General features: G+C 71.6%; 55 protein-coding genes and 1 pseudogene (1 of these 56 only partly in view). 34 read left to right on the top strand and 22 right to left on the bottom strand.

Translation table 11 applies throughout. The annotated features are described in order from the left end of the window. Positions 1-810: the 5' portion of a helix-turn-helix transcriptional regulator gene (locus tag Dsi01nite_RS37045; RefSeq protein ID WP_203851032.1), read on the bottom strand. The gene continues 249 nt to the left of window position 1, outside the view; the window shows 810 of its 1059 coding nt (coding positions 1-810); the start codon lies at positions 808-810; the stop codon falls past the left edge of the window. A 63-nt stretch (positions 811-873) separates the two neighbouring features. Between Dsi01nite_RS37045 and Dsi01nite_RS37040 the strand changes: the two genes are divergently transcribed. From Dsi01nite_RS37040 to Dsi01nite_RS37015, 6 genes are all read left to right on the top strand, one after another. Continuing rightward, on the top strand, positions 874-1320 hold the full coding sequence (locus Dsi01nite_RS37040) for a VOC family protein (protein ID WP_203851031.1): 447 nt from the start codon (positions 874-876) through the stop codon (positions 1318-1320). Continuing rightward, positions 1320-1865 carry a YdeI/OmpD-associated family protein gene (locus tag Dsi01nite_RS37035; protein WP_203851055.1) on the top strand — a complete coding sequence of 182 codons (546 nt, stop codon included), beginning with the start codon at positions 1320-1322 and terminating at the stop codon, positions 1863-1865. Before Dsi01nite_RS37040 ends, Dsi01nite_RS37035 begins: the two co-directional genes overlap by 1 nt. Before the next feature lie 12 nt (positions 1866-1877). After that, entirely contained in the window at positions 1878-3671 is a 1794-nt protein-coding gene (locus tag Dsi01nite_RS37030; RefSeq protein WP_203851030.1) for an alpha-amylase family glycosyl hydrolase, read from the top strand. Between the two features lie 133 nt (positions 3672-3804). Then, entirely contained in the window at positions 3805-4788 is a 984-nt protein-coding gene (locus Dsi01nite_RS37025; RefSeq protein WP_203851029.1) for an LLM class flavin-dependent oxidoreductase, read from the top strand. A 117-nt stretch (positions 4789-4905) separates the two neighbouring features. After that, positions 4906-5472, top strand: coding sequence for an aminoacyl-tRNA deacylase (locus Dsi01nite_RS37020; protein ID WP_203851028.1), 567 nt, complete (start codon positions 4906-4908; stop codon positions 5470-5472). A gap of 560 nt (positions 5473-6032) precedes the next feature. Then, positions 6033-6791: a C40 family peptidase gene (locus Dsi01nite_RS37015; RefSeq protein ID WP_203851027.1), complete on the top strand. Its 759-nt coding sequence runs from the start codon at positions 6033-6035 to the stop codon at positions 6789-6791. Positions 6792-6885: 94 nt separating this feature from the next. Here the strand turns inward: Dsi01nite_RS37015 and Dsi01nite_RS37010 are convergent, their stop codons facing one another. Continuing rightward, complete coding sequence (locus Dsi01nite_RS37010) at positions 6886-7320, bottom strand: cupin domain-containing protein (protein ID WP_203851026.1); 435 nt, start codon at positions 7318-7320, stop codon at positions 6886-6888. A gap of 146 nt (positions 7321-7466) precedes the next feature. Between Dsi01nite_RS37010 and Dsi01nite_RS37005 the strand changes: the two genes are divergently transcribed. Genes Dsi01nite_RS37005 through Dsi01nite_RS36995 form a run of 3 tightly spaced genes read left to right on the top strand, consistent with a single transcriptional unit; the run spans position 7467 to position 9508 of the window. Beyond that, positions 7467-7946, top strand: a complete 480-nt coding sequence (locus Dsi01nite_RS37005) for a WapI family immunity protein (protein ID WP_203851025.1) — start codon at positions 7467-7469, stop codon at positions 7944-7946. A 54-nt stretch (positions 7947-8000) separates the two neighbouring features. Next, a complete protein-coding gene (locus tag Dsi01nite_RS37000; protein ID WP_203851024.1) occupies positions 8001-8288 on the top strand; it encodes a hypothetical protein in 288 nt (95 codons plus the stop codon). 23 nt (positions 8289-8311) lie between these two features. After that, on the top strand, positions 8312-9508 hold the full coding sequence (locus Dsi01nite_RS36995; protein ID WP_203851023.1) for a hypothetical protein: 1197 nt from the start codon (positions 8312-8314) through the stop codon (positions 9506-9508). A gap of 74 nt (positions 9509-9582) precedes the next feature. On the opposite strand, the gene Dsi01nite_RS36990 is transcribed toward Dsi01nite_RS36995, so the two are convergent. The 3 genes from Dsi01nite_RS36990 to Dsi01nite_RS36980 all read right to left on the bottom strand — a co-directional run bounded on the left by Dsi01nite_RS36990 (position 9583) and on the right by Dsi01nite_RS36980 (position 11297). Further along, positions 9583-9960: a VOC family protein gene (locus Dsi01nite_RS36990; RefSeq protein ID WP_203851022.1), complete on the bottom strand. Its 378-nt coding sequence runs from the start codon at positions 9958-9960 to the stop codon at positions 9583-9585. 41 nt (positions 9961-10001) lie between these two features. After that, positions 10002-10643: a trimeric intracellular cation channel family protein gene (locus Dsi01nite_RS36985; RefSeq protein ID WP_203851021.1), complete on the bottom strand. Its 642-nt coding sequence runs from the start codon at positions 10641-10643 to the stop codon at positions 10002-10004. A gap of 147 nt (positions 10644-10790) precedes the next feature. Then, complete coding sequence (locus tag Dsi01nite_RS36980) at positions 10791-11297, bottom strand: hypothetical protein (RefSeq protein WP_203851020.1); 507 nt, start codon at positions 11295-11297, stop codon at positions 10791-10793. A 231-nt stretch (positions 11298-11528) separates the two neighbouring features. Here Dsi01nite_RS36980 and Dsi01nite_RS36975 point away from each other — a divergent pair, with 231 nt between their 5' ends. Both Dsi01nite_RS36975 and Dsi01nite_RS36970 read left to right on the top strand, forming a co-directional pair. Next, complete coding sequence (locus Dsi01nite_RS36975; protein WP_203851019.1) at positions 11529-11738, top strand: hypothetical protein; 210 nt, start codon at positions 11529-11531, stop codon at positions 11736-11738. Between the two features lie 158 nt (positions 11739-11896). Beyond that, the gene (locus Dsi01nite_RS36970; RefSeq protein ID WP_203851018.1) at positions 11897-12277 is read left to right on the top strand and encodes a hypothetical protein; all 381 of its coding nucleotides are present in this window, start codon (positions 11897-11899) and stop codon (positions 12275-12277) included. A 103-nt stretch (positions 12278-12380) separates the two neighbouring features. Here Dsi01nite_RS36970 and Dsi01nite_RS36965 read toward each other — a convergent pair whose 3' ends face one another. After that, positions 12381-12869 carry a hypothetical protein gene (locus Dsi01nite_RS36965; RefSeq protein WP_203851017.1) on the bottom strand — a complete coding sequence of 163 codons (489 nt, stop codon included), beginning with the start codon at positions 12867-12869 and terminating at the stop codon, positions 12381-12383. 217 nt (positions 12870-13086) lie between these two features. Between Dsi01nite_RS36965 and Dsi01nite_RS36960 the strand changes: the two genes are divergently transcribed. From Dsi01nite_RS36960 to Dsi01nite_RS36940, 5 genes are all read left to right on the top strand, one after another. Beyond that, on the top strand, positions 13087-13518 hold the full coding sequence (locus Dsi01nite_RS36960) for a carboxymuconolactone decarboxylase family protein (RefSeq protein ID WP_203851016.1): 432 nt from the start codon (positions 13087-13089) through the stop codon (positions 13516-13518). Beyond that, positions 13515-14459, top strand: coding sequence for a sigma-70 family RNA polymerase sigma factor (locus Dsi01nite_RS36955; protein ID WP_239136437.1), 945 nt, complete (start codon positions 13515-13517; stop codon positions 14457-14459). The genes Dsi01nite_RS36960 and Dsi01nite_RS36955 overlap by 4 nt, the downstream gene beginning before the upstream one ends. Before the next feature lie 8 nt (positions 14460-14467). Next, positions 14468-15016, top strand: coding sequence for a SigE family RNA polymerase sigma factor (locus tag Dsi01nite_RS36950; RefSeq protein ID WP_203851015.1), 549 nt, complete (start codon positions 14468-14470; stop codon positions 15014-15016). Next, on the top strand, positions 15013-15891 hold the full coding sequence (locus Dsi01nite_RS36945) for a hypothetical protein (protein ID WP_203851014.1): 879 nt from the start codon (positions 15013-15015) through the stop codon (positions 15889-15891). The genes Dsi01nite_RS36950 and Dsi01nite_RS36945 overlap by 4 nt, the downstream gene beginning before the upstream one ends. A gap of 142 nt (positions 15892-16033) precedes the next feature. Continuing rightward, positions 16034-17737: a GMC family oxidoreductase gene (locus Dsi01nite_RS36940; RefSeq protein WP_203851013.1), complete on the top strand. Its 1704-nt coding sequence runs from the start codon at positions 16034-16036 to the stop codon at positions 17735-17737. A 138-nt stretch (positions 17738-17875) separates the two neighbouring features. Here the strand turns inward: Dsi01nite_RS36940 and Dsi01nite_RS36935 are convergent, their stop codons facing one another. Together Dsi01nite_RS36935 and Dsi01nite_RS58750 are read right to left on the bottom strand one after the other, a co-directional pair. Continuing rightward, positions 17876-18493, bottom strand: coding sequence for a DUF998 domain-containing protein (locus Dsi01nite_RS36935; protein WP_203851012.1), 618 nt, complete (start codon positions 18491-18493; stop codon positions 17876-17878). Positions 18494-18577: 84 nt separating this feature from the next. Continuing rightward, positions 18578-20689, bottom strand: coding sequence for a ThuA domain-containing protein (locus tag Dsi01nite_RS58750; RefSeq protein WP_308442122.1), 2112 nt, complete (start codon positions 20687-20689; stop codon positions 18578-18580). Positions 20690-20881: 192 nt separating this feature from the next. Between Dsi01nite_RS58750 and Dsi01nite_RS36925 the strand changes: the two are divergent. The 5 genes and pseudogenes from Dsi01nite_RS36925 to Dsi01nite_RS36905 all read left to right on the top strand — a co-directional run. Beyond that, a pseudogene (locus Dsi01nite_RS36925) lies at positions 20882-21301 on the top strand (MarR family winged helix-turn-helix transcriptional regulator); the annotation flags it as partial. A gap of 130 nt (positions 21302-21431) precedes the next feature. After that, positions 21432-21848 (top strand): organic hydroperoxide resistance protein, encoded by a 417-nt coding sequence (locus tag Dsi01nite_RS36920; RefSeq protein ID WP_203851009.1) that lies wholly within the window; start codon positions 21432-21434, stop codon positions 21846-21848. Further along, the gene (locus Dsi01nite_RS36915; RefSeq protein ID WP_203851008.1) at positions 21845-22858 is read left to right on the top strand and encodes an NADP-dependent oxidoreductase; all 1014 of its coding nucleotides are present in this window, start codon (positions 21845-21847) and stop codon (positions 22856-22858) included. The genes Dsi01nite_RS36920 and Dsi01nite_RS36915 overlap by 4 nt, the downstream gene beginning before the upstream one ends. Then, on the top strand, positions 22855-23241 hold the full coding sequence (locus Dsi01nite_RS36910; protein ID WP_239136436.1) for a DoxX family protein: 387 nt from the start codon (positions 22855-22857) through the stop codon (positions 23239-23241). Before Dsi01nite_RS36915 ends, Dsi01nite_RS36910 begins: the two co-directional genes overlap by 4 nt. A 7-nt stretch (positions 23242-23248) precedes the next feature. Continuing rightward, positions 23249-23950 (top strand): GNAT family N-acetyltransferase, encoded by a 702-nt coding sequence (locus Dsi01nite_RS36905; protein WP_203851007.1) that lies wholly within the window; start codon positions 23249-23251, stop codon positions 23948-23950. 60 nt (positions 23951-24010) lie between these two features. Here Dsi01nite_RS36905 and Dsi01nite_RS36900 read toward each other — a convergent pair whose 3' ends face one another. Beyond that, positions 24011-26140 carry a hypothetical protein gene (locus Dsi01nite_RS36900; RefSeq protein ID WP_203851006.1) on the bottom strand — a complete coding sequence of 710 codons (2130 nt, stop codon included), beginning with the start codon at positions 26138-26140 and terminating at the stop codon, positions 24011-24013. A gap of 240 nt (positions 26141-26380) precedes the next feature. Here Dsi01nite_RS36900 and Dsi01nite_RS36895 point away from each other — a divergent pair, with 240 nt between their 5' ends. The 3 genes from Dsi01nite_RS36895 (at position 26381) to Dsi01nite_RS36885 (ending at position 30386) form a co-directional block, all read left to right on the top strand. Further along, positions 26381-26923: a hypothetical protein gene (locus Dsi01nite_RS36895; protein ID WP_203851005.1), complete on the top strand. Its 543-nt coding sequence runs from the start codon at positions 26381-26383 to the stop codon at positions 26921-26923. A gap of 390 nt (positions 26924-27313) precedes the next feature. Then, positions 27314-28459 (top strand): hypothetical protein, encoded by a 1146-nt coding sequence (locus Dsi01nite_RS36890; RefSeq protein ID WP_203851004.1) that lies wholly within the window; start codon positions 27314-27316, stop codon positions 28457-28459. Positions 28460-28847: 388 nt separating this feature from the next. Next, positions 28848-30386: an MFS transporter gene (locus tag Dsi01nite_RS36885; protein ID WP_203851003.1), complete on the top strand. Its 1539-nt coding sequence runs from the start codon at positions 28848-28850 to the stop codon at positions 30384-30386. On the opposite strand, the gene hrpA is transcribed toward Dsi01nite_RS36885, so the two are convergent. Beyond that, the gene (gene hrpA / locus Dsi01nite_RS36880) at positions 30356-34237 is read right to left on the bottom strand and encodes an ATP-dependent RNA helicase HrpA (RefSeq protein WP_373318916.1); all 3882 of its coding nucleotides are present in this window, start codon (positions 34235-34237) and stop codon (positions 30356-30358) included. The genes Dsi01nite_RS36885 and hrpA overlap by 31 nt on opposite strands. Before the next feature lie 668 nt (positions 34238-34905). Here hrpA and Dsi01nite_RS36875 point away from each other — a divergent pair. Beyond that, a complete protein-coding gene (locus Dsi01nite_RS36875; RefSeq protein WP_203851001.1) occupies positions 34906-35607 on the top strand; it encodes a pentapeptide repeat-containing protein in 702 nt (233 codons plus the stop codon). Positions 35608-35889: 282 nt separating this feature from the next. Here Dsi01nite_RS36875 and Dsi01nite_RS36870 read toward each other — a convergent pair whose 3' ends face one another. Together Dsi01nite_RS36870 and Dsi01nite_RS36865 are read right to left on the bottom strand one after the other, a co-directional pair. Further along, positions 35890-36309: a RidA family protein gene (locus Dsi01nite_RS36870; RefSeq protein ID WP_203851000.1), complete on the bottom strand. Its 420-nt coding sequence runs from the start codon at positions 36307-36309 to the stop codon at positions 35890-35892. Positions 36310-36353: 44 nt separating this feature from the next. After that, complete coding sequence (locus Dsi01nite_RS36865) at positions 36354-36779, bottom strand: ester cyclase (protein ID WP_203850999.1); 426 nt, start codon at positions 36777-36779, stop codon at positions 36354-36356. Between the two features lie 48 nt (positions 36780-36827). Between Dsi01nite_RS36865 and mug the strand changes: the two genes are divergently transcribed. Both mug and Dsi01nite_RS36855 read left to right on the top strand, forming a co-directional pair. Further along, positions 36828-37472 (top strand): G/U mismatch-specific DNA glycosylase, encoded by a 645-nt coding sequence (gene mug / locus Dsi01nite_RS36860; RefSeq protein ID WP_203850998.1) that lies wholly within the window; start codon positions 36828-36830, stop codon positions 37470-37472. A gap of 114 nt (positions 37473-37586) precedes the next feature. Next, positions 37587-38048, top strand: a complete 462-nt coding sequence (locus Dsi01nite_RS36855) for a VOC family protein (protein ID WP_203850997.1) — start codon at positions 37587-37589, stop codon at positions 38046-38048. A 361-nt stretch (positions 38049-38409) separates the two neighbouring features. Here Dsi01nite_RS36855 and Dsi01nite_RS57660 read toward each other — a convergent pair whose 3' ends face one another. The 4 genes from Dsi01nite_RS57660 to Dsi01nite_RS36835 all read right to left on the bottom strand — a co-directional run bounded on the left by Dsi01nite_RS57660 (position 38410) and on the right by Dsi01nite_RS36835 (position 42131). Next, positions 38410-38862, bottom strand: a complete 453-nt coding sequence (locus tag Dsi01nite_RS57660) for a hypothetical protein (protein WP_239136435.1) — start codon at positions 38860-38862, stop codon at positions 38410-38412. A 26-nt stretch (positions 38863-38888) separates the two neighbouring features. Beyond that, entirely contained in the window at positions 38889-40286 is a 1398-nt protein-coding gene (locus Dsi01nite_RS36845; protein ID WP_203850996.1) for an HNH endonuclease signature motif containing protein, read from the bottom strand. 46 nt (positions 40287-40332) lie between these two features. After that, positions 40333-41316 (bottom strand): S-adenosylmethionine:tRNA ribosyltransferase-isomerase, encoded by a 984-nt coding sequence (locus tag Dsi01nite_RS36840; RefSeq protein WP_239136434.1) that lies wholly within the window; start codon positions 41314-41316, stop codon positions 40333-40335. A gap of 164 nt (positions 41317-41480) precedes the next feature. Continuing rightward, a complete protein-coding gene (locus tag Dsi01nite_RS36835) occupies positions 41481-42131 on the bottom strand; it encodes an SDR family oxidoreductase (protein ID WP_203850995.1) in 651 nt (216 codons plus the stop codon). Between the two features lie 124 nt (positions 42132-42255). Between Dsi01nite_RS36835 and Dsi01nite_RS36830 the strand changes: the two genes are divergently transcribed. Together Dsi01nite_RS36830 and Dsi01nite_RS36825 are read left to right on the top strand one after the other, a co-directional pair. Beyond that, complete coding sequence (locus tag Dsi01nite_RS36830; RefSeq protein ID WP_203850994.1) at positions 42256-43494, top strand: GAF domain-containing sensor histidine kinase; 1239 nt, start codon at positions 42256-42258, stop codon at positions 43492-43494. Further along, entirely contained in the window at positions 43484-44146 is a 663-nt protein-coding gene (locus tag Dsi01nite_RS36825; RefSeq protein ID WP_239136433.1) for a response regulator, read from the top strand. The genes Dsi01nite_RS36830 and Dsi01nite_RS36825 overlap by 11 nt, the downstream gene beginning before the upstream one ends. Before the next feature lie 115 nt (positions 44147-44261). Here Dsi01nite_RS36825 and Dsi01nite_RS36820 read toward each other — a convergent pair whose 3' ends face one another. After that, a complete protein-coding gene (locus tag Dsi01nite_RS36820; RefSeq protein ID WP_239136432.1) occupies positions 44262-45713 on the bottom strand; it encodes an aspartate aminotransferase family protein in 1452 nt (483 codons plus the stop codon). Between the two features lie 176 nt (positions 45714-45889). Between Dsi01nite_RS36820 and Dsi01nite_RS36815 the strand changes: the two genes are divergently transcribed. Continuing rightward, on the top strand, positions 45890-46930 hold the full coding sequence (locus Dsi01nite_RS36815; RefSeq protein ID WP_203850993.1) for a LysR family transcriptional regulator: 1041 nt from the start codon (positions 45890-45892) through the stop codon (positions 46928-46930). 142 nt (positions 46931-47072) lie between these two features. On the opposite strand, the gene Dsi01nite_RS36810 is transcribed toward Dsi01nite_RS36815, so the two are convergent. Genes Dsi01nite_RS36810 through Dsi01nite_RS36800 form a run of 3 tightly spaced genes read right to left on the bottom strand, consistent with a single transcriptional unit; the run spans position 47073 to position 49481 of the window. Next, complete coding sequence (locus tag Dsi01nite_RS36810) at positions 47073-47912, bottom strand: DUF1028 domain-containing protein (protein WP_203850992.1); 840 nt, start codon at positions 47910-47912, stop codon at positions 47073-47075. 31 nt (positions 47913-47943) lie between these two features. Further along, positions 47944-48498, bottom strand: a complete 555-nt coding sequence (locus Dsi01nite_RS36805; RefSeq protein WP_203850991.1) for a hypothetical protein — start codon at positions 48496-48498, stop codon at positions 47944-47946. Continuing rightward, complete coding sequence (locus tag Dsi01nite_RS36800; protein ID WP_203850990.1) at positions 48495-49481, bottom strand: TetR/AcrR family transcriptional regulator; 987 nt, start codon at positions 49479-49481, stop codon at positions 48495-48497. The genes Dsi01nite_RS36805 and Dsi01nite_RS36800 overlap by 4 nt, the downstream gene beginning before the upstream one ends. 49 nt (positions 49482-49530) lie before the next feature. Here Dsi01nite_RS36800 and Dsi01nite_RS36795 point away from each other — a divergent pair, with 49 nt between their 5' ends. From Dsi01nite_RS36795 to Dsi01nite_RS36780, 4 genes are read left to right on the top strand one after another with little or no spacing between them, the layout of a single operon-like run. Continuing rightward, positions 49531-51297 (top strand): MFS transporter, encoded by a 1767-nt coding sequence (locus Dsi01nite_RS36795; protein ID WP_239136431.1) that lies wholly within the window; start codon positions 49531-49533, stop codon positions 51295-51297. Between the two features lie 58 nt (positions 51298-51355). Continuing rightward, the gene (locus tag Dsi01nite_RS36790) at positions 51356-51895 is read left to right on the top strand and encodes a phage holin family protein (RefSeq protein WP_203850989.1); all 540 of its coding nucleotides are present in this window, start codon (positions 51356-51358) and stop codon (positions 51893-51895) included. Continuing rightward, positions 51892-52281: a DUF3618 domain-containing protein gene (locus Dsi01nite_RS58745; protein ID WP_203850988.1), complete on the top strand. Its 390-nt coding sequence runs from the start codon at positions 51892-51894 to the stop codon at positions 52279-52281. The genes Dsi01nite_RS36790 and Dsi01nite_RS58745 overlap by 4 nt, the downstream gene beginning before the upstream one ends. Next, positions 52278-52538 (top strand): DUF4235 domain-containing protein, encoded by a 261-nt coding sequence (locus Dsi01nite_RS36780; protein WP_203850987.1) that lies wholly within the window; start codon positions 52278-52280, stop codon positions 52536-52538. Before Dsi01nite_RS58745 ends, Dsi01nite_RS36780 begins: the two co-directional genes overlap by 4 nt. A 676-nt stretch (positions 52539-53214) precedes the next feature. Here Dsi01nite_RS36780 and xylB read toward each other — a convergent pair. Beyond that, positions 53215-54705 carry a xylulokinase gene (gene xylB, locus Dsi01nite_RS36775; protein ID WP_203850986.1) on the bottom strand — a complete coding sequence of 497 codons (1491 nt, stop codon included), beginning with the start codon at positions 54703-54705 and terminating at the stop codon, positions 53215-53217. Next, complete coding sequence (gene xylA, locus Dsi01nite_RS36770; RefSeq protein ID WP_203850985.1) at positions 54702-55862, bottom strand: xylose isomerase; 1161 nt, start codon at positions 55860-55862, stop codon at positions 54702-54704. Before xylA ends, xylB begins: the two co-directional genes overlap by 4 nt. Between the last annotated feature and the right edge of the window lie 466 nt (positions 55863-56328).

Genomic DNA, 56328 nt, shown 5'->3' with positions numbered 1-56328 from the left:
CTCCAACTCGCAGGTGGCGTCGCCGGTCGGGGTGAGCAACCCGGCCGTCGACGCCAGCCGGGCCGTCACGTCCGCGATCGGCGCGTGCAACCGGATGCGGGCCGGCACCCGCCACGCCGTCGACGCGACCCCCCGCAGCACGTGCGCGACGGCGTCGCCGCCGGGTGGCTCGCGGGGCGCGAACCGCCGTGGCCCGCCCGGTGATTCGCGCAGCACCACGAGGTCGGCGCGGAACGTGCGCCAGTCGCCGCGGTCCACGTCCCAGGCGAGCAGGTACCAGCGCCGGCCCGTGTAGACGAGGCGGTGCGGCTCGGCCAGGCGGCGCCGGTCCTTGTAGTCGAAGGTGATCCGCTCGTGGTCCCGGGTCGCCGCGGCGAGGGCGGTCAGCAGCGCCGCGTCGACCGTCGGGCCTCCCCCGGCCGCCGAGACCGTCGCCGAGCGCAGCGCGTCGACGCGGTGGCGCAGCCGGGGCGGGAGGGTCTGCTCCAGTTTGATCAGCGCCCGCAGCGCGGGATCCTCCAGGCCCGTGACGGACCCGGCGGCCGCCGCGCGCAGGCCCACGGCGACCGCGACCGCCTCCTCGTCGTCCAGCAGCAGCGGCGGTGTCGCGGCCCCCGCGCCGAGGCGGTAGCCGCCGGTCGGGCCGGTGCTGGAGTCGATGTGGTACCCGAGGCTGCGCAGCCGCTCGATGTCGTTGCGGACGGTCCGGGTGGTGACGGCGAGCCGGTCGGCGAGGGCGGTGCCGGACCAGTCGCGGCGGCTCTGCAGCAACGACAGCAGCCGCAGCAGCCGCGCCGAGGTCTCCAACATTGCTCGAAGTCTGCCAGGTATTGCGGAACGTAGCTTTCCGCAATGGCCGATAGCGTCGTACCCATGAGCAACGACACTGGCAACAACACCGGCAGAGCCACCAGCGGCTTCCGCGGTTTCGCCACCCTCAGCTTCTTCGCCGCCGACCACGCCGCCGCCACGCGGTGGTACGCGGAACTGTTCGGGATCGAGCCCTACTTCGAACGGCCCGGCTACACCGAGTTCCGCATCGGCGACCACCAGGACGAGATCGGCATCGTCGACAGCCGGTACGCGCCGCACGACGTCTCGGTCGCTCCCGCCGGCGCCTTCATGTACTGGCACGTCGACGACCTCGAAGGCACCCTGGAGCGGCTCACCTCGATGGGTGCGACACCGTTGCAGCCGATCACCGAGCGCGGGCACGGCTTCGTGACGGCCGCGGTCACCGACCCGTTCGGCAACATCGTCGGCATCATGCACAACGCTCACTACCTGAAAGCCCACTACCTGGAGATCGTGAACGCTTGATGGAACCGGTCCTGTTCGCCGACACGGCCGCGTTCGAGGCGTGGCTCACCTCGTACCATGGCGAATCCCCCGAAATATGGATCCTCGTCGGCAAGAAGGGCAGCGGCGTCGCCAGCCTCTCAGTGGAGGAGGCGCTGGACGTGGCCCTGTGCTTCGGGTGGATCGACGGGCAGCGCAAGGGGTTCGACGATCGTCATTTCCTGCAGCGGTACGTGCCGCGCCGCCCCCGCAGCACCTGGTCGCAGGTCAACGTGGCGAAGGTCGAGGCGCTGACCGCGGCCGGCCGGATGCGGCCCGCGGGCCTGGCCGAGGTCGCGAAGGCCCAGGCGGACGGGCGGTGGGCGGCGGCGTACCCGTCGCAGCGCAACGCCACCGTCCCGCCCGACCTGGCCGAGGCCCTGGCCGCCGACGGCCGGGCCCGGGCGGCGTTCGACGCGCTGCCGGGCACCGAGCGGTACCTGCTGATCCTGAACCTGTTGAAGCTGCGCACGGCGGCCGGCCGGGCCACCCGGGTGAAGGCGATCCTCAAACAGCTGGCGGCGTGAGACGGTGGTCCGATGGAGCCGAGAAGCGTCCTGGACATCGACTTCCGTGCGCTGACCGACCGGGTCTTCCACCCGTCGCCGGCGGCGCGGGAGGACGAGGTGCTGTACTTCCTGCTCGTCGACCGGTTCTCCGACGGGCAGGAGGACGGCTACCTCGACAACGCGGGCTCGCGGGCGACCGGCGGCACCCCGTTGCTGGGCGCCGCCGACCACGGCAACGCGGTGCCGCCGGTCGCCGGCGAGGAGTCGGCGGCGGCGTGGCGGGCGGCCGGGGGCGGATGGGTCGGCGGGACCCTCGCCGGGCTGCGGACCAAGCTCGGCTACCTGCGCCGGCTCGGCGTCACCGCCGTCTGGGTCAGCCCGATCCTGCGCCAGGTGCCGGGCGCCGGCACGTACCACGGCTACGGCACCTACGACTTCCTCGCCGTCGACCCGCACTTCGGCACCGGCGAGGACCTGCGCGACCTGGTCGCCGAGGCGCACCGGCTCGGGATCCGGGTCGTCCTCGACATCGTGCTCAACCACGCCGGCGACGTGTTCGCGTACGAACCCGACGTGGTGCCGCTGTGGACCGGGCAGCCGTACCCGGTGCGCGGTCTGCGTCCCGACGGGGTGTGGCCGCTGGAGCTGCAGCGGCCCGGCACCTTCACCGGCAAGGGGCGCATCGTGGACTGGGACCGGTTCCCGGAATACGTGGAGGGCGACTTCGACGAGCTGAAGGACATCCACCTGGGATCCGGCGACCCCGACGGGTACCGGCCGTCGCCGGCGCTGATCGCGTTGACCCGGGCGTATCAGTACTGGATCGCGTACGCCGACCTCGACGGGTTCCGGGTCGACACCGTCAAGCACATGGACCAGGGCGCGGCCCGGTACTTCGCCTCGGCGATCCACGAGTTCGCGCAGTCGATCGGCAAGGAACGCTTCGCCCTCATCGCCGAGATCACCGGCGACCGCGCGTTCGCGGTGCGGACCCTGCAGTCGACCGGGATGGACGCCGCGCTCGGCCTCGCCGACGTGCAGGACCGCCTCGAGTGGACGGTCAAGGGCGCTCGGGACCCGGCGGAGTACTTCGCGCTGTTCCGCAACTCGCTGCAGGTCGGCGTCGACTCGCACGCGTGGTTCCGGGACCGGGTCGTCACCGGGTACGACGACCACGACCAGGTGCGCAAGGGACCGTCGAAGGCGCGCTTCGCCGCCGACGACCTGGGCCGGCGGCTGGCGCTCGCGGCGCTCGCGCTCAACGCGACGACCCTCGGCATCCCGTGCGTCTACTACGGCAGCGAGCAGCTGTTCGACGGCCGGGGCGGCAACGACCGGTACATCCGGGAGGCGATGTTCGGCGGGTCCTTCGGGCCGTTCCGCAGCCGCGGCCGGCACGCCTTCGACGAGACCCACCCGGTGTACGTGGAACTGGCCAAGATCCTCGCCCTGCGCCGCCGGGTCCCGGCGTTGCGGCGGGGACGGCAGTACCTGCGGGAGATCTCCGGTGACGGGGTCGGGTTCGGGCTGCCGCGGCTGCTCGGAGCCGGCTTCCCCGGGGCGCTGCGGTCGGTGGTGCCGTGGTCGCGGATCTTCGCCGACCATGAGGTGGTGCTCGCGGTCAACACCGACCCGTTCGAGGCGCGGACCGCGTGGGTGACGGTCGACGACGGCCTGCACGCGGAGGGCTCGACGCTGACCTGCCGGTACTCCACAGATGCCGGTGTCGTCGGTGGCACGGTGCCCGTGGAGGCGCGCAACGGCAAGGCGGTGCTGCTCACGGTGCCCGCGGCGGGGTTCGTGATGTACGAGGCTGCGGGCTGACTGCGAGGCCGGCTGCGGGGCCGGCTGCGGGGCCGGCTGCGGGGCCGGCTGCGGGGCCGGCTGCGGGGCCGGCTGCGGGGCGTTTCGGGATGACGGGTGGTCGTTTCGATCATGCGGCTGGCAGCATGGCGGGATGACGACTCTGGGTGCCGTGTTCGTGCCGCAGCTGCCACCCGAGCGGCTGCGCGCCGTGGTCCGCGCCGCTGACGAGAGCGGGCTGGAAGAGCTGTGGCTGTGGGAGGACTGTTTCCTCGAGAGCGGGGTGGCGACCGCGGCGGCCGCGCTCGCGTGGTCGGAGCGGCTGCGGGTGGGGGTTGGGCTGCTGCCCGTCCCGCTGCGCAACGCGGCGTTGACGGGGATGGAGCTGGCGACGCTGTTCCGGCTGTTCCCGGGGCGGGCGCTCATCGGGGTGGGGCACGGGGTGCAGGACTGGATGGGGCAGGTCGGAGCGCGGGCCGAGTCGCCGGTCACGCTGCTGCGCGAATACGTGACGGCGTTGCGGGCGCTGCTGGCCGGGGAGCGGCTCAGCGTCCAGGGCAGGTACGTGCGGCTCGACGGGGTGGCGCTCGACTGGCCGCCGACGGAGGCGTCTGTCAGCGCTGCCCGGGCTGCCGGGTCTGCTGGGTCTGCCGGAGCTGCCGGGTCTGCTGGAGCTGCCGGGGGTGGTGGCGAGGCTGGGGTGGACGGTGCGGTGCTGAACCCGGGGGTGCTGGTCGGGGCCGGTGGGCCGAAGACGTTGCGGCTCGCCGGGGAGGTCGCCGACGGGACGATCCTGAGCGGTGGCACCGACGTCGACACGGTCAGGGCGGCGCGGCGGCTCATCGACGAAGGACGGCAGGCAGCCGGGCGGAGCGCACCGCATCCGGTCATCGTGTACCTGCACGCCGCGACCGGTGACGGCGCCGCCGAGCGGATGGCGGCGGAACGGGTCCGCTGGGGGTATCGCGACGGGCAGGACGTGTCGGTGGTCGGGGACGCGCACGCCGTCGCCGACGCGGTCAGCCGGTGGGCGGACGCGGGCGCGGACACCGTGGTCCTCCAGCCGACCCCGGACGACCCGGACCCCGAGGGGTTCATGCGGTTCGTGGCGGAGCGGGTGCGGCCGCTCGTCGCATAAGGCTGGTCTGGCTCGTCGGGCTGGTCTGGCTCGTCGGGCTGGTCTGGCTCGTCGGGCTGGTCTGGGCGGGTGCGGCGGTGGGCGTACCGTGGCGGACACCGACGAAACGGAGTGCCTGTGTCCTCGAATTCCGGTCCGGAGTCGACGCCGGACCCTGCTGGGACTGCTGGGACTGCTGGGCCTGCTGGGCCTGCTGGGACTGCTGGGGCCGGGAATCCGGCGGTCGCGGCGGTCGAGGACAGTGGGATCGCGTTCCGGGTCGTCGAGCACGGACCGGTCCGCAGCCTCGCCGAGGCCGCGGTGGCGCGAGGGGTGGCGGTCCCCGACGTCGTCAAGACGATCGTGGTGCGGGTCGGCGACGGGGACTACCGGTTCGTGCTCGTGCCCGGCGACCGGGTCATCTCCTGGCCGAAGCTGCGCGGGCTCCTCGGGGTCAACCGGCTGTCGATGCCGGACGCGGCGACCGCCCGCGACGCGACCGGGTACGAGCGCGGGACGATCACCCCGTTCGGCTCGACGACGGCGTGGCCGGTGATCGCCGACGAACGGATCCTCGGACGGGAGATCACGCTCGGCGGCGGGCGGCACGGCGTCGCGCTCGCCGTCGACGCCGCTGCGGCCGTCGGGGTGCTGCGGGCAACGGTCGCGGACGTGTCCGACGCGGAGCTGCCAGTCTCTGGTTGATCGATCCACGCGTTTCCCGGCCGGTCTGGACGGAAAAGTCCGCGCCTATGGCAATTTGCGCAAAAAGCCGGACTCCTCGGGAAACTGTGGGAATGTGGCACTGGCCACCATCATTGCCCGGGTTTCCGGCATGCGCGGCCCGGCGGTTCACCGTCCGGAAGGCGCGGCCCAGACCGTGGCAGCGCACGTGCGACGTGCCTGACGCGGCGGGGTCACCGGAGAGCGCAGGAGAGCCCCGGGCCTAGCGGGGAGTCGCACTGTCCACACATCCATTACGCCGTCCCGGCGCGGCGGTCCGCCGCAGCGTCATCACGGCGAACACATCGAGCGTCAACGGCAGTAGCCACGTCCGGACCAGCTTCCGGACCAGCTTCCGGACCGGCCTTCGGACCAGTCTCCGGACCAGCTTCCGGACCAGCCTCCGGACCAATCTGCGCAGTGGTGTCGGCACCATGCTGTGCGTGGTGCTGTGCAGCGTCGCCGGAAGCGCGCCGGCGCACAGTTCCGTAGAGCACGAGACAACGGGTCACCGCACCTGGGTCAGCACGACCGAACCACCGGTGGGTGTTCATTCGCTCGCGTACCACCGGACTACCACGGTCGACGAGCGCGCCGAACTCCGCGAGATACGGGCCGCGAGCCGGGACGCGCTGCGGGCCCGGATGGCGGTCGCCGGAGCGGCGAACCAGCCCGGTGGCGCCGCGCAACCGGCCGGCAGCGCCGGCAGCAACCAGGCCGAGGGCGTGGGGATCACATCGGCGACCGCCGCGGGGGCGGCCGCCGCACGGACCGGGAAGCGGGCCCGACCGGCGGCGAAGGCCGACCGGGCGCGGCCGGCCACGACCCGGACCGGGCCCGGGCGGCAGCGCACGTCGACCACACGCGCCGCGACACCACGCAAGACACGCGCCACACCGCGTATCACAACACCAGGTGTCCCAGGTATCACGGCGCCCGCCGGGGGCAACGGCGGTGGGTTCGCCGACGGCGGGGGTGGGGTGGTCGGGTTCGCGCTCGCTCAGGTCGGCAAGGGGTACGGGTACGGCTCCGTCGGGCCCGACCGGTTCGACTGCTCGGGGCTGGTCGCCGCGGCGTACCGGCGGGTCGGGATCTCCCTGCCGCACCAGACCGGCGCCCTCGCCGGGGTCGGCCGGCCGGTCGGCCGCGGTGAGCTGCGCCCCGGTGACCTGGTGTTCCCGGCGGCGGGCCACGTCGGCATCTACATCGGCGGCGGGCGGATCGTGCACGCCTCGACCGAGCGCGGCGGCGTGAAGATCTCGCCGATCTACGCGTTCAGCTTCGCGAGGCGGGTCGGCTGACCCAGGCGGTCCACATCAGACGGTCCACATCGGGTAGCAGCATCGTCCGATGTGGACCGTTCTGCGTGGACCGTTCAGCGTCGCGCGCCGACGGTCAGGGTGCCAGGCGGAAGTCGGCGAAGTCGAAGCCGGGGGCGACGACGCAGCTGACGAGGACCGGTTCGATGCCCGTCGGGGTCGCGGCCTGCCACACACCGGCGGGGATCAGCACCTGAGGGCGCTCCCCCGCGGCGACGTCGCCACCCAGCAGCGTGGTCGGGCCGTCGCCGGGGCGGTCACCCGAGCCGCCGAGGCGCAGCGCGAGCGGACCGCCCGAGTGCCAGAACCAGAGCTCGTCGGAGCGGACCACGTGCCAGGCCGACTCCTCGCCCGGGTGCAGCAGGAAGTAGATCGCGGTCGCCGCGTTGCGGGGGCCGTCGTAGCCGTCCGGGGCGAACGTCACCGGGGAGCGCCACGTCTCCCGGAACCAGCCACCTTCGGGGTGCGGCGCCATGTCGAGCAGTTCCGCCAGCCGCGGTCTCGTCGTCATCCCGCCACGGTAGCGGCCGTCGGCGGCTGGGGGTGCAGTCAGGGAGGGCAGTCAGGGAGAGCAGTGCAGCGGTCCGGCCGAACGTCCGGTGCGCTCGGGCTGCTCGCTTGCGATGCTGGCTGCATGCAGGTCGTGAGGTTGAGGTCGTGAAGCTGGAAGCACCGGGCGGCGGCACCGTCGAACTCCGCGTCGTCGACCGCACGACACTGGAACCGGCCCTTGACCCGGCAGTCGACCCGGCACGTGACCCGGTGCCGGCCCCGCAACCGGTGCTGCTGGTGGTCGAGGGGGTCGTCGACGCCGGGGACGGGCGGGCGTGGACGTTCCGTGACGCGTGCCTGACGGCCGCGGAGGCGGCGGAGCTCGGCGGCTGGCTGCTGCGGGCCGCGAAGGGCAGGCTGGAGTTGCCGGACCGGCTGGCGTTCGCGTCGCCGAGCCTCACGTTCACCCTGGAGGAGCACGACCACCTCCAGCCCCGCGTCACGGTCGGGTTCTCCCTGGCGGCGGCGCCGCCGTGGCTCGGCGAGGAGCGCGACCGCACCTACGACTACCCGGTGACGCTCGACCTCGACCCCGGAACCCTCGAAGCGGCGGCCGTGGACTGGGAACGGCAGGTCAGCGGCTGACCGGCACAGGACCGAACGGCAGGGCGCCGTGACAGGCTCGGTTATCTTCGCCGCATGGCGATCGAGTTCGTGCACGACGACCACATTCTCGTCCTCGACGGCCGGGTTCTGGAGATCTTCCGGCGGCACGGTCAGGACGCGCAGCGCTACCACGTCGCGTTCCTCGGCGTCTACGTGAAGCCGAAGGGTGACCGGTTCAAGGTGCAGGTCGGGCTCAGCTACGGCGAGCAGGTCCTCGGCGGCACGACCCTGACCCTGGACCAGGTGCAGTTCGCCAGGTTCCAGGAGTTCATCGGATACGCGACGGCGGCCCGCGACAGCGCACCGAACCCGCCGAGGTAGGGGGCGAGTCGTAGGATCGCCGGATGCGACGACGCACCGCGGCTGCTGCACTGACGACCGTCGTTCTCGCGCTCGCCGGCTGTGGTGGCTCGCCGGGCAAGACCGCGACCACGAGCAGCAGTGCCGCGCAGGCCGCCAGCGGGGCTGGGTCGACGCAGAGCGGTGCGCCGTCCGTACCGGCGACGCAGAACGCGACCACGAGCAGCAGCGCCGCGGCGGCGCCCCCAGCGAACTACGGCAACCCCAGCGGCCGGGCCACGGTCCCGGCGGAGGCACGGGCCGTCGACACGTCGAAACCGACGAGGGTCGTCGGCAACGGCACCCCGGGCAGCTGCACCTCCGAGGCCGTCGTGTCGGCGGTCGCGGCGGGCGGGATCATCACGTTCAGCTGCGGGCCGGAGCCGGTGACGATCACCATGAAGGCCACCGCGAAGGTCAAGAACGTGCAGGGCGCGAAGATCGTGCTCGACGGTGGCGGCAAGGTGACGCTCAGCGGTGAAGGCCGGCGGCGCATCCTGTACATGAACACGTGCGACCAGAAGCAGGGCTGGACCACGTCGCACTGCCAGGACCAGGACCACCCGTCGCTGACGGTGCAGAACCTGACGTTCGCCGACGGCAACTCGACCGGCGAGACCGCGGAGGGCGGCGGGGGCGGCGCGATCTTCGTGCGCGGCGGACGTTTCAAGGTCGTCAACTCGCGCTTCGTGCGCAACCGCTGCGACCAGAACGGGCCGGATCTCGGCGGCGCCGCGATCCGGGTGCTCAGCCAGTTCCACAACCAGCCGGTGTACGTCGTGGGCAGCACCTTCGGCGGCGCCTCCGGCCAGGGCGGCGTGTGCGCCAACGGCGGCGCGCTGAGCAGCATCGGGGTGTCGTGGGTGGTGCTGAACAGCGTGCTGTCGTACAACTCGGCGGTCGGCAAGGGCGCCAACCCGGCCCGGGCCGGCACGCCGGGCGGCGGCAGCGGCGGCGCGATCTACTGCGACGGCAACCTGTTCACCGTCCGGCTCGCCGGGACGCTCGTCGAGCAGAACAAGGCGAACGAGGGCGGCGGGGCGGTGTTCTTCGTCAGCAACGACCGCACCGGCACGATGTCGATCGAGAGTTCGACGCTGCGGAAGAACCCGAGCGCCGGGTTCGAGACGCAGGGTTTCCCCGGCATCTTCTTCCTCGGCGCCCGGCCCCCGTCGGTGTCGTCGTCGTCACTGACCCGCTGAGCTTGCCCGCTGCCTGCTGCTTGCCTGCCGCTTGCCTGCCGCCTGCCAGCCGCCTGCCAGCCGCCTGCCAGCCGCTATGAGCGCAGGCAGGCGCAGAACGGGTGACCGGCCGGGTCGAGCAGGACCAGGTACCGGTCGGGCGCGGGCTGGAAGTCGGGGCGGGTCGCGCCGAGCTTGAGCGCGCGTTCCTCGGCGTCGGCGAGGTCGTCGACGTAGAAGTCGAGGTGGAACTGCTTCGGCACCGGGGCCGCGTCGACCGGGTCGGGCCAGGTCGGCGCGGTGTAGCCCTCGATCTGACCGAACCCGATCGACGTGGTGCCGTCGCTGATCATCGCGTATTCGGCCTGAGTGTGGGTCACGTCCCAGCCGAGGACCTCGCTGTAGAAGGTGGCGAGCACCGGCGGCTCGGCGCAGTCGATGTTGACCATGATGAGCGTGGCGAATCCAGACATGCCCTCATCCTGCCGCGTGATCCTGCCATCCTGTGTCAGGATCACTCGCCCGGGTTCTGAGGTCCGGTCGGTGCGGTCGGTGCGGTCGGCGCGGACCAGTTGCGGCGCAGCGCGACCATCCGCAGGACGAAGACGAGCACCGCGGCCAGGGCGATGCTCACGGGGCGCTGCGTGTGCACCGCGTCCAGGGCTGCGACCGAGGCGCAGCCGAGCAGCCCCGCGACGGCGTAGATCTCGCGCCGCAGCACGGTGGGGATCTCCCCGGTGAGCAGATCCCGGATCAGACCGCCGCCGATCCCGGTGATCATGCCGATGATGCAGGCGCCGACGGGCGGGATGCCGGCGTCGAGCGCCTTCAACGTGCCGGTCACGGTGAACAGGCCGAGCCCCGCGGCGTCGAGGACCAGGACCGTCCAGTGCAGCCGGCTGACCGTCGGATGCAGCCAGAACGTGGCCGCGGACGTGACCACGGCGACGGCCGCATACCGCCAGTCGACGAACGCGAACGGCTGCACGTTGACGAACACGTCGCGCAGGATGCCGCCGCCGAGCGCGGCCATGAACCCGACGAACACCACCCCGAACAGGTCCAGCCGCTTCGCCACACCGGCGGTCGCGCCCGAGGCGGCGAACACGGCGATGCCGACCAGGTCGACGACGAGCAGCAGGCTGAGCTCTGACACGGTTGTGCTCCAGCGGCGCGGGAAGGTGGATCGGGAACGGTTGCCCGGGACGGCTACCCCGGGCAGTGACACGGGCGCGGCGCCACACGGCGCCACGCCCGCTTGATACGGCACGTTCTGTATACGGCACGCCCGGCGTGCTCAGCGTCAGATGTTGTTGATGACCGCCATGTTCGTCTCGTGCTGCATCGCCATCATGTCGGAGACCGCGGCCGCGTCGTAGTAACCGCCGGTCCCGGAGCTCGCGGCGTCACCCGTGTCGGCGGGCTCGGTGTCGGTGTCGGCCTCGGACACGGTGCCCGCCGCCGTGGCCATGCCGCCGCTGACGTCGCCGTCGAGGTTGCCCCCGGAGCCGTCGTAGCCGGCCGTGTCGTACTGGGAGATGTCGCCGTCGAGGTTGCCGCCTGACCCGTCGTAGTCGGCCGTGTCGGTCGGTTCGGCGGTCAGGTCGGTGTACTCGCCGGTGAGGGCGTTGTAGGACTGCTCGTAGACGCCGTCGCCGTCCTCGTCGAGGGCGGCGAAGTCGGCCTCGCCGTTGCCGTCGAGGTCGCCGACGATGACGTTCGCGCCGTCGTCGGTCGTGTAGATGACGGCCTGGTCCTCGACGCCGTCACCGTCGAGGTCGGTGGTGAACGGGGTGTAGTCGTCGCTCATATCTGGTGGCTCCTTCAAAGGCTGATTCAGGTGCTGTGCTGATTCAGGTGCTGTGTCCCGGTGGATCAGGACGAGTGGAACCGTACGAGCAGGCCCGCCGCCCTGACTCCCCCATTGCTGCCAACCGGACAGCGAGGAAGATCACCGGGCGGGTTTGCGTCACAGGGGCTGCGGGGTATCCAACCGTCGATTCGAAGAAGACGAGTTCGTTCGATAGATGGAGGCAGTCCCGTGGGCAGAGGATCCGGTATCGGCGGGGTCATCCTCGTCATCTGGCTGATCATCGGCGTGATCGCGGCAGGGCAACGCGGCTATTTCGACAGCGAGGACACGAACTGCGCGAAGACCGGCACGATCCTCGTGACGATCGTCGCCGGCCCGCTGAACTACCTCGGGGTCAACCCGAAGATCAACTGCGCCCTGCCGGAGCCCTCGAAGTAGCGGCTCCGGGTCAGACGTGAAGCCGGTGCCTCCGTCAGGGCACCGGCTTCAGTGCTTTCTCAGTGCTGTCTCCCGGGTACGACCAGCGGCGGCCCGGTCCAAGCCGGCTCACGGCGTCCTCCCGGTTCACTTCCAGCGGGGCGCGTTAGCTTCGGCGCATGGATGAGCACAAGGCACGGCGGGTGGTCGACACGCTGCGGGAGCGGGGCGTACCCGCGCATCTGGAACTGGCGAAGGCGGGGTTGTCGGCGTTCGGCGTGCGGATCGCACTGCCGGACGGACGCAGCGCCGTCTGGGACACCGACGGCACCGCCGGCCTGGAGGCACAGGTGATGCGGGACGGGATGCTCGTCGGGTACGTGCCGATGATCGAAGGCTCGGACCACTTCACCGAGGCGCAGGTCGTCGACGCGATCGCCCGCACCGAGTACGACCGGCCCGTGGCCCGGCAGCGGCCGGTGGCGCCGCCGCCCGGACCGGCGCTGCCCTACGAAGGCGGGTTCTTCCGCCGGTTCCGGTCCGGGTTCCGCACCAGCTGACACCGCAACACCGGCCGACACCACCGGCCGGCAGCGCTGGCCGGTGCCGCCCGGCCGACCGCGCCGGCTGACAGCGCCGGCCGACAGCGCATGGCGGAGCTCGTTACAGGTCCTGGGTCTGCGCGCGCTCGATCTCGGTGAACGCCGCCTGCAGGTACCGCGGGAACGGCCGCGTCAGCAGCAGGTCGGCGAGCAGCAGCGGGGCGTGCCTCGCCAGGGCCTGCGGTGACGGGCGGCCCTCGTCGTCGTTGTCGTCCTGGACGCCGAGCGCGCCGACCAGCAGCACGACCATGACCTGCGGGTCGACGTCCTGCCATTCGGCCGCGGACCGCACCGCGTGCTCCAGCGCGGCGCGCACGTCGTCGCCGTCGAGGCCGTCGGGGTGCAGGTCCTCGAGCAGAGTGCGCACGACGGCGCCGAGCACCAGGCCGACCTGCTCGCCGTCGAGGGCGGCGAGCTGCTCGACGGCCACGTCGAAGGCCTCCTTGTCGCGGCCCTGGGCTGCCTCGACGGCGGCTGCTGCGGCGGTCGCGATCGCCCGGGCCGGTGGCGGCAGGTGTCGCCAGCCTGACGGGGTGCGGGTGGTGTCCACACCATCGAACCCTAGTGCCTGCCCGATCGCCCACCGGCGACAGTGCCCGCCCGCCGCCCGCCCGCCGCCCGCCCGCCGCCCACCGGCGACCCACCCTGCGACCCACTCTGCGACGGCGGCGAGGTCAGCGGGTCCGTGGCGCACGCCACACCGATGCCGGGACCGCACTTGTCACGTTCCGGGCGGGGTCTGCCGTCGTCACTGTATGAAGCAACGAATGTCGCTCAGCGAAATCAACCCCGACGCGTACCGGGCGGTGCGCGGCCTGGAGCAGTACATCAGGGCACACGTCGACCCGGCGTTGCTGCACCTGCTCAAGCTCCGGGCGTCGATCCTGAACGGATGCTCGTTCTGCGTCGACATGCACAGCACGGAGGCGCTCGCCGAGGGCGAGGACAGCCGGAAGCTGTTCGCGGTCTCGGCGTGGCGGGAAGGGCCGTTCTTCGACGACAAGGAACGCGCCGCCCTCGACCTCACCGACCACGTCACCCGGCTCGGTGAGCACGGCGTCCCGGACGACGTCTGGGACACCGCCGTCGAGCACTACGGCACGAAGGGGGTTGCGGACCTTCTCATGGTCATTGCGACGATCAACGTGTGGAACCGTCTCGCAGTGTCAACCAGGAGCCAACCGCCAGCGACCGCGTGAACGAGGAGTTTCTCGCGCACCGGCGGATGCTGCTCGGTCTGGCGTACCGGATGCTCGGGACGCTGCATGACGCCGAGGACGTGCTGCAGGAGGCGTACCTGCGGTGGACCCGCGCCGACCGGTCCGACGTCGTCGAGCCGCGCCGCTACCTGACCAGGGTGGTGACGCGGCTCGCCGTCGACGCGCTCCGCGCCCGGCAGGGCCGGCGGGAGGAGTACGTCGGGACGTGGCTGCCGGAGCCGATCAACACCGGACCACGGAACCTGGCCGGCGCATCCAACCTGCTCAGCACATCTCACCTGCCCAGCGCATCCAACCTGGCCGGCGCATCCGACCCGATCGACGCGGCTGACCTGATCGACACGTCGGACCTGTCGATCGCGGTGCTGCACCTGATGGAGCGGCTGACACCACCGCAGCGCGCCGTGTACGTGCTGCGGACCGCGTTCGAACTGCCCTACACGGAGATCGCCGCGATCCTGGACCGCAGCGAAGAAGACAGCCGGCAGCTGCACCACCGGGCGGGTGCCGCGCTCGCCGGCCGGGCCAGGTTCAGCGCCGACCCGGCGGAGCACACGCGGCTCCTGGAGGGGTTCGTCGCGGCTGCCCGCGACGGTGACGTCGAACGCCTCGAGCAGCTGCTGCACGAGGACGTGGTCGCCTGGAACGACGGCGGCGGCAGGGTGCGGACGGGACCGAACCCGATCCGCGGCCGGGCGAAGGTGGTGCGGTTCTTCGTCGCCGTCATGCGGCGGCACACCCCGGACGGTCCCCGGCCGTTCACCGCCGTCCCGACCGGGGTCAACGGGCAGTACGCGCTGCTCGTGAACGCGAACTACCGGTACACGATGTGCGTCAACGTCGTCGACGGGCGGATCCAGGACCTGTTCCGAATCGCGAATCCGGCGAAGCTCTCAACCTTTGGCGGGGAACGCTCGTAGTAGAGGGTATGCGCGACTTCGACGAGTTCGCCGCCGCGGCGGCCAAGCCGCTGTTGCGGCTCGGCTGGCTGCTGACCGGCGACGCAAACCAGGCGCAGGATCTCGCGCAGAGCACGCTGATCAGGACGTACGGCGCGTGGCACCGGGTCCGTCACGACGACGCGCTCAGCTACGCCCGCCGGATCATGGTGAACCTGCACACGGACTGGCTGCGCCGGCGCCCGTGGCGGGAACAGCCGCGCGCCGACCTCCACGACGGCAATCACCGTGGCAATCACCGTGGCGATCTCAGTGGTGGTCATGACGGCGGTCATGGTGCCGTGGAGGACCGGGCCGCGCTCGTCGCCGCGTTGCAGTCGCTGACCCGGCGGGAACGGGCCGCGATCGTGCTCCGGTACTACGTCGACCTGTCCGAGCAGCAGACGGCGCAGACCCTCGGCGTCAGCGTCGGAACGGTCAAGTCGGTGTGCTCGCGGGCCCTCGCCAAGCTGCGGGTCAGCCCGGCGCTGCGGGAGGAACGCCCCTTTGTTCGCACTGCCCAGGGAGAACTGTCATGAGCACTGAACCTGGAAACACCGGGCCGGCAAGGAACGGGCCAGCAAGGAACGAGCCGGCAAGGAACGAGCCGGCAAGGAACGGGCCCGTCGATACGCTGCCGTTCCTCGACGAGCGGCTCGCGGGCCGGCTCACCGATGTCGCGGCGGCGGCGCCGGACCGGTTGGGGGTCACGTTTGAGGAGCTCCGCCGGCGGGGGGCACGGCGGCGGCGGACCCGGATCGGGGTCGCGTCCGCGGCGGTCCTGCTCGTCGCGGGCGGCACCACCGGCGGGATCCTCAGTGGGGCCCTCGGTGCAGGCCTCAGCGGCGGGTCCGGCAACGGGTCCGGTGGCGGGGCGACGGTCGGTGCGCCACCGGCGACAGCCGGAGCCGCGGGCCGGCCCTCAGCGGGCGCGTCGAGCGAGGGCTACCCCGGGTACGCCGTCGTCGGGCCGGTGACCACGATCGACACGGGCGAGGCGGTCGCCGGTGGGACACTCGCGATCTGGTTCGCGGTGTACGACAGCCGGTTCGTGCAGGCGGTCGGGCAGCGCGGGCCGGACGGGAAGCTGGACCTCATGGGCATCACCAACGACCCGGACGTGACCGGGACCGGGCCCGGGGACGTCGGCTTCCACGCGGGCTGGGATGTCGGCTCCCATCCGGACCGGTTCTTCACCGGTTACGTCGTCGGGGACGTCACGGCCGTGACCCTGACCATCGACGGCGTCCCGACGAAGGCGAAGGTCGCCGCGTGGCCGGAAAACCCCGCCGTGCACGCCTGGTGGCTGCGGGTACCCGCGGTATCGCCGGTGGACGTGCGGAACCTGGTCGCGACCGACGCGGCGGGCACGGTCGTGGCGTCGCTGCCCGAGGGCGGCGTTGGCCCGGGATGACGGCGCGCAAGGGCCGGGCGCGGACCAGCGGGTAGAAAGCTGGGCGCGACCCAGGGGGTCGGAGCAGCACACGAACAGCGGGTGATCGGGCCTCCCCCGGAGGGTGAAGTCGGCGTATGGTCGGTTGCCAAGGAGGCCCGCCATGCCTGCTGAGGACTTCGAACGGACCGCGTTCGACTATGTGATCGTGGGGGCCGGTCCGGCCGGCTGTGTGCTGGCCAACCGGCTCTCCGCGGACCCGGGCACGACCGTGCTGCTGCTGGAGGCCGGTGGGCCGGACAAGGCCAGGGAGATCCGGATCCCGGCGGCGTTCAGCAAGCTGTTCGCCACGCCGTACGACTGGAACTACCGCACCGTCAAGCAGCCACGGCTGGCCGACCGGGAGCTGTTCTGGCCCCGGGGCAAGACCCTCGGCGGGTCGACCTCGATCAACGCGCAGATGTGGATCCGTGGCTGCGCCGCGGACTACGACGGGTGGGGCGTCGAAGGTTGGTCCTACGCCGAGGTGCTGCCGTACTTCCAGCGGATCGAACGCCGCGTCGGCGTCAAGAGCACCGACGGCAGCGGCGGCAGCAGTGGCGCTGAGAGCGGCGCTCACGGGACCTACGGCACCGATGGTCCACTGTGGATCGACGAGCTGCGCAGTCCGAACCCGATCACGGCCGCGTTCCTTGAGGCCTGCGTCGCCGAGGGGATCCCGGCGACGGCCGACCTCAACGGTCCCGACAACAGTGGCTGCTCCCGCACCCCGGTGACGCAGCACCGGGGTGCCCGGTTCAGCGCCGCCGACGCGTACCTGCGACCGGCGCGGCGGCGGCCGAACCTGACCGTGCGCACCGGCGCGATCGTCGACCGGTTGCGGCTGTCCGAGCCGGCCAGGGCGGCGACACCGGCCAAGACACCGGCCAAGACGCCGGCCAAGACGGGCGAGGCGGCGAAGCGGCGGGTGATCGGGGTGTCGTACCGCGATCACGATCGTGGTGGCGCGGTCAGGGAGGTGACGGCGCAGCGGGAGGTGCTGTTGTGCGCCGGCGCCGTGAACACGCCGCAGATCCTGCAGCTGTCCGGCATCGGCGACCCTGACGTGTTGCGGGCCGCCGGGGTCGAGCCGCTGCACGAACTGCCCGGCGTCGGGACGAACCTGCAGGACCACCTGTCCACCGGGGTCGTCGTCACGTGCCCGCAGCCGATCACGATGTTCGCGGCCGAGTCGCTCGGCAGTGTCGCCCGGTACCTGTTCGGGCGGACCGGGATGCTGTCGTCGAACATCGCGGAGGCGGTCGCGTTCATCGCCCCCGACCCCGGTACGCCACCGGAGATCGAGCTGATCTTCGCGCCGGTGCCGTTCGTCGAGCACGGGATGGTGCCGCCGCCGGCGCACGGGTTGACGATCGGGGTCGTGCTACTGCAGCCGCGCAGCCGCGGGACGGTGGGGATCGCCGGTCCGACAGCCGCGGAGCCGGTGATCGAGCCGGGCTACCTCGGCGACGAGGCCGACCTGCGGCGGTTGATCTGGGGTGTACGGGTGGCCGAACGGATCGCCCGGTCCTCGGCACTGGCGCCGTTCGTCGGTGCGCCGATGGCGCCGTACACGGGGGTCCTCGACGACGACGGGCTGGCCGAGTCGATCCGGCGGCACTCGGAGACCCTGTACCACCCGGTCGGCACGTGCCGGATGGGCACCGACGACGGGGCCGTGGTCGACCCTTCGCTGCGGGTGCGGGGGCTGGCCGGGCTGCGGGTGGTGGACGCCTCGGTGCTGCCGGCGATCAACCGCGGGCACACGATGGCGCCGGTGTACATGGTCGCGGAGAAGGCCGCCGACCTGATCCTGGCGGGCCAGTGAGCAGCGGCTGAGCAGCGGCACGCCACGGGCTGTGACACGTCATGAACCGCAGAGCCACGAACCACGGAGCCACAAACCGCGGAGCCACGAGCTGCAGAGCCACGAACGCGGCAGGCCACGAAGCAGCAGGGGCAGGAGTCAACCGGCGCGAGTCAGTCCCAGGGCGGCACGGGTTCTGGGATGGAGAGCGAGGACCGTTGCCAAAGGCCAGAGCGACTGGGCGCCGGCGGCTGCCCGTTCGGCGAGCCCTACCAGTACACCGGCGGCGAGCGCTCCGCAGAAGATCACGACGAGCGTGACCAGCACGCCGGTCGCGACCCGCATCAGGACCGGCGGGACCGGCTGGGGTGCGCTGCCCGGGACGCGGCTCAGCGCGGGCCAGAGCGCGAGGCAGGCGAACGCGACCGTCGCCGCCAGTTGATGCGCCCCGGACGAGCCGGTCCGGGGCAGCGGGAACGCGGCGACGAGGACGGTGGCGGCACCGCCGGCGGCGAGCATGGCCCTGGCCGGGGTCGCGACGGTGCGCAGGCCCAGGGCCGTGACGCAATGGCAGACGCCGAGCCCGAGCAGCGCGAGCGTCATCACCCACCGGTGCGAGGCGCCGTGGCCGGCGAGTGCGCTGATCGTGTCCCTGAGTGCGTCGAACCCGGACGGTTGGAGTGCGGCGGCGACCGTCCAACCCCCGATGAGCAGGACCGGTGCGGTGGCCGCGGAGACCACCGCGAACCACCGCACCGAACCGTTCGAACCACGCATGCCCAGGAGTATGCGCGCCAGTCGCAGAGGTGCCAGCCTCAGGTGCCAGCCTCAGGTGCCAGCCTCAGGTGCCAGCCTCAGGCGTCAGGAGCCGAAGGCCTCCAGTTCCCAGAGCGAGTAGCCCCACTGGGTGCCGCGCTGGGTGCCGTTGACCCGCAGGTACCGGCCGGAGCCGGTGACCGTGAGGTCGTCGATGCCGCCGTCGCCGGTGGTCGTCGTGTAGATGTTCGTCCAGGTGTTGCCGTCCGGCGAGGTCTGGATCTGGTACGCCTTGCCGTACGCCGTCTCCCAGTTGAGCCGGACCCGGGTGATGGACCTGGTCGCGCCGAGGTCGAGCCGGATCCACTGCGGGTCGGCGTAGGCGCTGCCCCAGCGGGTCGCGGTGTTGCCGTCGACGGCGTTCGCGCCGGTGTGTGCGCTGCCCGACTCGACCGACGACACCGTCACCGGGCAGTTGCGGCACAGCGACTGGGGGCCGGTGACGGGCGTGCCGTACACGTTGAGGTCCCAGATCGAGTAACCCCACTGCGTGCCGCGCTGGGTCTGGTTCACCCGCACGTATCTGCCGGTGCCGGTCAGGGTCACGTCGTCGACACCGCCGTCGCTGGTCGTCGTGGTGTAGACGTTGGTCCAGGCGCTCCCGTCCGGTGAGGTCTGGATCTGGTACGACTTCGCGTACGCGGCCTCCCAGTTGATCCGGACCCGGTTGAGGTTGTACGAGGCGCCGAGGTCGACCTGCAACCACTGCGGGTCGGCGTGGACGCTGCCCCAGCGGGTGGTGGCGTTGCCGTCGACGGCGTTCGCGGCGACGAGGGTGCTGTTCGGCTCGACGGACGACGCGGTCGCGGTCTTGCCAAGGGCGATGTCGGTGGCGGGTGGCGTGCCGTCGGTCTTGATCCGGATGTTGCGGTAGAAGATGTCGGCGCCGGCGCCGTCGTTCTGCACGCCGATGTAGCCGGACTGGATCGCCCGGGTGCTGGTGTAGTCGTTGATCTTCACGCCGTTGAGCCAGATCTCGACCCGCTGGCCGTGGAGGCCGACCTCGTACGTGTTCCACTGGCCGGGCGGGTTGAGTGCCGCGGCGCGCAGGGCCGTGTCGGGCGCCTTGAAGCTGTACACGCTGCCGGTGGTGCGGGACGGGTCGGCGTCGGTGGCGTCGATCTGGATCTCGTGGCCGGCGTTGACCGGGCCCCACGGGTCACCGTTGGGGTCGGGGAAGCCGATGAAGACGCCACCGTTGTCGTCGCCGGGCATCTGCCAGTCGAGCTTCAGCGAGTAGTTGGAGAACTGGCTCACCGGGTACCAGAGCAGCCCCATCCCACCGAACGAGGTGAGCGTGCCGTCGGCGAGCGTGAACCCGCCGGGGCCGGCCTGCCGCCACTGGTTGAGGCTGTTCTGGCTGCCGTCGAAGAGCGCCTGGTAGCCGGTTTCGGGGCGGCAGTCGGCCTGGGCCTGGCCCGCCGCCCACTTGATGCCGCCGAGGAGGTGATTCGTGAAGTTCGCCTCGGTGTAGGACGCCTCGGTGTGGCCGAGTCCGGTGTACCAGGAGCGGCCGCCGTCGAACTGCTTGCACCACGAGATCGGGTGGTCGCCGCTCATCGATCCGCCGGAGTACGAGCCCTCGTCGAGGCTCATGAGGACCTTGGCGGTGCTGCGGGGGTTGGTCTGGTAGTTGTACCACTCGTCGGTGCGCGTCCAGGTCTGCGGCAGGTGCGCGGTGGCGGGGTTCGCGCGGTCCTCGACCTTGATCGTCGCCTGCTGCTGCGCGGGGTGCGAGCTGAACCAGGCGCCGACGAGGTTGCCGTACCAGGGCCAGCTGTACTCGGTGTCGGCCGCGGCGTGCACGCCGACGTAGCCGCCGCCCGCGCGGATGTAGGACTCGAACGCGGTCTGCTGGGTGGCGTCGAGGACGTCACCGGTGGTCGAGAGCCAGACGACGGCCTTGTACTGGGCGAGGTTCGCCATGGTGAACGCCCCCGCGTCCTCGGTCGTGTCGACGGCGAAGTTGTTCGCGGTCCCGAGGGCCTGGACGGCGGCGATGCCGTTGGGGATCGAGCTGTGGCGGAACCCCGCCGTCTTGGAGAAGACGAGGATCTTGTACGCGGGGGCGGCGGTCGCGGGGGTTGCCGCGCCGCTCGCGGCGACGATCGCCGCGACGGCGGTCGCGGCGATCAGTTTCCAACCGGGTATACGCACGTGACGTGCTCCTTCCGACTGGATCGCGGGTCTGTGCGGGACCATCGCGATCACGGGAGAGGAGGAGCGCGCCGAACGCACCTTCCGCTGCTTCAAGCAGAACTTTGCCGCTTACCAACAAAAGTGTCAATGCCTTCGGGTTTGATCGAGCGTTAGGTCGTGCACGACTTAATCGTGTGCTATGTTCTGAGAGTGAGGGATGTCCTGGCGCTCGACCAGCAGGTCTGCTTCGCGCTGTACACGGCTTCGCGGGCCGTCACCGCGCGATACCGTCCGCTGCTCGACGAACTGGGCATCACATACCCGCAGTACCTGGTGCTACTCGTGCTCTGGGAGCAGGACGCACGGACCGTCAAGGAGCTCGGCACCGCACTGCGGCTGGACTCCAGCACCCTGTCCCCGCTCCTGAAGCGCCTCGAGGCGGCCGGCCTCGTCACGCGCGCCCGCCGCGCCGACGACGAGCGGTCCGTCACCGTCCAGCTCACCGGGACCGGCGCCGCGCTGCGCGAGCGGGCCCGCGCCGTCCCCGCCAGGCTCGTCTGCGACGGCGGGCTCGGGATCGGCGAGCTCGACGCCCTGCGCGAAACCCTGGTGCGCCTCACGGCGACCCTCACCGACATCGCAGCCACCGACGCTGCAGTTACCGACGCAGCGCTCACCGACACGGCGTTCACCAACACGGCGCTCACCAGCACCGCGCTCACCAACGCACCACTCACCGACCTGCAAGGAGATGCTCCTGATGGCAGTCCTGTACACCGCTGACGTCACCGCCACCGGCGACGGTCGCGACGGCCACGTCACCAGCACCGACGGCATCATCGACGTCGACGTCGCCGTGCCGAAGGAGATGGGTGGTGCCGGCGGGGCGACCAACCCCGAGCAGCTGTTCGCGGCCGGCTACGCCGCCTGCTTCCACAGCGCGCTCCGGCTCGTCGCCCGCCGCGCCAAGGCGTCCGTCGACGGCAGCGAGGTCAACGCCCGGGTCGGGATCGGTCCCAACGGCAGCGGAGGGTTCGGCCTCGACGTCACGCTGACGGTCACCCTGCCCGGCGTCGACCCGGCCGTCGCGCGCCAGCTCGTCGACGCGGCACACCAGGTCTGCCCGTACTCGAACGCCACCCGCGGCAACATCGACGTCAAGCTGGAGCTGGCATGACCGGCGACAGCACCGCCAGCAAGGTCTGGCACCTCGCCGCCCGGCCGGACGGGTTCCCCACGTCGGAGCACTTCCGGCTGGTGACGGAGGAACTGCCGGCGCCGGGTCCCGGGCAGGTCCTCGTCCGCAACGACGTGATGTCGGTCGACCCGGCGATGCGCGGGCGGATGAACGACGTGCCGTCCTACGTGGCGCCGTTCCAGGTCGACGAGGCCCTCGAAGGCGGCGCGGTCGGCACCGTCGTCGCGTCCGGCAGCCCCGATGTCGCCGTCGGTGACAGCGTCCTGCACGGGCTCGGCTGGCGCGAGTACGCGCTCCTCGACGCGAAACACACCCGCGTCGTGGACACCACGATCGCGCCCGCGTCGGCGTATCTCGGCGTGCTCGGGATGCCGGGCCTCACCGCGTACGCCGGGCTCCTCGACGTCGCGAAGATGCGCCCCGACGAGAACGTGTTCATCTCCGGCGCCGCCGGGGCGGTCGGGACCCTCGCCGGTCAGATCGCCCGGCTGCGCGGCGCGCGGCTCGTGATCGGGTCCGCCGGCTCCGCGGAGAAGGTGCGCTACCTTGTCGACGAGCTCGGCTTCGACGCGGCGTTCAACTACAAGGACGGCTCGATCCGGACCCAGCTGAAGCAGCTGACCCCGGACGGCATCGACGTCTTCTTCGACAACGTCGGCGGCGAACAGCTGGAAGCGGCGCTGTTCCGGATGAACCTGCACGGGCGGGTCGCCGTCTGCGGCGCGATCTCGCAGTACAACAAACCCGACGCGACCGGGATCCGGAACCTGACGCTGCTCATCAGCAAGCGCATCACGTTGCAGGGGTTCCTGGTCCTGGACCACTGGGGCCGGCGGCAGGAGTTCGTCGAGGAGATGGCCGGCTGGCTGCGGGAGGGGCGGGTGCAGGTCGCCGAGACGTTCGTGGACGGGATCGACCACGCCGTCGACGGCTTCCTCGGCATGCTCCGCGGGGAGAACCTCGGCAAGATGATCGTCCGCCTCTCGTGAGCCCTGCGGGTGGGCGCCGATCCGCGTTCGCGTTGGCGGGCGTGCTGGCAGCGGCCGGGGTGACGCATCTGGTCAATCCGAAGCCGTACGACCGGATCGTGCCCCGCGCCCTGCCCGGATCGCCGCGGACCTACACGTACGTGAGCGGGGTCGTGGAACTGGCGCTCGCGGCGGGGCTGGTCCACCCGCGTACCCGCCGGGCGGCAGGGCTCGCGTCGGCCGGGTTCTTCGCGGCCGTGTTCCCCGCCAACGTGAAGATGGCGATCGACTGGCGGCACGCGCCACCGGCCCGCCGGGCGATCGCCTACGGGCGGCTTCCCCTGCAGCTGCCGTTGGTCCTGTGGGGGCTGCGAGTCGCCCGGGCGGGCTCACCGCGGGTTTAATGGCTGGATGCTGCGAACTTCACGGTTGGTGCTGCGGCGGTGGCGGGACGCGGACCGGGCGCCGTTCGCGGCACTCAACGCGGATCCTGAGGTCATGCGGTTCTTCCCGCGCCCGCTGACCAGGGCCGAGAGCGACATGATGGTCGAGCGGATCGAGGCGTCGTTCGACGAACACGGGTACGGGCTGTGGGCGGTCGACGTCGTCCAGGCCGATGCCGGGGTCAGCGGCTTCATCGGGTTCGTGGGGCTGGCCTGGCAGCGGTTCCCGGCGCATTTCACACCGGCGCTGGAGATCGGGTGGCGGCTGGCCCGGCACGCGTGGGGGCGCGGATACGCGTCGGAGGCGGCGGTGGCGGCGCGGGACTTCGCGTTCCGCCCCGCCGCTGCCGGTACAGCTATCACCGGTACCCCCAGCACCGATACCTCCAGCACCTTTACCCCCAGCACCGACACCCCCGCCACCGACACCCTGGCCGGTGCCGCCGCAGGTACCGCGGCCGCCCCAGACGAGACATGGGGCGCGGGGATGGACGAGATCGTGTCCATGACCACGCGGACCAACGAACCGTCGCAGGCGGTGATGCGGCGCATCGGCATGACCCGCGACCCAGCCGACGACTTCCGGCATCCCAACCTGGAGCCGAACCATCCGCTGGTCGAGCACGTGCTGTACCGGCTGCGCCGTCCCGCCGCCCCGGTCTCTTCCTAGACCACTCCTAGACCATTCCTATGCCACGGCTGCCACGTCCTGTGCCACGGCGCGCGGGCGTCAGCGGTACAGCTGCAGATGCAGCTGGAACGCCACTTCGGTGTAGCGGATTGTCGGCGGTCGCAGGGCGAGCAGCTGCCGCTCCAGCACGACCTGCAGCTCACGGGGTGGAGCCTCGGGCCGCGCCATGATCCGCACCGCGACGGGGCGGGACGGGCCGAGGTGGAACTCGACCATGAGTTCCTCGGTGCCGTGCCGTACCCCGGTGAACGCCCGGTCGACGATGCCCCTGGTCCGGTCGATGAAGTCGCCGAGTTCGGCCGCGGTCGTGGCCCGGCGGAGCTGCTCCTCCGAGGTGAGCAGGACGATCCGGCCGCGATCGACGTGCCGCAGGGCCCTGCCGTCGGCACCACGGCTCGACCGATCGGTGTCGTCGGCCTGCGGGGGGTGGTAGATGGTGAGCTCGCCGGTGCGGTACCGCTCGGTGGACGGTCGTACGGAGGCCGCACCGGAATGCCCGGATCCGGCATCGGGGTGGGTGCCGCCTGGATATGCGGAGCCGGAGGCGGGGTGAGTGCCGCCGGGATGTGCGGACCGGGTGCCGTCGCGGAGGGACCCCGGACCGGGGGGATGGACCGCAGCTCCGGAACGCCCGATGCGAGTGGACTGATCCGGGTCCACCGGCAGGCCCGCATCCGCCGATCCGCCCGGCTCCACAGACCGGCCCGCGTCCGGGGTGCTGTTGGGGTCAGGCGTGCGCCCCTCATCGCCGACCAGGCCGCCGTTCTGGTTCGCGTCCTCGGGACGGCGTGCGGCCGGAATCCGCTCGGTGTCGCTGGAGCGACTCGCGGCGCCGGATGGGCTCCGGCCGTCGGCCATGGCACCGATGCCCGCCGTATCCCCGCTGTTCCTATCCCCACTGTTCCTATCCCCGCCGCCCCCATCCCCACTGCCAGGCGCGCGCCGGCCGCCTTCCACGGATCGCACTCCCCCGGCGGGCAGGCCACCGTGGCCGTCGAGATGGCCTTCGGGGTGACCGTCGCGATGGCCGTCACGCCGAAGGTCGTCGCGATGGCCGTCGGCGTCGCCGGAGCCGTCGGCGTGGCCGTTGGTCGGTGTGGGCTCGGACCGGGCGCCGGGGCCTTGGCGTACCGCCTGCAGCGGTCGCGTCGCCGGGCCGGGCCGCGGGTCCAGTCGGAGCGCGAGGGTGCTGACCGCGCCGGCGGGCAGGCCGATCTCGATCGGGCGGCCGGCCTCGACCGCCTGGCGGAGACGGGCGTACATCGCTCCCGTGAGCAGGACCGCGAACCCGTCCTCGACCTGGCGGGCGGTCGGCTCGGCGGTGCCGCGGACCAGGAGCAGGAAGTTGCAGCCGATCCGGGTGGAGCGTTCACCGCCGGGGGCGACGATCGCGGCGGGACCCTGCTGGCCGGGCGCCCACACGTACGTCTGCGGGACGTCGGCCAGACCCGGCAGGAACGCGCACACGTCGTCGGCCTCGCGCAGGGCCTCCTCGAACGCCTCCAGTTCCTCGTCGGCGCCGCCGATGTACGACGTGGCGTCGCCCGCGGTGATCGTCAGCTCGAGACGGTCGCCGATGTGGACGACCCGCAGGAACGGCAGGTTGTACGCGGGTGCCTTCGACAGCATCGTCGCGGCCCGGAACTCGGCGTCGTCGACGACCGGGGCCCGACCGGGACGGAACCACCATGGGTGGGGGTAGTACCGCTCCTGCGCGCCGAGCAGTGACAGCACCCGCGCGTGTCCGAACCGCTGCACGACCGCGGTCTCACCGGCGAGCAGCGGCAGCGCCACGAGCGGGGGCCGCTCGAACCGGACCGTCGACGGGATGTCCTCGGGGGCGGCGGCGTACACGAACCCGGTCACCCGGCCGTCGATGTCGATGCCGGGCTGGCCGAAGACGCTGACGTCGCCCGCCTCCACGAGACGCCCCTCGGCGGCGAGCTGGTGGACGGTGCGGGCCATGGTGAGCGGGTATCCGGGGGCCGGCGCACCGGTGCGGATCACGGCGAAGACCATCTCCCGCTGACCGTGTCGTTCGAGGCCTTCGGTGGTGTACAGCAGTGCGGGCAGCATGCCGGAAGCCGTGCGGATGCCACCCTCGTCGATGGCGACCGACAGCTGCCGGGGGATGAGGACCTCCCGGCCGACGGGTAACGCGGAGCCCACGGGGCCGATCATCGCATCCGGACGCAACAGTTGACCTTGGATGACCGGTTGCCGCTGGTACCGGCGACGCCGGCCGCACCCACGAACGGCGCTCGTCACGTCAGCACCGCTGTGGCAGCACCCGCTGCGAGACCGGCGCGGTGAGGCCGGCGCTGTGAAGACGGTGCTGTGTAGACCGGCGCTGTGAGGGTGGGCGCGGTGAGGGTGGCGCTTCACGGTGCGGGCCGCGACGATGGTGTGATGCGGATGACGTCCGAGCCGCCCGCCGAGTACGTCGCATTCGTCTCCCGGCACCTGGAGCCGTTGCGCCGGGACTCCGTGCGCGTCGTCGGGGGCGAGGAGGACGCGGACTGCCTGTACGTCGACGTCCTCACCGACGTCGCCACCCGGTGGAACTGGCTGGAGCTGCAGCGCACCAGGCTCGGACACCAGGACGCCGCCGACGACTTCCTCGGCCGGGTCTTCGCCCGCCGCTCGGAACGGTTCTACCTCGCCGAGGACGGATTCGGCGACGACGACCTGCAGATCCAGGTGACGCCGTGGTACCCGGACGAGCCCCCACCACCGCGCCGCGTGTACGTCAGCACCGCGGTCCGGCTCGCCCCGATGCTCGTGCCCCGGCGCAGGAGCAGCGTGTTCGTCGCCGGTCCGGCATGCGAGGCGGCGATCGCCTGGTGGCACGCGTACGAGACGCTCCGCCGCCGCCGACTGGTGTACGTCGGGTTCGTGGCGATCCTGCTCCTGATGGCACTGGCAAGCGTCACCGCACCACCCGCGGTCTGATGGTTCCCGCTCGGCCGACCGCGCCGAACTTTCACCGGGCGTGGCTTCGCCCGCTACTACCGCCTTGAACGAAGCAGGCGTGACGCAAGCCACGATCGGAAGGCACCAGACCGTACGTCCGTCCGGACCCGCTCGCCCCAGACGGCTGTTGCACCTGCTCCGACCGGTCCATCGATTATCCGGCACCGGACCGGTCGTGCAGCGCGGACCGCGGGCCGGGGCCGGGGTCAAGGTCGAGGGGACCGGCGTCCGGCACGACCGTTGACGGATCCTGCTAGTGTCCGCCGAAGGCCGGTTGGGGGTGACATGAGCACGACGACACGCGGCACAGAACGCTGGGCGGCACGCTCGGCGGGGCGACTCTCGGGATTCGTCTCGAGTGTCCTCGCCGTGACCTCTGCAGATCGCACCACAGGTCGCACATCTGACCGCACCGCCAGCAGCACCGCCAGCAGCATCTCCGGCCGTGTCTCCCGCGGCGACACCCGCCGCGTTTCCCTCAGCATCTCGTGCAGGCTCGCGGCGGCCGGGATCGCCGCAGCCCTCGCCTCCGGCGGGTTCGGCGCACTCGTCATCGCCCAGCCCGCGCATGCCGCGACGACCCCCGCGACCGACATCGAGACAACGGTCGACAACGGCAACATCCAGGGCAAGGCCGGCGCGAAGACCGCCGTCGGCTTCGAGGTGTCCAACCGCGGGGACATCAAGGTGGCGGTCGGCATCACGATCCGGGTGCCGGGGAACACGCAGATCGAGTCCGCCGGGGACTGCACTGTCGTCGGCGGCAACCGCACCGCGGCGACCTGTACGAAGGCGCTGGACGCCAAACAGTCCTTCAAAGGCTCGATCCAGGTCGTCCTGCGCACCGCTGGGGAAGGCAACGGCGGTGTCGACGCCAGAATCACCACCCAGAAGGTCAACGACTCGAAGCCCGGTAACAACGCCGCCCAGTTCAAGATCCGGGTCACGGGTGCGAGCGCCACGCCGAGCGCGTCGAAGTCCACCCGCGCATCACGCAGCGCCTCCGCCGACCCCGCCGCCACCTCCGACGAGATCATCGCCCCGCCGGAGGCCGGCAACGGCGCCATCCCCCGCGACGACCCGAAGACCACCGTCAGCAAGGACAGCGGCGGCCTTTCGTTCGGGTTCTGGATCGGCGTGGTCGCCATCGTCGCGGCGCTCGGACTCGTCGGCAGCCTCTTCTATTTCCGCCGGAAGGACCGCCTCGAACCGGACACGGGCGTGTTCAACCTGCCCGCGGCCGGACACGACCAGGCCACCTCGGTGATCACCCCCGGCGTGTACGGGTCGCCGGCCGCACCCGCGGGCGCCGCCTTCCAGGGCGGTCAGGGCTACGGGCAGGGCTTCCCGCCAGGCCAGGGCGCACCCGGAGGGCCGAACGTCTACGGCGGCCCACCCGCCGCCCCGCCCGCCGGTCCCCCAGCGGCTGGCTTCCCGCCGGCCGGCGGCCCGCCGGCCCCCGCGCCCGGCGCGAACGACCAGACCATCATCATGCGCAGGCCCGACGACCTGTGATGTGACGCCGCCCGTCCCGCACGGGCAACGCACGCGCAGCCAGCCGGCTGTCCGCGGGCGGCTGTCCGGCCATGCGGCGATCCGAATGCCCGTCGGGTCCATGTCCGGGATCGTCCACAAGTCCACCAGAACGGCTGCCAATGCGGCGTGCCGCGACCTCGCATCGTGCCAGCGCCGCTCCGGAACCGCTGGCATCGGCGGTCGACAGCCAGGGCCGGGAGGACCCGATCCCGATCAACCTGACCGACCTGCGGGACTGGCTCGGCACAGCGAGGCTCCGCGTAGCCAGCCTCGGCACAGGTACCCGCACGGGCACAGGCGTCGTCGGCATCGGTAGCGGTAGCGGCGTCGGATGGTCGGATCGGACCGCGACAGGCACGATGGAGTGATGCCCAGCGAGCGGTCCACCTCGATGCGACGGGCCGCGCTCGGCACCGCGCTCGTCTTCACCGGTAGCGGTGCACTGCTCGGCACATGGGTGTCGCGGGTACCGGCAATCGTCGCCCGGCACGACCTCAGCCCGGGTGAGCTCGGACGGGCCCTGCTCGCGCTCGGCGTCGGGTCGCTGCTGTCGATGCCGCTGACCGGTCACGTGTGCCGGCGGGTCGGCAGCCGGGCGTGGGTCGCGTTCACGTCCGTGGTCACCGCGGCGGCACTGACCTGCGTGGGTCTGGCCACCGACGTCGTCCAGTTGTCGGCCGCGCTGTTCGCGCTCGGCATGGTCTACGGATCGTGGGACGTGGCGATGAACGTCCAGGGCAGCGCCGTCGACCAACGGGCGGGACGGGAGTGGATGCCCCGGTACCACGCGTGCTGGAGCCTCGGCTCGATCATCGGCGCGGCGGCCGGCGCGCTGGCTGCCCGCGGCGACGTCGCGATCGGCCTGCACTTCACCGTGGCCGCGTGGTGCGTCACCGGGGCGACGATCGTGGGCCTGCTCTGGTACATCGACGAGCGGGGCCCAGCCAGCACCGGGTCGACGGTCGCGTTGACCGACCCACCCATGGCAGGTCGCACGCCGGAGGGCCGCGAGCAGGACCCACAGTCGGCGCCCCGGCAGCGTCAGCCGCTGACAGCCGAGCCGCCCGTCCGGGACGACCCGCGGCACGCCGGATCAACGCCGGCTGGACCAACGCCGGCTGGACCAACGTCCGCCGTGGTTGCGTCAGGTGCGGCGCGGCGCGGCTGGCGGGAACGGCTGACCGGCAACCGGGCGCTGCTCCTCATCGGCCTCCTCACGCTCTGCGCGACGATCATCGAGGGGGCGGCCGACGACTGGTTGGCGTTGTACCTCCACGCCGGCCGGGGACTGTCCGAGGCGTCAGCCGCGCTCGGCTACACCACCTTCGCGACCGCCATGACCGTTGTCCGGTTCGCGGGCACGCCGGCCGTCGCCTGGCTCGGCCGGGCCGGAGCGGTACGAGCCGGCGGTGTCCTCGGCATCGCCGGAGTGCTCATCACCGTGCTGTCGCCGTGGACGCCGGTGACGTTCGCCGGGGCGCTGTTGTGGGGCGCCGGGGTGTGCCTGGTGTTCCCCGCCGCCGTGAGCGCCGCCGGCGAGACCGACCGGCCGGCGGAGGCGATCGCGTTGGTGACCAGCATCGGGTACGGGTCGATCCTGATCGGACCGCCACTCATCGGCGCGCTCGCCGACGTGATCGGGATGGGTCAGGCGCTGCTGACACTGGCGGCGCTGGCCGCAGGAGTAATGGCGCTGGCACCGGCCGTCCGGCAAACCCCCAGCACCACACCCACACCCACGTCCACACCCGAGTCCGCGTCACCGCCTGCGGCCGCGTCACCGCCCGCGGCCATGTCACCGCCCGCGGCCACGTCCACAGCCGCGGCCACATCCACACCTGCGGTCGGGGGCGCTCCCGGCAGCCGGGACGGCGATCAGTCCGGCAGCGCGTCCATCGCCCGGTAGATGCGGACATCGGAGATCGGGTACGCGGTGCCGAGCGCCTGCGCGAACAGCCCCACCCGCAGCTCCTCGATCATCCAGCGGATCTCCCGCAGCTGAGGGCTCATTGTCATGCTGGCCACCAGCTGGTCGTACTCCCGCTGTACCTCCTGCACGGTCAGCATCCGCTCCCGGTCCCGGCCGGTGTCCGTCGGCACCTTCTCCAGGCGCCGTTCGATGCCACGCAGATACCGTTCGAGATCCGGCAGACGCTGCCAACCGGTGTCCGTCACGAACCCCCGGTACACCAGCCGCCCCAGCTGCCCACGCATGTCTGTGAGCGCGGGCAGCAGCAGCGGGTTCTTCGTCCGGGCCAGGCGCTGCTCAACGTCGTACGAGGCGGCAAGGATCCGTTGGGCGTTGCCGACCACGTCGAGGGTCAGGTCGACCAGGTCGGCGCGGACCTTGTCGCGGAGCTTGGCGAACGCCTCGCCGTCCCACACCGGCCCACCGGCGTCGGTCATGAGCTGGTCGACGGCGCACGAGGCACAGTCGTCGAGCAGGTCGACGGCGTTACGGTGCGGGTTGCGGCTCAGGGCGAGCTTCGCCTCGTTCGACAGGCGACCCTGGACGAACTTCGCCGCGGGCGGCAACGTCAGCAGCAACAACCGGCGGGTGCCGGCCCACATCTCGTGCCGCTGCCGGGCGGGCAGGTCGAACGCCTTGACCGCTACCGATGTGCCCTCGTCGACGATCGCCGGGTAAACGGTGAGGGTGTGCCCGGCGACGGTCCGTGACAGGCTGCGCGGCAACGTGCCGAAGTCCCAGGTGGTGCTCCCGGTCCGGGTCACGTCGGTCGCCGCCTCCGCGACCGTCGCCTGCACCTTCGGCGCCAGCCGGTCCCGCAGGTCGGTGAGGCTCTTGCTCTCGGCGAGGACCGCACCACCGTCGTCGACGATCCGGAACGACATCTTCAGGTGCTCCGGCACCCGCGTCAGGTCCCAAGCGTCGCGGGGCACCGCCACGCCCGTCAGCCGGCGCAGCTCCCGCTCCAACGCGTCAAGAAGGTGCCCGTCCCGGACCGGCATGCCGATGAGCGCGTCGCGGGCCGTGTCGGGCGCCGGGACGAAGTTGCGCCGCAGGGCCTTCGGCAGTGACTTGATGAGGGTCGTGACGAGTTCCTCGCGCAGGCCGGGCACCTGCCAGCTGAAGTCGGCGTCCCGGAGCCGGCCGAGGAGCGGCAGCCCGATGTGGACGGTGACCCCGTCGGCGTCGGCGCCCGGCTCGAACTGGTACGTCAACGCGAACCGCTGCCCGTCCTGCTCCCACGCATCGGGGTACTGGTCCTTCGCGACGCCGCCCGCCTGGTCGTTGACCAGCATCGCCGGATCGAACGTGAGCAGCTCGGGCTGGTCGCGGCGGGTCTGCTTCCACCAGCTGTCGAAATGCCGGCCGGAGACGACCTCCTCGGCGATCCGCTTGTCGTAGAACTCGAACAGGGTCTCGTCGTCGACGAGGATGTCGCGGCGGCGGGCCCGGTGCTCGAGCTCCTCGACCTCATCGAGCAGGCGGCGGTTCTCGGCGAAGAACGCGTGGTGCGTCTCCCAGTCACCCTCGACCAGCGCATGGCGGATGAACAGCTCCCGCGACAATGCCGGGTCGATGCGGCCGTAGTTGACCTTCCGGGAGCTGACGATCGGCACGCCGTACAGCGTGACCTTCTCCATCGCCATCACGGCCGCGGCTTTCTTCTCCCAATGCGGCTCGCTGTAGTTGCGTTTGACGAGATGTTGAGCGAGCGGCTCGATCCACTCCGGTTCGATCCGAGCGGCGACGCGGGCCCACAGCCGGGTCGTCTCGACGAGTTCGGCCGCCATCACCCAACGGGGCGTCTTCCGGAACAACGCCGAACCAGGGAACACCGCGAACTTCGCGCCGCGCGCACCGAGGTACTCGCTCTTCTCGGCGTCCTTCAACCCGATGTGCGACAGCAGCCCGGCGAGCAGCGAAACGTGGATGTTGTACGGCGCGGCAGGTTCCTCGTTCGGAACCACGTCCATGCTCCTGAGTACCGACCGCAGCTGGCTGAAGATGTCCTGCCACTCACGGACCCGCAGGTAGTTGAGGAACTCGGCCTTGCACAGCTTGCGGAACTGGTTGCTGGACAGTTCCTTCTGCTTCTCCTGCAGGTAGTTCCAGAGGTTCACGTACCCGAGGAAGTCCGAGTCCTTGTCGGCGAACCGGGCGTGCTGCTGCTGAGCCTGTGCCTGCTTCTCGACGGGACGCTCCCGCGGGTCCTGGATCGACAGCGCGGCGGTGATGACCATGACCTCGCGGACGCAGCCGTTGCGTTCGGCTTCGAGGACCATCCGGGCGAGGCGAGGGTCGACCGGCAGCTGCGACAGCCTCCGGCCGAGGGCGGTGAGCCGCTGACCGCTCTCCAGCGCACCGAGTTCCTCCAGCAGTTGCACGCCCGAGCTGACGTTGCGGCGGTCCGGCGGGTCGATGAACGGGAACGCGGCCAGGTCTCCCAGCCCGAGGGAGATCATCTGCAGGATGACGGAGGCGAGGTTGGTGCGCAGGATCTCCGGGTCGGTGAACTCCGGCCGACTGTCGAAGTCCTCCTCGCTGTACAAGCGGATACAGACGCCGTCGGAGGTACGGCCGCAGCGTCCCTTCCGCTGGTTCGCCGACGCCTGCGACACCGGCTCGATCGGCAGGCGCTGCACCTTCAGCCGGTGGCTGTACCGGGAGATGCGGGCGGTGCCGGGGTCGATGACGTACTTGATGCCGGGGACGGTCAGCGACGTCTCCGCGACATTCGTGGCGAGGACGACCCGGCGGCCCGTGTGCGACTGGAACACCCGGTGCTGCTCGGCAAACGACAGCCGGGCGAACAGCGGCAGGATCTCGGTGTTGCGCAGGTCGAGTTTCGCCAGCGCGTCGGCGGTGTCCCGGATCTCGCGTTCACCGCTGAGGAACACCAGCACATCACCGGGGCCTTCGGCTTGCAACTCCTCGACGGCGTCGCAGATCGCGTCGGTCTGGTCCCGCTCCTCCTCGCCCTCGTCGGGTGCCTCGATCGGGCGGTACCGGACCTCGACCGGGTATGTCCGGCCGGAAACCTCGATGATCGGGGCGTCACCGAAGTGCCGGGAGAACCGCTCCGGGTCGATGGTTGCCGACGTGATGATCACCTTCAGGTCGGGGCGCCTGGGTAACAGCTGCCTGAGGTACCCGAGGATGAAGTCGATGTTGAGGCTGCGTTCGTGTGCCTCGTCGATGATCAGCGTGTCGTACTGCCGCAGGAGGCGGTCCGTCTGCATCTCCGCGAGCAGGATGCCGTCCGTCATCACCTTGATCATCGTCTGGTCGCCGGACTGGTCGGAGAACCGGACCTTGAACCCGACCGTCGCGCCGAGTTCGGTGCCCAGTTCCTCAGCGACGCGCTCTGCCACCGTCCGCGCTGCGATCCGCCGCGGCTGCGTGTGCCCGATCTGCCCGGTCACCCCACGGCCCAGCTCAAGACAGATCTTCGGCAGCTGCGTCGTCTTTCCCGACCCTGTCTCACCGGCGACGATCACCACTTGGTGATCGCGGATCGCGGCGAGGATGTCGTCCTTGCGCTGACTGACCGGCAACTGCTCCGGGTACGTGATCTGCGGCATCCCGGCGCGGCGGGCGGCGACCCGCTGCTCGGCGCGCTCCACGTCGGCGCGGATCGCCTCAGCGACCGCCTGCGCGTGCGGGGACTTCTTCGCCCCTTCGATCCGCCGTCGCAGCCGATGCTGGTCCTGCGGCATCAGCCCGGCCAGGCGCGAGCGGAGCTCACGGAGGACGGCGAGATCAGGTACATCTCCCCGCTCCTGCGACACAGCGTGATCCGCACCGGAGCCTCGCCCGGTCCGCCGGTTCTGTCCCCGGCCGGCCTGCCCGTTGCCGTCCTGGCCTCTACCCTGACCCCTGCCCTGGCCTCTGCCGCCCTGACTTCTGCCGCCCTGGTCCCTGCCGCCTTGGCCCGTACTGCCCTGACCACTACTGCCTTGGCTGCTACTGCCTTGGCTGCTACTGCCCTGACGGTTGCCGTCCTGTCTCCGGCCGTCCTTCCGGCCATCCACCGGTCCGGACGCCGACCGTGCTGTCGGCGCGGTGTCCAGCGTCGCGGGGGCCACCGCCGCTGGGGTGGCGCTCGCCGGATCGGCTGCCTGCCGATCGGCCGCCGGGTCGTTGTCGCCGGCCTCTCGGGCAGTGCCGCGAACGCCTCCGGCCTGCTCCGGGCCATGATGGGCAGACGGTTCGGCGGAAGGCTGGTCGGCGGAATTGCCACCGGACCTGGTACGGGACCCGCCCCCGGCCTCGCTGCGGGGCTCGGTCAGGTCGGTGGGCTGGGGCACGTCAGACATAACGCTCGCAAGAATAGGCACGCGTCGCCGCGATTGCCCGGTGATTTTCCGCTCCGTGGATTTCCTGGACGGTGGAATTCCCCCGTCGAAGGCCGGAGAGCTCTCGGCAGATCGTCACTCCTGCCACTAACGTCACAACCATGCCCTCCCCGAGCAGACCCTCCGTACCCGCGAAGCCCAGGCCACCGAAAGCGCTGGAGCTGGCGACTGTCGACGAGGACGACCTTCGCGACGAGGGCGCCTACACCGGGCTCGGCTTCTACGACCTGGACCTGACCGGGCGAACGGTCAAGGGTGCCGAGTTCAACCAGTGCCGGTTCAACCGTACCGACCTCAGCGGCACGTCGTTCGTCAAGGTGTCGCTGACCGACTGCCTGGCCGAGAGCTCGAACCTCGCCAACCTGCACGGTGACCAGTCGTCGCTGCTCCGGGTGGCGATCAAGGACGCACGCCTGACCGGTCTGCACTGGCTCGACGGGGTGCTCCGCGACGTGACGCTGCGCGACTGCCGCATCGACCTGTCGGTGTTTCGCGCGACCAAGTTCAGCGCGGTGCACTTCGAGGACTGCAACCTGGCCGGCGCGGATTTCACCGGGTCCGACCTCACCGGCGCCACTTTCGCCCGCTGTGATCTGACCGGCGCGCAGTTCTCCGCCGCGACCATGGACGGTGCCCGGCTGACCGACTGCGCCCTCTCCGGCATCGGCGGGGTGACCAGTTTCGCCGGCGCCACCATCAGCACCAACGACCTGATCTCGCTGTCGCACACGCTCGCCGCCGCGTTGCACATCAAGATCTCAGACGGCCGCGACACGGACGACGCCACCGGCCGCACGGCGTAGCACGACACGACACGACACGACCCGGCGTCGCCGGCGGCCGACACCGGCATCAGACACCGGCCCGCCCTCCCGCGCAGCAATCTCGGCACCCCGACACACCCCGGCCCCGCTCGACCCGCGCCGACCCGACGCAGTCCGACCTGCCAGGCACAGCCCCAGCCCGGGCACAACCCCAGCCCGGGCACAACCCAGCCCGGGCACAACCCAGCCCGGCACAACCCAGCCCCGACCTGGCCTGAGCCGGGTCCGAACCTCGGCAGCACTCGCAGTGGCGCTCCGGCCCTACCTGGGCCAGCCCAAACCTGGCGCGACGCGACTGCCTGACCGGCGGGCGGTCACCTCGATCTCGATCCGCATGCGGGGGTCCGACAGCCCGCACACCTGCATCGTCGCCGCGGGACGCACCTCACCGAGCCACTCCCGCAGCACCGGCCAGCAGGGCTCGAAGTCGGCGGCGTCCGGCAGCAGGTACCGAACCCGGACGACGTCCTGAACGCTGGCACCGGCCTCCCGCAACGCCGCGTCGATGTTGACCCAGCACTGCCGTGCCTGCACCAATACGTCGTCAGAGATCGTCATCAGCGCATAGTCGAACCCTGTAGTCCCCGAGACGTGGACCCAGTCACCGTCGACGACCGCCCGTGAGTATCCGATCTCCCGCTCGAACGTGGAACCGCTGGAGATCAACCGCCGCTCACCCATGCCGCCAACGGTAGTGGATCGCCCGTCGGTAGAACCGACGACCGTCAGAGCAGGCCGAGTTGGCGCATCAGGTCGACGTCGTCGGACATCACCCAGATGTCGGTGATCTTCCCGTTCTCGACGGTCAGGATGTCGTTGACTCGGATCTTCAGCTGGCGGCCGGTCGCTTCGACCCGGCCGAGCGGCGTGACGTACGGGCCCACGTGCCTGACGTGCATGTAGAAGCCGATCACCAACCTTCCGGCGGCTTCCACCCGATGCACCAGTTCGGTGCGCCGGTCCGCGAACGCGACCTGCAACGCCCGGGCACGGGCCACCAGGTCGTCGGCCGTCATCGGGGTGCCGTTGACCGGCACGGGGTCGGCGTAGAACCGTCGGAAGTCCGCGGCAGGATCGGCACGGCCGTCTACCGGCTGGTCCCAGAGCGAGAGCACGGCATCAAGGTCCATCGACGGGTACGCAATCTCCACCGTTTCACTCTGCCTGGCGGTAGAAGCTCTCCTGGCATCCTTGTCCGCATGGCGTCGACATTGAACCGGGATGCCCGGCCGAGCCGTGCGGACCTGGCCGCCGCCGCGGACAAGTTGCTCGAGGACGTCATCGCGCCCGGTCTCGATGTCCTGCTCTGCGGGATCAACCCCGGGCTGTGGTCCGCGGCGACCGGGCACCACTTCGCCCGCCCCGGCAACCGGTTCTGGCCCGCGTTGCACCGCAGCGGGTTCACCCCGCGACAGTTGCGCCCGGACGAGCAGGGCCTGCTGATCGGGTACGGGCTGGGCATCACCAACCTGGCCGCCCGGGCCACCGCACGGGCCGACGAACTGACCCGGGACGAGCTGACCGCCGGCGGGGTGATCCTGCGGGCGAAGGTGGAACGGTTCGCGCCCGCCTGGCTGGCGGTGCTCGGAGTCACCGCGTTCCGAACGGCGTTCGGCACGCAACGGGTGCAGGTAGGTCCGCAGGAGCAGGAGTTCGGTGGCGCGCGGCTGTGGATCCTGCCGAATCCGAGCGGTCTCAACGCCCACTTCACGCTCGACCGGCTCGCCGAAGAGTTCGCGGCGCTCCGGCAGGCTACGGACCACCCGAGGATCAGGGGAGCCACCGCCGACGCGGCGGACCCGGACAGCCCGGACAGCGCAGAGGACACTCAGCTACGGCGGTGATCGCTCCCAGCGGCCATGTCCAGGTGACAAGACCCGACCACGACACCAAGGCACCAAGGCACCAAGGCACCAAGGCACCAAGGCACCAAGGCACCGAACCGCAGGAGGTCGACGATGATCCCCCAACCGCACGGTCCCGTAATCTCGCTGATGCTCGCCGTGCCCGATGCCACCGAGGCCGCCCGGTGGTACGCGCGGGCGATGGGGGCCACCGAGCTGTGGAACCTCGGCGGAGTCGTCGGGTTGACCGTCGGTGGGGCGCCGTTCTTCCTTGGTGAGCCGGAGAACAACGGTTGGGACACGCCGGCCGCCGCCCGTACGAGGACGGCACGGGTCGAGGTGTTCGTCGACGACCCGGACGCTTTCATCGAACGCGCAGTGGCCGCGGGTGCTGACGGCAGCGTCGATGAAATCCGTGACCATGAAGCGCCGTGGGGCGTCCATCGCCAGGGCGGGTTCCTCGACCCGTTCGGCCACCTGTGGCTGGTGGGTGACCGGTCGCCGCTGTACGCGCATCAGCCGCCTGGCCCGGCCGCCTCACCGGACATGACGAACGACATGCGCAACCCGGGCTGACCGATCTGCGGGGCAAGCACCCAACCAGGTCATGGCCGCGGCGTTGACCACACGACCCGAGCCAGATTGCCAACGCGACCCGCGCGATGTCGACCTGGCGGCCCGCACGACGTTGCATTACGCGGCCCGCACGACGTTGCCTTACGCGGCCCGCGCGACACCGGTCAAGAGGTTCGCGACGTCCACCGTCACGCCACCCGTCCACGTTCGACCCGCTCGTCCACCTGATCGTCGTCTTCGAACAGGTTGGCTGTCCTGGCCGACCCGTTCATCGGACCGTGCTGCACCCGAGTTCGGACGCGGACCGCAAGCAACCGACCGCGCGCCCCGCTCTGCCGCGCGACCCCGACCCGGGCCGGCGTCACCCGCCCAGTCCGCCACCAAGCTCGCCGGCCGGTCCCTCATACCTGGCCGCCCGTTCCCGGAGCAGCTGCCCGAACAGTCCGCTCGGCTGGCCGCAGTCCGCGCAGATGAAGTTGTCGTCGAGCCTCGGTCCGCCGCAGTGATCGCAGGATCCACGGTCTCTCGGATCCTGATACGCCCGCAGCGCCTCCACGAACGCGCGCGCCACCCCCGGCGAGAGCAGCACCACAGCCCCACCGTCGACCCGCACCTCGACACCGGCAGCGCCACTATCACCGCTGCCGCTATCACCGCTGCCGCCAGCACCGCCGCCGCCAGCACCGCCGCCGCCAGCACCGCTAGCACCGCCGATGGAGCCGCTCACCGGGTCGAACACCCCGATCCTGCGGGCGAACGCCTCCAGGGCGGCGGTGACCTCACCGGCCGACGAGCCTGACCACCGCGTCGTCATCCCGCGACCCTAGCCCGCGTGCACCGTCATTCCGGTGGCGGGTCTGGGGCTCCGGCGTCCTGACCTGGTGGCGGCCTGCCGCCGCCACGCCGGAACCCGTCGATCTTCGGCCGGCTCGGTCCCAGCTCATACGGCCGACCATCGGGCCGGGTGATGGTGATCCATCCGGTCGCCGGGTCACGGTCCATCGCCCACCCGCGCTCATGCACGCACACGTGGTGATACCGGCACAGGATGACCAGGTTGCCGATGTCGGTGTCGCCGTGGTGGCGGACCCACTCGCGCAGATGGTGCGAGTCGCACCAGCTCGCGGGGATTCTGCAGCCGGGCCACCGGCACTCGGGATCCCGTGCCGCAAGCGCCCGCCGGAGCGCCGGTGGTGTGTTGCGGTAGGCCCGGCCGAGCTTCAGGGGAAGCCCGTTGTCGGGGTGCAGCAGCAGCTGCTGGAGGATCGCGTCGCAGCTCAGTCTCGCCGCGAGGCCATCGGGGATCGGGCCCCACCCGGTCATGACGGCGGGCTCGTTGCCGTCGTCAGGCACCGGGAAGAACGGCACCTCGTCACTGCCCGCCGACGGCCTGTCGTGCATCGCCCGCGCTGCGTCAGCCTCATCCGACGTGGCGGGCGCACCGGTGTGATCATGGAGGTCGACATACCGACGCACCGGCATCAGCAGCCCGATGTGTGGGCGCATGCCGCCGTTCGCCGGGGCCTTCCCGTCACGGACGACGGTGTTGAGCAGATCCGCGAGCGCGTCGTGCCGGCGTTGTGCCGGGCTGCGGTCGTCGCCCTGGATCGGCGCCGGACTGAACGCGTCGAGCGCTTCGCGCAGCAGCGTCCCGGTCTCTGCGTCGAGCAGCCCGGAAAGATGCCACATGTCGTTGATCCTGCTGACGGTGACACCACGGCGCCCATATTGCCGCTCCGGCGGCGTCGACTTGTCCCGCAGTGCCTCGTCGCGAAGGTAGTTGCACGCCGACCGGAGCGTGTCGGGGTCGACGATCTTCGCGAGCGGAACAAGGATGTCCTCGGCCTCCTGCACCACGTCCGCGCCGACCCGATCGGCGGTCAGACCGATCCTGTTGACGTGTTCGGCGTCGACCTCTCCGGCCACGAACGCCGCTTCGAGCGACGGCAACAGTCTGGTGATCCCGGCGGCACGGACCCGGGCGCTCGCGGCAGGCCCCGACAGCCGTGCATACGCCTCGAGCCACAGGGTGGTCTTGTTGTAGCCGTCCTCGTGGAACAGTTTCCTGTCGTCAAAGGTGCGGGTGAACCGGGCGATGACGGCGTCGAGGGTGTTGGCGCACTCGAGCATCGCCAGCACAGAGCCCCGCACCGACTGGTCGTCGAGGGTCTCAGGATCCAGGACGGCCAGCGATGCGAGGACCCCGGTCAGCGGATCGACCACCCCATTCGCACCCACCCCCCGAACCTAACCCCACCCCCCGACACAAACCCCCGCCCATCACTCACCGCAACAACAGGTTTACATCTCCGAATTCGTGCCACAGGTACCCATCGCGGACCGCCTCGGCGTAGCAGCGGGCGAGCAACTCCCGGTCGACGACCGCGGCGAGCAGGTCCAGGTGGGACGCCTTCGGCTCATGCAAGCCGGTGAGCAGCCCGTCGACGGCCCTGACCCCGCGGTCCGGCGTCACGATCAGGTCGGTCCAGCCTTCACCGGCGACGACCCGGCCGTCGGCCCCGGCAACCGTCTCCAGCGCCCGGACCGCCGTCGTCCCGACCGCGACGACCCTGCCACCGGCCGCTCGGGCGTCGTTGACGAGCCGCGCGGTGCTTGACGGCACCCGGAACCACTCCGGATACGGGCGCTCGTGCGCCTCGGGCGACGCCACCCCGGTGTGCAGCACCAGCGGCGCGATCTGCACGCCCGCCGACACCAGCCGGGCCACGACGCGGTCGGTGAAGGGTCGCGCCGCGCTCGGCATCTCGGCGCTGCCCGGCTGCGTCGCGAACACCGTCTGGTACGCCTCGAGCGGCCACTGCCGTCGCACGTACGGGTAACGGATCGGCTGCCCGTACCGGTGCAGGAACTCGAGAACTGGAGTACCGGTGTGGACCGACGCGAACCACAGCCTGCCCCGCGAGTACGGCTCCTCGAGTGTGACGGTGCCGCCGCCGGGCAGGCGCAGCGTCCCGGGCCGGCCGGGGTGGGGGCTGAGGTCGGCGCCGCGTGTCTCGACGAGCCAGCGCCCGTCAGCGAGCAGGGTCGAGAAGTGGACCCGCAGCGGAGTACCGACGACCGGCACGGACGCGGGCAGCGTGCCGGACGTGTTGACGACCAGCAGGTCACCGGGGCGCAACAGGTCCGGCAGGTCGGTGAAACGGTGATGGGTGACGGCGGCTCCCTGCCCGACGAGCAGCCGCACACCGTCGCGGGCGATTCCTCGCGCCTCGGGCGGTTCGTGCGCCTCCAACGCCGCCGGCAACACAAAGTCCAGCCGCCCACCATCCAGCCGCCCACCAGCCAGTGACTCAGACAGTGACTCAGACAGTGACTCAGACAGCGACTCAGACAGCGACTCAGACAGCGGCCCAGTTGGCAGCGGGTCGGACGGTGACCGGCCGGCATGGTTCATCGCGAGGTCCAGCGCCGTCACAGCCGCACCCGCCCCGACGCCGGTCGTGCGGTGACCAGGTCGAGGAACGCCGGCGTCACCGTCTCCGGCAGCGGCCGGTCACTGATGTCCTCGCCGGGAAAGGCCTCGGCATGCATCTGGGTGCGCAGGTCGCCGGGGTCGACCCACCACACCCGCAGGTCCGGCTCCTCGACCGCGAGCACGTGACTGGCCTGCTCGGCGGCCGCCTTCGCCGCGCCGTAGCCGCCCCAACCGGCGTACGCCTCGATCGCCGCGTCGGACGTGATGGTGACGACGGCCCCGTCATGCTTGCGCAACGCCGGCAACGCGAGCTGTGTCAACGCGAGCGGGGCGACGACGTTGACCTCGAACACGTCGCGGAGTGTCGCGAGTGGATAGTCGGCGAGCGGCGGCTGCGGGCTGGGGCCGAGGATGCCGGCGTTGTTGACGAGCAGGTCCAGCCGGCCGGTGGCGAGCGCCGCCTCGACGAGCGCGACCCGGTGGTCCGGGTCGGTGACGTCGCCCGGCACCGGGATCACGCCGGGCTCGGCCGGTGCGGCGGTCAGGGTCCGGCCGTCGACGACGACGGTCCAACCGGCCGTCGCCAGGGCCGACGTGAGCGCCCGGCCGAGTCCGCGGGAGGCGCCGGTGATGATGGCAGTTGGCATGTCTGCGACGCTATGCAGCGCGACGTGCACCGCCATCGGGCCGCAGACGGGTGGCCGCCCAGGACTTTGGTCCTAGGTCCAGGAGCCGAAGTGCAAAGGCCCTCGGCCTCGGTACTGTCGGAGCATGGCCGCCTGTGACCGCGACGAACTGCGTGAGGTCAGCGCGGCTGTCCTGGCCGTCACGGCGCACCTGTCGGTTCGCGAGGTCCTCCAGACGATCGTCGCGGCCGCCCGGCGGCTCCTGGACGCCGAGTACGCGGCGCTCGGCATCCCGGACGGCAACGGCTCGTTCCGCGAGTTCCTGGCCGACGGTCTCTCCGACGCGCAGTGGCGGGCGATCGGCCCGCTCCCCCGCCAGCACGGCCTGCTCGGTGCGATGCTCCGTGACCCGAACCCGGTCCGCTCGGCCGACATCCGCAGCCATCCCCGGTTCGAGGGCTGGCCGGCCGCCCATCCGGAGATGGTCGACTTCCTCGGCATGCCGATCGTCGACGGCGACGAGATCCTCGGCGAGATCTTCCTCGCCAACAAACGCCGCCAACCGGCAGCGCCGACCGCTCCTCCACACTCGGCGGCCGCTCCCCCACCATCGCCGGCCGCTCCTCCACCCTCGCCAGCCGCTCCCCCACCCTCGGCGGTTCGCGGCGGGTTCGACGCCGACGACGAGGAGCTGCTGCGCCTGCTCGCCACCCACGCTGCCATCGCGATCGTCAACGCCCGCCTGTACGAACGCAGCCGCGAACTGTCCATCGTGGAGGAGCGGCAGCGGATCGCGCGGGAGCTGCACGACGCCGTCACCCAGAAGCTCTTCAGTCTCCGGCTCACCGCCGAGGCGGCCACCGCCCTGGTGACCCGCGACCCGCAACGGGCCGTGGCCGAGCTGGACACGGTGCGCCGGTTGGCCGCCGACGCGACCGCCGAGCTCAAGTCCATCGTGGTCGGCCTGCGCCCCGCGGACCTCGCGGGCGACGGCCTGGCGACGGCGTTGCAGCGGCAGGCCGAGTTGCTCGACCGCGTCCACGCCGCCCGGATCCGGTTCACCGGCGACCAGGTGCCGAAGCTGTCCGAGGAGCGCCAGGAGGCGGCGTACCGGGTCGCCCAGGAAGCCTTGCACAACGCCCTCCGGCACGGCGACCCCCGCCACGTGGACATCCACCTCCGCCGCTCGGGTCGCGGCTTCACCCTGAGCGTCACCGACGACGGCACCGGCTTCGACACCGCCCGCCCCGTCAAGACCGCGCAGCGCAGGCTGGGGCTCGCGTCCATGCGGGAACGCGCCCGGAGCGTCGGTGGCCGGCTGACGGTGGCGTCGAAGCCGGGCGCCGGCACCACCGTCACCATGGAGGTCCCCGGTGGCTGCTGACCCGCCCGCTGTCCCGCCCACTGTCCCGCCCGCTGACCAGATCAGGGTGCTCGTGGTCGACGACCATCCCGTGGTACGGCAAGGCCTGCGCACCTTCCTCGACCTGCAGGACGACATCGTGGTCGTCGGCGAGGCCCACGACAGCGCCTCCTGCGTCGCGGCCGCGGACGCGACCTCCCCGGACGTGATCCTCCTGGACCTCAAGATGCCCGGCGGCGACGGCGTCGAGGCGCTGCACGCCCTCCACCGGCCGAGCGCCGTGAAGGTGCTCATCATCACCAGCTTCACCGACCCGTCAGCGGTCCTTCCGGCGATGCGGGCGGGTGCCGCCGGGTACGTCTACAAGGACATCGACCCACCGGCTCTGGCTGCCGCGATCCGCGCTGTGCACGCCGGGCACGTGCTGCTGCATCCCGACGTCGCGCGCCTGCTGGCCGACAGCGGACCGCCGCCGGAGTCCGCGCATCTGACCGCGCGGGAGCGGGAGGTCCTCGCCGAGGTCGCCCGCGGCCGCTCGAACCGCGAGATCGCCCGCGGGCTCGGCCTGGCGGAGAAGACGGTGAAGACCCACGTCAGCGCGATCCTGATGAAGCTCGGCGTGCAGGACCGCACCCAGGCCGCCCTGTACGCCGTCCGCTCCGGCCTCGACTGACACAGAGCTCGATCGGCAGCCTCTTGACGGGCGGCCTCTCGACCGGCAGCAGCCCCCTCAACCGGCAGCAGCCCTTCAACCGACAACAGCGCTCGGCCGACAGCAGCCCTTCGGCTCAGCCCGCGCTGACGTCGCCGATGGCCTGGTCCAGCATCTCCAGCCCCAGTCCGATCTCCTCGTCCGTGCTGGTCAGCGGCGGCGCGATCCGGAACGTCCCGCCCATCCCCGGCAACTGCACCACGTTGACGTGCAGCCCGAGCTCCAGGCACCGCCGGGTCACCGCCGCCCCGATCCGGTCCGCGCCTGCCAACGCAGGCGACCCAGGCGACCCAGGCAACCCAGGCGACCCGGTCCCGGTTCCCTGGTCTCGCAGCTCGATCCCCTGCAACAGGCCCCTCCCTCGGACGTCCCCGACGACCGGGTGGCGACGCTGGATCTCCAGCAGCCCCTCCCGCAGGCGCCCGCCGAGCACCCCGGCCCGCACGTCGAGCTGGTCGCGTTCGAGCACGTCGAGCACGGTGTTGCCGACCGCTGCGACGAGCGGGTCGGAGACGTGCGTGGTGTAGAACAGGTAGCCGCGTTCGTGCGCCCGTTCCTCGATCTCCGCGCTGGTGACGACGGCCGCCAGTGGCAGCCCGGCGCCGAGCGTCTTGGACAGGGTGAGGATGTCGGGGACGACGCCGTCGCGTTGGAACGCGTACCAGGTCCCCGTCCGGCACAGCCCGGTCTGCGCCTCGTCGAGGATCAGCAGCATGCCCCGTTCTCGGCACTTGCGCAGCAGCGCGGCGAAGTAGCCGACCGGCGGCTCGATGACCCCGCCGGAGCTGAGGATCGGCTCGACCAGGCAGGCCGCGAGGCTCCCGACGGACTGCGCGTCGACGAGGTCGAAGGCAAGGTCGAGCTGCCGCCGCCAGTCATGGCCCCCGTCGGGAGTGGTGAAGTCCGGCCGGTACGCGTTCGGCGTCGGGATCGCGATGTTCCCCGGCGCGTTCGGCCCGTACCCCTTCCGCCCCGCGCTGTACGTCGCCGCCGCGGCGGCCTGTGTCATCCCGTGCCACGACCCGGCGAACGACACGATCTCGTGCCCGCCGGTGACCAGCTTCGCCATCCGGACCGCGGCCTCGTTGGACTCCGCCCCGGTGGTCAGCAGCAACACCTTCGTCAGCGGCCCGCCACCATCGGGAGCGACACCAGCAGCACCGTCCGGGGAGACATCGGCGGCACCGGCCTCGATGCCGGCCGCCGCCTTGTCGAGAGAGGCGGCGAGGCGGCGGCTCAGCTCGACGACCGGCCGCGACAGCATCCCGCTGAACAGGTGGTCGAGGGTCCCGACCTGCCGCCGCACGGTGTCGACGATCGCCGGGTGCGCGTGGCCGAGGATCGCGCTCATCTGCCCGGACGTGAAGTCCAGGATCCGTCGGCCGTCCTCGGTGTACACGTAGCTTCCCTCGGCCCGGTCGATGATCTCCGGGGTGAACGCCCCTCCGTACCGCACCACGTGCCGCCGCACGTCCTGCCAGAACTCCGTGTCAGCCACACGTTCGTCAGCCATGCGATCGTCAGCCATGCGATCGACGGTAGGCGAGGCCGTTGTCAGGTTCCAGCGCATCATCCCGCACATACTGTTCGGGACAACCGCACAAGACGACCACACAAACCGACCGCACAAACCGACCGCACAAACCGACCACAGCAGACGGCCGTACAAGACAGCCGCATACGACACGGCAGGGAGCGCACCACATGCTTGATCCGTGGCGGCTCCGGCTGCTCACGCTGCTGGAGAGCCTGGGCACCGTCCGGGCCGTCGCCGAGTCGGCCAGGCTGAGCCCGTCCAACGTGTCCGAGCAGCTGTCCGTCCTCGAACGGGAGGCCTCGGCCCGACTGTTCGAACGCGCCGGCCGCCGGCTGCGGCTCACGCCCGCAGGCACGGCCCTGGTCCGGCACGCACGGGTGATCCTCGACCAGATGGACGCCGCCCACGAGGAGCTCGCCGCGTACGACGCCACGGAGGGCGGGCTGGTCGGCGGGGTGCGTCTGGGTGCGTTCACCAGCGCGCTCAACACGTTCGTCCTGGACTCGGTGCGGAACCTGACCCGGGACCATCCGCGGCTGCGGGTCACCGTGCGGGAGCTGGACCCGGCCGACAGCGTGGCGGCCCTGCAGCGCGGCGAGTGCGACGTCGTGGTGACCGCCGAACTGAACACCGGCTCGACCGGCATCTCGACCAGCGTCTCGGCCGACAGCTCGACTGGCATCTCGACTGGCATCTCGGCTGACAGCTCGACCAGCAGCCCGACCAGCAGCCCGACCAGCAGCTCTGTGTACGGTTCGGCGCCGATCCCGTCGGACGTCGTCCACACCCCGCTCGCCACCGACGAGATCATGCTCGTCACAGCGCAGCCGCCCCCGGGCGAGGAGCCCCCGCAGGGCCGGGCACCCGCCGACCTGGCGGACTTCGCCGCCCGCCCGTGGAGCGCGGAACTGCCCGGCACCTGGACGTTCGACCTGGTGACGACCGCCTGCCGGCGAGCCGGCTTCGAACCCGAGGTCGTCGGTCTCTTCGCCTCCTACGGACCCTTGCTGGCCCATGTGGAAGCCGGCCTGTCGGTGACCCTGCTGCCCGAGCTCGCCGTCGACCGCCGGTACCGGGTGACGGCGCGACCGATCCTCGATCCGATGCGCCGCCGCATCACCGCCGCCGTCCGCCGGAGCGCCGCGGAACGCGCCTCGATCGTGGCGGTCGTCGACGCCCTCCGCCGTTCCGTCCAGCAACGCGGTTGACCCCGCCCACAAAGCGCCCGACCACAGAGCTCCCGACCACAAAAGCGCCCGACCACAACAGGCACCAGACCGCAACCTGCACCCCGGCCGCAGCTGCATGCCCGCCCCGCCGCCCACCCCCGACCGCGGCTGCGGCACGGCGTCAGTTCGCGGTCACGTCCGGGGTGGCCGCGCGAAGATGGGCCAGGACGAGCGGGTCGACCGCGCCCTCGACGAGGCGCTCCTCCAGGTTCTCCACGCCAGCCCACCCCGCCAGGTCGGCGAAGCCGACGGACTCCAGCCGCTGCGCCACCTCCTCGGCGAGCGCGCCGGTCAGTGGCAGGAGCGTCGCCGGGTCGGGCTTCTGGAAGTACAGCTCCCACAGTTCCACCAGCTCGCCGAGCCGGGTCACCGGGTCCGGGTCGTCGTCGACGCGCAGGTCGACCTCGACGTCGCTGAGCCCGCCGTACCCGGCGGCGCGGCGCACCACGAACAGCGCGGCACTCTGCCGCCCGCGGCTGTCGCCACCGGCCCGGTCCCCCGCGGCGAGGGCGGCAAGCAGGCGCCTCGCGAGGGACGCGCCGCCCGACGGCTCGGCGCTGGCGAGCCAGGCGGCCTCCATGTCGTGCACGACGTCGGCGCCGGTGAGGATGTTGCCCTGGATCGCGTACCCGTCGCCGGCGACGCCACCGGCCCACGCGAAGCACTCGTCGCCCGTGAACGTGGCCCCGGCGCCCTCCCGCCCGACGACGCCGAGCTGCCGGGTCGCGCGCCCCGGGTCGGCGGCGGTGAGCCCGGCGATCGTGTCCGCGGCGGTCGTGCCGGTGCGCAGCATCGCCAGCCCCTGGACCCGGTACGCGAGGTTCGCGTGCGACTGTGTCGCGACCGCCCCGACGTCGGCCTCGGCCGCCGGCACGGCGGCACCGACAGCGAGGAACTTGCTGGCCACGGCGACACCGAGGGACAGCCCGTCAGCGGATCGCCCGACGATCGAGAACGTCATGGCGCCCACCGTAACGGAAACCGCGACCTACTCAGGACGGCAGCGCGCTCGGCGGCTGGGACAGGCAGACGAACGGTCCCCGCACCCCGGCGCTGAACCGCTCCGCCGCCCGCAGCGCGACCTCGACGCGCCGCTGCGGTGCCATCCGCGACCCCGCCGTCGCGAACAGCGCCCCGAGCGCGATCTCGTCGCCGACGCCGACCGCCGCGTACCCGTCGGCCGCCTCGGCGACCTGGTAGTCGTCGTGGACGGTGAACAGCCGCCCCTTCACCCCGACGAGGAACGTGCCGCCCTCCTCGCGTTCGCTGTCCCGGCGCGCCCAGCCGCCGGCCTTCAACGCCTCACGGACCGAGTCGATGAACCTGGTCGCCATGAACCGTTCGATGTCGCCGACGGGTTTCGGGGGTTTCAGCGCGTACCGGATGAGCTGCCCCATCCGGAACGACGTGGTGAACCCGAAGAGGTAGCCGTTGTTGTGGAACACCTTGCTGTCGGCCCGCACGGTGAGGCTCCAGCCGGATGCTCCGGCGCTGTCCCCACCGATGTACACGGTGCCGGTGTGCACCAACCCCACGATCGCCGTCATACCCCGTCCCCGTCCGCAACAGACCCAGCAACCACCGACGCAGCCGCGCCAGACACAGCCACATCAGACACAGCCACATCAGACACAGCAGCATCAGATACCGCAGCATCAGACACAGCCGTACCGAACACAGCCACACCCGACTCAAGCACAACCGCTCCGGCGCCCCGCCCGCTGGTGGCCCCCGTCCCACCGACGTACCGTGCGAGCCCGTCCACCATCAGGTCGATCGCGAACGCGAACCGTTCGTCGCCGCTGCCCTCCGTCATCGCCGGTGCCATCGCCACCAGGTTCGGGAACCGGTCGGCGGGCAACGCCCCGAAGTACTCGCGGACCTGCGCCAGGTAGGGCTCGGCGTCGGCCTCCGTCTGCCGCCCGCGGCTGGCGTGGATCGCGGACTCGACGGCGTCGGCCACGATCACCAGCGACATCTGGTCCATCCCCCACGCGGCGATCCGGTCGGGGATTCCGGCGCCGCGGAGCACCGCGAGCATCGCTTCGATGTACCGCAGCGAATTGGGTCCCACGGGGATGCTGGCCCTGGCGACCTTGACGAGGTCCCGGTGGGCGAGGAACACCGCCCGGCTCTCCCAGCAGCTGCGCTTGACCACCGCCGCCCAGTCCTCCGCCGGATCCAGGGAAACGACCGGCAGCGGGATCTCACCGATGATCCGGTCGAGGAGCTGCTCGAGGAGTTCGTCCTTGTTCGCGAAGTACGCGTACAGCGACGCCGCCCCGGTCCCGAGCTCCTGCGCCACCCGCCGCATGCTCAGCGCGTCGAGCCCGTCCCGGTCGACGAGCCGCAGGGCGGTTTCGATCACGGCCTCGGCGCTCAGCGGCTGCCGGGCGACCGGCGCCTTCCGCCGGGTCCGCCACGGCGGCTCCGGCAGCCGTGACTCGGGCGACGGGGACTCGGGCGAAGGGCCGGCCTGACCGGGCGAGGCGCTGACCTGGCTGGGCTCGGAGACGGCTCGGGCTGTCACCCGCCAATCCTACTTGACACGAACAGTGTTCGAAAGTAGAACAGTGTTCGTGACTAACGAACAGCGTTCGACCGGCGCTACACTCACCACCCACGACCACCCCGGCACCAAACCCCCCGACCCGCACCGATGGCGGTGGGCGGTCCTCGCCGTGGTCCTGGCCGCCGAGGTCATGGACCTCCTCGACGCCACGATCATCGCCATCGCCGGCCCCTCGATCCGAGCCGACCTGATCGGGCCCGCCGGCGCCGGCGGTGCTGGTTCAGGCGCCGGTCCAGGCAGTGGCACCGCGTTCCTGCAGTGGCTCGCCGCCGGATACACCCTCGCCTTCGCCGTCGGCCTGGTCACCGGCGGCCGGCTCGGCGACATCTTCGGCCGCCGCCGCATGTTCCTCACCGGCGCCGCCGGGTTCACCCTCATGTCGCTGCTGTGTGCCGTCGCGCCCGGCCCGGTCTCACTCGTCGTGTTCCGGATCCTGCAGGGGCTGGCCGGCGCGGTCCTCATCCCGCAGGGCCTCGGCCTGATCAAGGCCGCGTTCCCGCCGGAGAAGCTCGGTGCCGCCTTCGGCGCGTTCGGCCCCGTGATGGGCCTGTCCGCCGTCTGCGGCCCGATCCTCGCCGGCGTCCTCGTCGACGCCGACCTCTTCGGCACCGGCTGGCGAATGATCTTCCTGATCAACCTGCCCGTCGGGGTCGCCGCCCTGATCGGCGCCTGGCTGGTGCTGCCCCGACCCACACCCGCCAGCACCGTTCGGGGCGGCACTCATCAGGCCGGCGCTCATCAGGCCGGCGCTCATCAGGCCGGCGCTCATCAGGCCGGCACTGACGACCGGCTCACACTCGATCTCACCGGCACGGTCCTGCTCAGCGTGTCCCTGCTGCTTCTCGTCTTCCCGCTCGTCCAGGGCCGCGAGCTCGGCTGGCCCTGGTGGGCGTGGACCATGATGGCCCTGTCCGTCCCCGCGTTCTGGTTGTTTCAGCGGTACCAGCAGCGCCTGCACCGCACGGGCCGGAGCCCGCTCATCGAACCCAGCCTCCTCGCGAAGCAGCGGTTCACCGCGGGTCTGCTCGTCGGCCTGATCTTCTTCGCGGGACTGATGGGCCTGACCCTGATCCTCAGCGTCTACCTGCAGCTCGGCCTCGGCTTCTCCCCGCTGCGGGCCGGCCTGACCCAGTCGCCGTGGGCGTTCGGCACCGCCGTAGGCGCGATCGCCGGGCACGTGCTGAGCGCCAGGTTCGGTGGCCGGCGCCTCCTCGTCGGCGGCACCGCCGTGCTCGCCGCGGGCGTCGTCGCCCTGCTCGTCACCCTCACGGTCGCCGCCGGTCCCGTCTCGTCCGGCGCCCCGTACGCCGCCCTGCTGGCGTCGCTGCTGGTGCTCGGTATCGGCATGGGCTGCTCGATGGCGCCGTACTTCGACATCGTCCTGGCCTCGGTCGACGAGCACGAGGTCGGCTCGGCGTCCGGCACGTTGACCGCCGCCCAGCAGGTCGGCGGCGCGATCGGTGTCGCCGCGCTCGGCACCGCGTTCTTCGCCTGGGCCCAGCCACGGCAACTGGAGCGGGCCTTCGACGCGAGCCTGCGGCACGTGCTGTGGCTGGAACTCGGCCTGCTCGCCCTCGCCGCCGCCCTGTCGTTCCTCCTACCGAAACGCGCCCGCGACGAACCCGCCGCGCCCACAGCCAACACGGACACAGTCGGCACAGACACAGGCACAGTCGGCACAAACACTGCCAACACAGGCACAGCCGGCACCTCCTCGGCCGGCACCGACGCAGCCGCGACGCCCGCTCCGGAGGCGTCCGCACCAGTGGCGTGACATGGGTTAACCCGGGCGTTCGCGGGGAAACAGGTACACGCGGGCGAGAGGAGAAGCCATGACGTACACCGTGAACGACCGGCCGGCCACCGCGCCGCGCGTGCAGCCCCCTGCGGTTGCCAACCCCGCGGTTGGGGGCGCTGGGGTTGCGGGCCCTGCGGTCGGGGGCACAGCGGTTGGGGGCACTGCCACCTCGGCCAACGGCCACCGCTCCACGGCGGAGCTGGTCAAGCTGGCCGCCGAGCAGGTCTCGACCCTGGTGCGCGACGAGCTGAAGCTTGCCCAGGTCGAGCTGGCCCAGAAGGGCAAGCGGGCCGGGCTGGGCGTCGGCATGTTCGGCGGCGCCGGCGTCGTCGCGCTGTACGGCGTGGGTGCTCTGATCGCCGCGGTCATCATCGCCCTCGCAGCGGTCATGCCGGCGTGGTTGTCGGCGCTGCTGGTCGGCGTGGTCCTGCTGGCGGTCGCCGGGATCCTGGCGCTGCTCGGCAAGTCACAGGTCAGCAAGGCCGTGCCGCCGGTGCCGCACGACGCGGTCGCCAGCGTCAGGGCCGACATCGACACGATCACCAACTCCGTGAAGGACCGGGGGCACCGATGACGGCGACCGGCTCGAAGAACGGCCACAACGGGCACGCCGCACCCACCGACCCCGAGGCACTCCGCCAGGAGATCGCGCGGACGCGGGCCGGGTTGGGCGAGACCGTCGAGGCCCTCGCGGCCAAGGCGGACGTGAAGACCCGCGCGCAGGACGCCGTCTCCACCTCGGTGACGGCGGCGAAGCTGCGGATGCGGGAGGGCGTGGAGCAGGTCGCGGTGAACGCCGCGTACGCCGGCCGGGAGCTACGGACCCACCCGCGCCAGGCCGTGCAGCACACGCTGCAGCGGATGGTGCAGTCGGTCCGGGAACGCCCGGCACCGTGGGTGGTGGCCTCGGGGCTGCTGATCATCGCGGCGCTGGTCGGATACCGGAAGGGACACGAGTGAACAAGATCCTGTACAAGCCGTTCAGCATCGCGTTCAGCGTGGCCGGTGGCGTCGCGGCCGGGATCGTATTCAAGCAGATCTGGAAGCGGCTCTCCGGTGAGGAAGAGGCCCCGCAGGCGACGTCGCAGGAGTACGGCTGGGGCGAGGTCCTCGCCGCCGCAGCCCTCCAGGGCGCGATCTTCGCCGTGGTGAAGGCCGCGATCGACCGCGGCGGCGCAGCCGGCGTCCGCCGCGTCACGGGCGACTGGCCCGACTGAGCGGAGCGACCGGCCCGACCAAGCGGAGCGACCGGCCTGACCCAGCGAAGCGACCAGCCTGACCCAGCGAAGCGACCAGCCTGACCCAGCGGAGCGACCAGCCTGACCGAGCGGAGCGACCGGTCGCGCTGCGCTGAGCGACCGGCCCGACAGCGCCGAGCGACTGGACTCACAGCGCCGAGCCGGCCGTAACGATCGTGAGAAGGGTCTCCCCCATGCGGGGCGGCCCTTCTTCATGTCCGCCGACCGGTGGACACGATGTCATCCGGCCTGCCCCGGCAACGCACGCGCTCCCGTCCCGGAACCGTCCCGCGCAACACGACCGGCCCAGAGTCTGTTCTGCAAGCGTGATCCAGCGCCGGCACCGCACGAGGGAGCGGGACCGGCGCGCGGGAGTCCGGTGTCGGGCCGTCGGGCGGACGGCCCGGCACCGGAACCCCAGATGCCGCGCTGACCCATCGGAACCCGCCGACCCAGACCGGGTCGGGCCGGGTCGGGGGGCTCGCCTCGAGCGCGGGCGGACGAGTTGAAGCCCGCCGACCGCACCGACGACCAGCAGTTCCATACCGGACCGGATCAGGGTCCGGGCCGGGACGCCCCAACAACATCCCGGCCCGGCCACCGCACCGGGCGCCTCACCAACGCCCGTGGGCAGTCCACCCCGAATCCCGATCCGCTACTGCAGCAGCGCCTGCGCCCGGTCGCGCACGTCGGCGTACACCTTGCGGGTCTCGCCGATCTGCGGCACCGAGATCTGCGGCACCGAGATCTGCGGCCCCGAGGTCTGCGCCGCCGGGGCGGTCCCGGGCACCCGCCACGCCGGCGGTTCCGCGCCGCCGTCGAGCACCCATGCCGCCTGCCGGGCGGCACCCAACGCGACGTACTCGCCCGGGTCCGGCACGCTGACCGGCACTCCGAAGAGGGCGGGTGCGACCTCGCGTACCGCGGCGGAGGCGGCGGCACCACCGATGAGCAGGACCCGCTCGACCGGCACACCCAGGCCCCGGACCGCGTCGATGCCGTCGGCGAGCCCGCACAGCATGCCCTCAACCGCCGCCCGGGCCAGGTTCGCCGGGGTGGCGTTGCCGCGGGTGATGCCGTTGAGCAGGCCGCGGGCGTCGGGCAGGTTCGGGGTGCGTTCCCCGTCGAGGTACGGCAGCAGCGTCAACCCGCCCGCCCCCGGCGCCGCCGATCGCGCCAGCTCGTCCAATGTGGACAGGTCGACCCCGAGCAGCGCGGCGACGGTCGACAGGACCCGTGCCGCGTTGAGGGTCGCGACGAGCGGCAGGTGCCGGCCGGTCGCGTCGGCGAACCCGGCGACGGTGCCGCTGGGGTCCGTGACCGGCCGCTCCGACACGCCGAAGACGGTGCCCGAGGTGCCGAGCGACACCACGACGTCGCCGGCCCGCAGGCCGAGGCCGAGGGCGGCGGCCATGTTGTCGCCGGTGCCCGGCGCAAGAAGGGCACCGGCGACGGTCTCTCCCACCACCTCGGCCGGACCTGCGACCCGCGGCACCGCCAGGTCCCGCCCGAACGCCAACCGCAACAGCTGCGGCTGGTACGAGCCTGACGCCGGCGACCAGTACCCCGTCCCCGACGCGTCACCACGGTCGGTGGTCGGGCCGCCCGAGGACGCGCCGGCCGCGTCGGATCGGTCGGCGCGCAGCAGGTGCGTGATCCAGTCGTGCGGCAGCATGACGCTCGCGGCGCGGGCGGCGTTGTCCGGTTCGTGCTCGGCGACCCACCGCAGTTTCGTCACGGTGAAGCTGGCCACCGGCACGAGCCCGGTCGCGGCGGCCCAGGCCTCGGCGCCGCCGGGCAGTTCGGCGATGAGGTCGGTGGCGGCGCCGGCGGAGCGCGTGTCGTTCCACAGCAGCGCGTCGCGGACGACGTCGCCGGCCTCGTCGAGCAGCACCATGCCGTGCTGCTGCCCGCCGACACCGATGGCCGAGACACCGTCGAGGAGCCCGCCAACTTGCGTGTCACTGCCCCGGCTGTCACCGGTCGCTTCGCCGAACGCCCGCCACCAGTGGGCCGGGTCGACCGCGGTCGCGTCGGGGTGTCCGGCGCGCCCTTCCCGCACGACCTCACCGGTGTCGGCGTCGCACACGAGCACCTTCGTCGACTGGGTCGACGTGTCGACACCCGCGACGAGGCGCCTGGTCACGAACGGACGCCCAGCAGGTGCTCCATCGCCAGCTGGTCGAGGTACTCGAACGCGCCACCGCGGGCGGCGAGCTTCTCGACGTCGAACTCCTCGGCGCGCAGCGACTCGATGGTCTCGCCCTCGGAGAGGGTCGGCTCGTACAGCTCGTTGACCCGCGCCGCCTCGAGCGCCGCGGCGACCTCCGGGTCCGCACGGAACGAGGCGACCCGCTCCTTGAGGATCAGGTAGTTGCGCATGCACGCCCGCGCGGTCTCCCACACGCCGTCGTAGTCCTCGGTCCGCGGCGGCTTGTAGTCGAAGTGGCGGTAGCCGGTGTACCCGCCGGTCTCGAGCACGTCGACGGTCCAGAACGCGCCGCGCAGGTTACCGGCGCCGAAACGCAGGTCCTGGTCGAAGCGCGGGCCGTGCTGGCCGTTGAGGTCGATGTGGAACAGCTTGCCGTGCCAGAGCGCCTGGGCGATGCCGTGGGCGAAGTTGAGCCCGGCCATCTCCTCGTGCCCGACCTCGGGGTTGAGGCCGACCCGGTCGGGCTCCTCGAGGGTCGAGATCAGGGCGAGGGCGTGGCCGATCGTCGGCAGCAGGATGTCGCCGCGGGGCTCGTTCGGCTTCGGCTCCAGCGCGAAGCGGATGTCGTAGCCCTGGTCGCGCACGTACGCGCAGAGGAGGTTGAGCCCTTCGCGGTACCGGTCGAGCGCGGCCGCCACGTCCTTGGCCCCGCCGGACTCGGCGCCCTCGCGGCCGCCCCACAGCACGTAGGTCTCGGCGCCGAGCTCAGCGGCGAGGTCGATGTTGCGCAGCACCTTCTTGATCGCGAAGCGGCGGACCGCACGGTCGTTGGAGGTGAACCCGCCATCTTTGAAGATCGGGTGGCTGAAGAGGTTGGTGGTGACCATCTCGACGCGCACGCCGGTCGCCTTGAGCGCGTCCTTGAAGCGGGAGATCAGGTGGTCGCGGGTCGCGTCGTCACTGCCGAACGGGAACAGGTCGTCGTCGTGGAACGTGACGGCGGCCGCGCCGAGGTCGGACAGGCGGTGGACGGCCTCGACGGAGTCGAGCGGGGCGCGGGTGGGGCCGCCGAAGACGTCCTGGGCCTGCCAGCCGACGGTCCACAGCCCGAACGAGAACTTGTCGGCGCGGCTGGGCTGGTAATCGTTCATGAAGTTACCTCTTAGCGGGGTGTTCGTTGGCGGACGGTTAGCACCCTACGCCGCCAGGCGGGGTTAGTTCAATATCAGAACTAACCAGCTTGCACCTACCCACGTATCCTGAAATATCCGGCCCGATCAGGACGTAGCGTTGCGAGAATCTCCAGCCCAAGCCCACCCGGAGCGCCGAACGACCGAGCCGGAACCGCGAGCCGGCGCCGGCGGATCGTGTCGCTCCACCGCAGCCGAGTCGCGGCACCGCCCACGAACCGCGCGCCGGACCTGCGCACGCGACGTCCGACCGCAAGTGCGACACGGCACCGTCAGGCGCAGCACAAGCCGAGCGCAGCACAAGCCGAGCACAGCACAAGCCGAGCACAGCCAGCACGGCACCGTCAGGCACGGCACCGTCAGGCACGGCACCGTCAGGCACGGCACCGTCAGGCACGGCACCGTCAGGCACGGCACCGTCAGGCAC

This window comes from Dactylosporangium siamense, assembly GCF_016862795.1.
Taxonomy (GTDB): Bacteria; Actinomycetota; Actinomycetes; order Mycobacteriales; family Micromonosporaceae; genus Dactylosporangium; species Dactylosporangium siamense.
The sequence above is the reverse complement of the archived record's forward strand: the minus strand, read 5'-3'. Positions and strand labels throughout refer to the sequence as shown.

Coding starts and splice junctions, on each gene's coding strand:
- Dsi01nite_RS36990 (WP_203851022.1), bottom strand. CDS start 9,960: ATGTCTGGATTCGCCACGCTCATCATGGTCAACATCGACTGCGCCGAG.
- Dsi01nite_RS37030 (WP_203851030.1), top strand. CDS start 1,878: ATGGAGCCGAGAAGCGTCCTGGACATCGACTTCCGTGCGCTGACCGAC.
- Dsi01nite_RS36875 (WP_203851001.1), top strand. CDS start 34,906: ATGCCCTCCCCGAGCAGACCCTCCGTACCCGCGAAGCCCAGGCCACCG.
- Dsi01nite_RS57660 (WP_239136435.1), bottom strand. CDS start 38,862: ATGACGACGCGGTGGTCAGGCTCGTCGGCCGGTGAGGTCACCGCCGCC.
- xylA (WP_203850985.1), bottom strand. CDS start 55,862: ATGAACGATTACCAGCCCAGCCGCGCCGACAAGTTCTCGTTCGGGCTG.
- Dsi01nite_RS36855 (WP_203850997.1), top strand. CDS start 37,587: ATGATCCCCCAACCGCACGGTCCCGTAATCTCGCTGATGCTCGCCGTG.
- Dsi01nite_RS36885 (WP_203851003.1), top strand. CDS start 28,848: ATGCCCAGCGAGCGGTCCACCTCGATGCGACGGGCCGCGCTCGGCACC.
- Dsi01nite_RS36960 (WP_203851016.1), top strand. CDS start 13,087: ATGTCGCTCAGCGAAATCAACCCCGACGCGTACCGGGCGGTGCGCGGC.
- Dsi01nite_RS36980 (WP_203851020.1), bottom strand. CDS start 11,297: ATGAGCGACGACTACACCCCGTTCACCACCGACCTCGACGGTGACGGC.
- Dsi01nite_RS36830 (WP_203850994.1), top strand. CDS start 42,256: ATGGCCGCCTGTGACCGCGACGAACTGCGTGAGGTCAGCGCGGCTGTC.
- Dsi01nite_RS36805 (WP_203850991.1), bottom strand. CDS start 48,498: ATGACGGCGATCGTGGGGTTGGTGCACACCGGCACCGTGTACATCGGT.
- Dsi01nite_RS58745 (WP_203850988.1), top strand. CDS start 51,892: ATGACGGCGACCGGCTCGAAGAACGGCCACAACGGGCACGCCGCACCC.
- Dsi01nite_RS36905 (WP_203851007.1), top strand. CDS start 23,249: ATGCTGCGAACTTCACGGTTGGTGCTGCGGCGGTGGCGGGACGCGGAC.
- Dsi01nite_RS36790 (WP_203850989.1), top strand. CDS start 51,356: ATGACGTACACCGTGAACGACCGGCCGGCCACCGCGCCGCGCGTGCAG.
- Dsi01nite_RS36820 (WP_239136432.1), bottom strand. CDS start 45,713: ATGGCTGACGATCGCATGGCTGACGAACGTGTGGCTGACACGGAGTTC.
- Dsi01nite_RS36995 (WP_203851023.1), top strand. CDS start 8,312: ATGCGACGACGCACCGCGGCTGCTGCACTGACGACCGTCGTTCTCGCG.
- Dsi01nite_RS36920 (WP_203851009.1), top strand. CDS start 21,432: ATGGCAGTCCTGTACACCGCTGACGTCACCGCCACCGGCGACGGTCGC.
- Dsi01nite_RS36945 (WP_203851014.1), top strand. CDS start 15,013: ATGAGCACTGAACCTGGAAACACCGGGCCGGCAAGGAACGGGCCAGCA.
- Dsi01nite_RS37035 (WP_203851055.1), top strand. CDS start 1,320: ATGGAACCGGTCCTGTTCGCCGACACGGCCGCGTTCGAGGCGTGGCTC.
- Dsi01nite_RS36895 (WP_203851005.1), top strand. CDS start 26,381: ATGCGGATGACGTCCGAGCCGCCCGCCGAGTACGTCGCATTCGTCTCC.
- Dsi01nite_RS37000 (WP_203851024.1), top strand. CDS start 8,001: ATGGCGATCGAGTTCGTGCACGACGACCACATTCTCGTCCTCGACGGC.
- Dsi01nite_RS36935 (WP_203851012.1), bottom strand. CDS start 18,493: ATGCGTGGTTCGAACGGTTCGGTGCGGTGGTTCGCGGTGGTCTCCGCG.
- Dsi01nite_RS36870 (WP_203851000.1), bottom strand. CDS start 36,309: ATGGGTGAGCGGCGGTTGATCTCCAGCGGTTCCACGTTCGAGCGGGAG.
- Dsi01nite_RS36815 (WP_203850993.1), top strand. CDS start 45,890: ATGCTTGATCCGTGGCGGCTCCGGCTGCTCACGCTGCTGGAGAGCCTG.
- Dsi01nite_RS37040 (WP_203851031.1), top strand. CDS start 874: ATGAGCAACGACACTGGCAACAACACCGGCAGAGCCACCAGCGGCTTC.
- Dsi01nite_RS37010 (WP_203851026.1), bottom strand. CDS start 7,320: ATGACGACGAGACCGCGGCTGGCGGAACTGCTCGACATGGCGCCGCAC.
- Dsi01nite_RS36940 (WP_203851013.1), top strand. CDS start 16,034: ATGCCTGCTGAGGACTTCGAACGGACCGCGTTCGACTATGTGATCGTG.
- Dsi01nite_RS36835 (WP_203850995.1), bottom strand. CDS start 42,131: ATGCCAACTGCCATCATCACCGGCGCCTCCCGCGGACTCGGCCGGGCG.
- Dsi01nite_RS36950 (WP_203851015.1), top strand. CDS start 14,468: ATGCGCGACTTCGACGAGTTCGCCGCCGCGGCGGCCAAGCCGCTGTTG.
- Dsi01nite_RS36970 (WP_203851018.1), top strand. CDS start 11,897: ATGGATGAGCACAAGGCACGGCGGGTGGTCGACACGCTGCGGGAGCGG.
- Dsi01nite_RS37025 (WP_203851029.1), top strand. CDS start 3,805: ATGACGACTCTGGGTGCCGTGTTCGTGCCGCAGCTGCCACCCGAGCGG.
- mug (WP_203850998.1), top strand. CDS start 36,828: ATGGCGTCGACATTGAACCGGGATGCCCGGCCGAGCCGTGCGGACCTG.
- Dsi01nite_RS36810 (WP_203850992.1), bottom strand. CDS start 47,912: ATGACGTTCTCGATCGTCGGGCGATCCGCTGACGGGCTGTCCCTCGGT.
- Dsi01nite_RS36915 (WP_203851008.1), top strand. CDS start 21,845: ATGACCGGCGACAGCACCGCCAGCAAGGTCTGGCACCTCGCCGCCCGG.